Raw genomic sequence first — 56,431 nt, 5'->3', positions numbered from 1 at the left:
CTCATGTGAAATAGGCCTCGATGATTTGGGTCAGGCGCTCGGCCGAATCCTCGAAATCCTCGGCTGCAGCGAGCGCGACCACCGGCACGCCGCCGACTTCGAGGGTGTCGAGAATGATCGTATCCATGGCGTTGAAGAACTGCACCGACCAGACATGGCGGATGCCGGTCGCGAGCACGCGGCAGGTGCCGTAGCCGCGCGACATCAACTGGATCGGGCCGTTGCCGAGCGTCTGCTGCAGGAAGCTCATGTCGGCCGGGCTCATCGGCAGCAGCGTGAAGTTGATGGTCTGCGAACGCTGGCCCGGTCGCCAGGACAACGCGCGCTCGCGGATCTCGGCGAGCACCGGCAGCGCGTTCATCGTGCCCTCGGGCACCGGTCCGATCGCGATGTCATTTGCGGTCAGGTCGGCGGCCGCGCGCGACACGATCTCCGGCACGGCGCCGACCTCGATGTAGTCGTGGCGCTCGTCCGCTTCCAGCCGCACCCGCCAGATGCCGGCGAGCACCGATTCCTGGATCTGGGCCAGCGTCCCGTCGGGAAGAGCCACGACGCCCGCGACCTCGCCTTCGCCCAGCACGTCGTCGATCAGCCGCCGCTCGAGATCGTTGAGGCCTTCGAGACGGAATAATTGCGTCTGTGCGCCGGCCGTCTGCGCCGCGATGGCGGATGCAATCGTCGACAGCAATTCGACCGCGCGCGGACAGCTCCGCGCCAGCGCCTCCGAGTCGAGCGAGGCCAGCTTGGCCAGCGCTCCGGAAGCGGTCAGCCCCTTGTGGGAGGTATCGAGCGCCTCTTCGCCGATCGGAAAGATGTTGACCGGCTCCTCGGCTCCTTCAGGCGCGATCCAGAATCCCGGCTTCATCGCTCGACTCCCGCAGGCTGATGGACGGGGACGATGCTGGCGACGACCGCCGCCGTCGCGCCCCGCGGCCGGTCGATCAGCCGCGAGATGCGATCGACATAAACAGACCAGTCCTGGATCTTGGCGATCAGGCCGAGCGTCTCCGCCCCGCGGCACAGGATCAGGCTCGGCTGCACACGCACGCCGAATCGCGCCCCGAGTTCGGCCTCGGCGTCGCGCGCGATGATCGCGCCGCGCAACCGGCCCTGAAACGCCGTGATCAGCTCCGGCAGCACGATGGCCACGTCGAGCGCCTCCGGAAACCGCGCGGGATCACCTGCCGACAGCAGCACCGCGACCAGCCCGGCGCGATCGGCCTCGGCGAGAAAGGCGTCGACGGTGCCGACATCGACCTCCGGCAACCCGCCTCGCATGCGCGCGGGGTCACGCTGCTGCATTTCCATCGATGCTTCTCCCTGACCAGTTATCGTTGCCGTGCTCTCCACTTTAGCAATCAACGTGCCAGACGCCCACGCGACAGCGGATAGCTCAATATATTGAAATATATCAGATTTTTATCGAGATTAAGGGCTGCGCAATCAATCGGAAAGCCACTTTCCAGACAATGCCCGTCAACTTACCTTACTTATGGAAATCTTGTTGCCAGGACTCTGGCGCCCGCCCAGGGGCATAACGCCGCTACCGCAGATGCTCCGGAAGCTCCGGCTCGCGCCCGATCAGATCGGCGAAGAAGTCGTCGCAATTCTCGCCGTTCACGGCCGCCTGCAGGCCGCGCAGCGCCTCGCCGATCAGCCGCGCTTCTTCGTCATCGAGCAGGCGAACGGCGTTGTCGATATAGACGAGCACCTTGGCTCCGACCGGCGGGTTCGACAGCAACAGCACCGAGACGCGGCGCTCCTCGCCGTCGAAGCTGCACAGCGCCGAGACGCCATCGGTCTCGAGGATTGTCATCGGCAGGCCAAGACACATGTCGGATTCCCTCGCGGCGCGGTTACTCGGCCGTGCGCGCCCGCAGCTCGTAGCTGTGATGGTCGATGTCGTTCGCGAGCAGGCGTTCGTCGCCGGCGAGCGGTTCACGCCGCGACACGGCGGGCGCGCCCCATTCCGCCAGCAGGGCGCAGGCCAGCTCGATCGCCGGCGCGATCTGCGCACGAACCGGCGCAGTCAGCGGACCGCCCCAATCCTCGAGGTCGAGCGGCTGGCAGCCGATCAGCGCAAGCCGCTGCGGATAGCGGCCGAGCAGGTCGGCCGCGCTCAGTACTTCCTGGAAGCCCGTCTGGTGCAGGCTCATCTTCTTGGCGCCGGTGAAGCGCGGCACCTCGTCATCGCGGACGAGCTTGAGCTCGCCCGGCACAAGGCCATAGTCGATGGCGTCGAACACGATCAGGCCGTCGGCTTCCTCGACATAGTTGACGAGGTAAAGTCCCTGCGTGCCGCCATCCAGGATCGTGACGTTGTCGGGCACGGTGAAGCGGCGGTGGAATTCCTCCACCACCCGCACGCCGAAGCCTTCGTCAGCCCAGAGAATGTTGCCGATCCCGAGCACCAAAATGCGATCGCGCCCGCTCTCATCGACCATGCCGGCCCCCTGCTAGTCGCGGAACTGCCGTTCGCCTGAGATCATCGAGGAGATGATGCTCTGGCGTGACATGATGTCTTCGCGAATGGCGGCATAGACATGCACCATCACGAACGTGACCAGCGCCCACATCCCGAGGTGATGCCAGGTATGCACATCCTGGCTGTTCGGCCAGATCGCAAACACCCAGCCAAACAATTTGTGCTGCCAGCTGTCGATCCCGGTGCCTTCCGAATAGAGCGCAAAGCCGGTGACGATCATGAAGGTCACGAACAGCGTGAAGCCGATGAACATCGCCGTCTGCGCCAGAGGATTATGGCCGACATACATCTTCGGCTCACGTTCCAGGAAGGCGTACCAGCGGATCTCGTGCAGCACCTCTTTCCAGAACTGCTTGCGATGCACCGGAATGTAGAAGATCTGCCGGGAGTGATGGTTGCCGACAAAGGCCCAGAAGATGCGGGCGAGGAAGAACACCGCCAGCACCTGTCCGGCAGCGAAATGGGCAAAGCGGATATAGCCCATCACGAAGTTCGCCGACGCCTCTCCCGACACCGTCGGGAGCGGTGATCCGATGAGATAACCGGTGATCATCAGAACGATGATCGCGAACGCGTTGACCCAGTGGCAGATGCGCACCGGCGCTTCGTAGACATAGACCGTGGGCCGGCCGACCGCATGCTCGCCGGCGGCGTCGGCTACGATCGCGGCGATGTCCGTCCCCGACTCGGGCGGGCGTGCAACTGCATCCATCATGACCCTGCTCCCGTGCTACCTGACCTTGACCTTGGCCAGTTCCTGGCCATCCGGACTCATGACGTGCGTCGAGCAGGCCAGGCACGGATCGAAGGAATGGATCGTGCGCAGGATCTCCAGCGGCTGCTCGGGATTGGCCATCGGGGTGTTCATCAGCGACGCCTCGAATGCGCCGATGTTGCCCTTGGGATCGCGGGGCGAGCCGTTCCAGGTCGTCGGCACGACGCACTGATAGTTGTCGATCTTGGTGTCCTTGATCTTGATCCAATGCGCGAGCGCGCCGCGCGGCGCCTCGGTGAAGCCGACGCCCTTGGCCTCCTTCGGCCAGCTCTCGGGCTTCCATTTGTCGACATTCGCCGTCGAGCTGTCGCCCGCCTTGATGTTGGCGATCAGCTTGTCCTGGAAGTAGCGCATCTGCCGTCCGGCCCAGACCGATTCCAGCGCGCGCGCCGCGGTGCGCCCGAGCGTGGAGAACAGCGCCGTCAGAGGCAGGTCGAGATCTTTCAGGAACTTGTCGACGGGATCCTTGAACTCCGCCTTGTTCTGCGCATAGCCGACGACCCAGCGTGCGAGCGGTCCGACCTCCATCGCATGTCCGCGCCAGCGCGGCGCCTTGATCCAGGAATATTTGCCGCCCTCGTCGAGCTCCTTGATGTCCGTCTTGGTCCCCTTCGCGTTGGGGCCGAGCACGTAGTTCGGCTCGGTGATGCCATCCCAGGGATGCAGTCCCTTGGTCTCGTCGGGGTATTTGTACCAGGAGTGAACCACGAACTCCTGGATCTCGTCCGGATTGGCGTGATCGACCGGAAACACCTCGGACAGGTTGCCGTTGATGATCGCGCCACGCGGCAGCTTCAAGCTCTTGGCGGAGTAGTCATTGGCATGCTCGGGCACGTCGCCATAGGCGAGCACGCTCTTGCCGGACAGGCCGCCGCCATAGAGCCAGTCCTTGTAGAAGGAGCCGATCGCGGCGACGTCGGGCAGATAGACCATCTCATTGAACTCGATCAGGCGATCGATGATCGAGGAGACGAGATTCAGCCGCTCGATGTTGATGGCGCCGACGGCACCGGTGCCGTCGATGTTGATCGGACACGGCACGCCGCCCACGAGCCAGTTCGGATGCGGGTTCTTGCCGCCGAAGATGGTGTGGATCTTGACGATCTCCTTCTGGAAATCGAGCGCCTCCAGATAGTGCGCCACCGCCATCAGGTTGGCTTCGGGCGGCAGCTTGTAGGCCTTGCTGCCCCAATATCCATTCTTGAACGGGCCGAGCTGCCCCGACTCGACGAACTTCTTGAGGCGGGTCTGGAGGTCCCTGAAATAGCCGGGCGACGACAGCGGCCAGCTCGAGATCGACTGCGCCAGCGTCGACGTCGCCTTCGGATCGGCCGAGAGCGCCGAGACCACGTCGACCCAGTCCAGCGCGTGCAGATGATAGAAGTGCACGACGTGGTCGTGCACTTGCAGCGCAAGCTGCATGAGGTTGCGGATGGAGTTGGCATTCTCCGGAATGGTGATGCCGAGCGCGTTCTCGACCGCGCGCACCGATGTGAGCGCATGCGTTCCGGTGCAGACGCCGCAGATCCGCTCGGTGAAGGCCCAGGCGTCGCGCGGATCGCGATTCCTGAGGATCACCTCGATGCCGCGCCACATCGTGCCGGTGGAAACCGCATTGCGGATGACATTGTCGGAGTCGACGTTGACCTCGACCCGCATGTGTCCCTCGATGCGGGTGACCGGATCGACGACAATGCGCTTGCCGGAATTGTCGAGATTGAAGCCGTTGGGAGTCTGGATGCCCATCGTTGCCTGCCCTGAATGCGATCAATGATCTTGTTTGGCGTCGTCGCGCTTGGTGGCGAGCCGTTTCACGGCCGTCACCGCCGCATGCGCCGCGACCGCTGCACCCACCGTGCCCGCGGCCACCATGCCGACCTGGTCGGCGTTGTGCTCGATGCCGAACTGCTTGATGTTGGTGAGACGGTCGTAGAACGAGCCCTTGTCCCAGAAGCCGTCCTCGGAGCAGCCGATGCAGCCGTGACCGGACTGGATCGGGAACGACACGCCGCCGTTCCAGCGCACGGTCGAGCAGGCGTTGTAGGTGGTCGGACCCTTGCAGCCCATCTTGTACAGGCAGTAGCCCTTGCGCGCCGCCTCGTCGTCCCACTCCTCGACGAACTGGCCGGCGTCGAAATGCGGCCGGCGATAGCACTTGTCGTGGATACGTTGTGAGTAGAACATCTTCGGCCGGCCCTGGCGGTCGAGCTCCGGCAGCTTGCCGAAGGTGGTGATGAAGGTGACGACGCCGGTCATGACTTCCGCGATCGGCGGGCAGCCCGGCACCTTGATGATCGGCTTGTTGGTGATGACCTTGTCGATCGGGGTCGCCTGCGTCGGATTGGGCTTTGCCGCCTGCACACAGCCCCAGGAGGCACAGGCGCCCCAGGCGATGATCGCCATGGCGTCCTCGGCCATCATCTTCAGCTTTTCGACGAACGGCTTGCCGCCGTCGATGCAGAACATGCCACCTTCGTTCAGCGGCGGATTGCCCTCGACCGCAAGAATGTACTGTCCCTTGTACTTCGCACGCGTCTCGTCGAGGATGGCCTCCGCCTGGTGGCCGGCCGCCGCCATGATGGTGTCATCATAGTCCAGCGAGATCATCGACAGCACGGCATCCTTCACCAGCGGATGCGCCGAGCGGATGAAGCTCTCCGAGCAGCACGTGCACTCGAGCCCGTGCATCCAGATGACCGGCGTGCGCGGCTTGGTTTCCAGCGCATTGGCGATGCGGCTCGCCGCGACCGGGCCGAGGCCGAGGCTCGTCGCGGTCAGGCTACAGAACTTGTGAAAGCTGCGCCGCGTGATGCCCTGACGCCTGATGACGCTGTAAAAAGTTTCCGTTGCCGCGCCCATGAGTCCTCCCCTGACATCGCGTTGGCGATCATCTGATCGCGTTCTGGCGAGAAGGACAGCAAGATGCGGGCCAGCATCACGGCTGGATTTGAATCATAATGATTTCAGATGCTTGAAGCGGTGCGATCGCAGCGATGGAGCCTTCGGTGATGGATCGCGCGCGACAATCGGAAATCACGCGCTTTGCACCGACAATCTTGTTTCCGCTTGCCGCTTGCCGCCTGCCTGTGTGCAGCGCGCTCAATGCGCCGTGCAGACCATGCAGGGATCGAACGACCGCACCACGTGCTGGATGCCGACCGCACGCGCGCCGGCATCGCCGACCTCGGTGCCGACGAGCGCCTGCTCGAGCGGGCCCGCAACGCCGTCGGCGTCGCGCGGCGAAAAATTCCAGCTCGTCGGCGCGATGATCTGATAACGCTCGATCCGGCCGGAGCGCACCGCGAGCCAGTGGCCGAGGCTGCCGCGCGCAGCTTCCACGAGCCCGACGAAATTGCCGTCGACCGCGCTGGCGCTGTTTTCGCAAAACGGCTCGTTGAGACGCAATGCCTTGATCCAGTGCTCGATCGACAGCGCGAGCTGCGCGGTTTCGATCAGCCGGGCGATGACACGATTGCGGACATTGCTGCGACCGCTCGCGAGCAGCGCGGTGATCAACGGCTGACCGTCGATGGCCTGCCTTGCGAGAGCGCCGACCTCGACCGGTTCTCCCGCGAGACGCGGCGCCTTGCACCAGCTATAGGCGTCGGCTTTGTCGGCATCGGGCACGGTGCGGCTCTCGGCCGGATCGAGCGACGTATCGTGCATCCAGGCGTGCGAGACGTCCTCGGTGATGCCGTCCGACGGCAAAGCCTGGACCTCGCCACTGCTCGTGCGGACGCCAGCGCTAAAACGAGCCCCATTGAAGTCGTGATACGCGCCGAAGCTCATCAAGAGACCTGGTCCGCTGCCGAGGTCGGCCAGCGCGAGCGCATCGGCCAGCCGAAGGAAATGCGCGAAGTCGCCGGCGCGGCCCTCGCGCCAACGGTCGAGTTCGTCCGGCGTCGACAAGGCGAGCACGTTCTCCAACTTGTCGGCGAACAGGACGCGCTCAAGGAAACCGCGAAACGACGCCGCGATCGCGTTGAGCCGCACGCGCTCGCCGAGCTCGATCGCGCGCGTCGTCCCGCCTGGCTGGAAGGCGAGACTGTGCGGCCATTTGCCGGCGATCAGGCCCATGATCTCGAGCAGTCGCGCGCGCGCAGGCAGGGCATCGCGGGCAGCGTTGCCCTTAGTCGCCGCGAAACGTTCGGCCGCGGTCGAATGCCAAGTGTGCGAGGCATAAGCATCGCGGGCGAAGTCCGGCATGAAGAAGATGTAGAAATGCGTCAGATGATCCGCCGCGTTCTCGGCCGCGTGCGCGATGTTGCTCGCGAGGATGCCGTTTGGTGCTGCCGCAATGCCCATGGCCTGGCGCAACGCCGCGGCGGCCGCGATCGATTGCGACACGGAGCAGATGCCGCAGATGCGCGGCGCGATCACCAGGGCGTCGAGCGGCGGCCGGCCCTCAAGGATCTGCTCGAAGCCGCGATAGAGCGGCGCCGTCACCTCCGCCCGCGCGACGCGGCCGCTCTCGATATCGAGCCTGACCTCGAGATCGCCTTCGACACGATTGAACGGTCCGACCGTGATCCGCGTCATGGACGGCGCTTGTCGCCGGAACGGCCCGGCGGCACCACGACATGATCGGCCGTCGCATTGAGTCGGACGCGGCGCGGCGTGGCCGATTTCGACAGCGCTGCGAGCGCGACGAACCAGGCTTTCGGCATGTCGGTGGGAAGGCCGACGGGGATGCCGGCGAGCTTCGCCGTCTCCAGATAGTTCTGCGCGCTCTCGAAGCCCGGCGAGGTGCAGGCGATGCAGGCATAACCGCCCTTGGTGCAGGAGCCGCCGCCGTTCCACGAGCGCTGATTGCAGTCGCCGACCGCCTGCGTTGCGCGGCAGCCGAGATGCTCCATCAGGCAGCCGCGCTCTGACATCGCTTCCGCACTCGCCTTGAACTCGTAGAACTCGTTGCGCGAGCAGCCGTGATGAGCGAGGTGGTTGGCGATGAAGGTCGGACGGCCGACTGCGTCGAGACCGTCTGCCGTCAGATCGCCCGAGGTAAGCGCCAGCAGGCTCTCCATCATCCAGCCCGGATGCGGCGCACAGCCTGCGACGTTGATCACCGGCAGCCCGCGTTTCGAGCGGAAGGCCGCGCCAAGCGCGCCGCCGATATCGCTGCCCTCGAACTGCAGTCCGACCGCATCGGTCGGATTGATGCCAGCCGCGGGAATGCCGCCATAGGCGGCGCAGCTGCCGACGGCGACGACGTAGTCGGCCAGCGGCGCCAGATCGAGCAGCCAGTGATAGATCGAGCGGTTGGTGCCGGCGAGCATGTTGAAGCGGCCGGTCAGACCAGGTCCGCGCGCCACCGAGCCTTCGAGCACCAGCAGATCGAGCCGCTCGCGGCCGTCGCGGATCGCCTCCAACAGCTCCACCACCTCGTCTCCGGTCTGCTCGCTGACGGAGGGATGCCATACCAGATCGATGCCGGATTGGCGCAATTCGTCGAACCAGCCGGACGCGCCGCTTTCCAGGATCGACATCGTGCAGCCGCCGCAGCTCGCGCCCTGCAGCCACAGCATCCTGATCGTTCCCTCCGAGCCGACCATCATGAGGCCCCGCTCCTAGCCCGTCTCATGCGTTCCGCTTCGTATCGCTGGCGGGTTTAGCGCCCCCGCACGAACGCTGGCAAGCGCTTCGCCGGGCGTCGCCTCGGAACCGCGCTGGCTGCGACCGAGCAGCCTGGCGACCGCCCAGATCAGTCCGAACAGGCCGATCGCGACGAGCCCGAGATTGGTGACATCGTCGCCCAGCGCGGTGGCGACGTCAGCCCATCCCCCCGTCAGGCCAAGCCGCGGCGCCAACAGCGTGAACGCCTCGAAGCTGCCGATCACCAGCGCGATCGCAACGGATGCGCCGGTGATCACGAGGTTATAGCGCAGCTTGCGTGCGGGATCGGTCAGCGCCCAGCGATAGGCGCCGACCATCAGCATGCTGTCGGCGGTGTCGACAGTGGCCATCGCAGCCGCGAACAGCGCCGGGAATACCAGCACATGGGCGAGGCTCGCGCCGCGCGCAGCCTCGGTCGCCGACAGGCTGAGAAGCCCGATCTCGCTCGCGGTGTCGAAGCCGAGACCGAACAGGAAACCGAGCGGATACATGTGCCAGGCGCGTCCCACCAGGCGGAGCACGGGGCTCAGCAGGCGGATGAGGATGCCCCGTCCGGTGTTTCCGGCTGTTTCCATCTCGGACTGTGGCTGTGCCGTGCGGCGCCAGAGGTTCACGAACAGAATGAGGTTCGCCAACGCGATCAGCAGCAGGAAGCCGGCCGATACCGACGTGCCGATGACGCCGCCGATCGCCCTGATCGCGCTCTCTTCATCCAGGAGGTCGGCGCCGGCGATGAGGCTCACGACGATGGTGGCTATGACGACGACGCTGGAATGGCCGAGCGCAAAATAGAGGCCGGCGGCGCGCGGGGCGCTACCGTCCTGCACCAGCTTCCGCACGACGTTGTCGATCGCCGCGATGTGATCCGCATCGACCGCATGGCGCAGTCCGAGCAGCCAGGCCAGCATCGCGGTGCCGACGATGGCGGGCCGGTCGGCGTAGAGCGCGAACGCCCAGGCCCAGGCGAGCGCGTTGGCGGCGACCAGCCCGCCGACGAGCGCAACGTTGCGGCCGGGCTGCGACCGCCACCACAGCAGCCGCGCGGCCCGAGGATGATCAATTGGAACAATCGTCATACTCAGACTGTAGCAAGAGCCAGGCCAGTTCGGTAAGGCCCCGCTGCAGGCGAAAGCTGCAGGAAAACCTGGGTGGCGCTTCCCGGACCGCCCTCTCGCTTGGCAACCCGCTATCCAGTCACGCACAGAACATGACCAGCGGCGGGGACCTCGTCCCTCTCGCCCCCTCCTTCGCTCACCGCGCCGAGGCACTCTGTGCCGCGATCTCGCGCCGCACGACCGTCTCGAACTGGCTCGCGGGGGCGGCGAACATCAGCCGGGTCTCCTCGTGGAACGCCGAGAAGATGCCGACCACGGCCGGCTGTCCGCCGACTTCGGCGAGGATGGGGGAGCCGGAATAGCCGAAATTGGCGAGGCAATGCACCGTCAGCAGCATCCCGTCCTTGGTCATGCCGGCGCTGCAATTGCGCTGGCCGGTCGGCGAATAGCGCCGCTCCTGGCCATAGCCGATCTCGGAGATGGTTCCGGCCGATGTCGCAGCCTGCAATTCCTCGCGCGTCAGCGCCTTGACCGCGACCGGCTTCGACGGCAGCGCGTCCTTCAGCACGATCAACGCCCAATCGGCGGGCGAGCGGTCGAGCGACCACCTGTCGTGCTGGATCGGGACAAAGTCCGGCGCCACGATCAGCTTGTCGGCGACCGACGATGCCGCCGGCGTGCCCCGGTTCATGCCGGCCAGGAAGCGGACGTTGCCGGGGCTGACCTGCGCCACGCCGTTGAACACGCAATGCGCCGCGGTGAGCACGACGCGCGGCGCGACCAGCGTGCCGGTGCACCAGCCGCCGCTCGAGTATTGCGCGACGGTGACGACGCCGATCGACGACGCCGGCCAGGAGGTGGGATCGACGACCTCGCCGATGTGGCGATCGAGCCCGAGCAGTTGCTCCGGACGCGGAGTGGCAATGCCCGCATCCGCCGATTCCGGTTTCGGCTGCCAGGACGCAATGGCGCTCTGGGCCTGGACGCGCTGCGGCTCGGTCAACTTGACCCGCTGCACGTCGCGGCCGGCCGATCGCACGCCGTTGCGGCCGGCCATCACCAGCCAGGCATAACCCTGCACGACGTCCTGCTTCGCGCCACGGCCGTCGAGCAGCATCAGGCCGAGCATGTATTGCGACTGCGCAAAGCCCTGCGCCGCCGCGCGGCTGAACCAGCGACTGGCTTCGCCGTAGTTCGAGGCAACACCCTCGCCATTGACGTAGGCGATGCCGAGATAATGTTGCGCGACGGCGAGCCCCTGATCGGCGGCCTTGCGGTACCAGGCCAGCGCCTCGCTCGGATTACGCGGCACGCCCCAGCCGAACGCCTGCATGAAGCCGACGTCGAACTGCGCCCGCGCATCGCCCTTGGCGGCCAGCGGCAGCAGCCGTCGCATCGCCGCCGCATGCTGCCCGTTGCCTGCCGCCGCGACCGCGTCTTCGAGCTCGGCGGCCGGGGCGCCCGCCGCGCCGCCGAGCAGCACGGCAAGAGATATGATGATGGTCTTGATCAAGGGCGTCCGCTGGGACCGAAACATCGTGACGGGCCACGAAGCAGACACGATCAAGACGGCGGCGGCGTGGCGGAAAGCGGACCGCGATCTCCTCAATCGGGCCGCCTCGCGCCTCACACCTGCTTCGTGCTCACGCCGGATCGCCCCTTACACCTGCTCGCTCTTGGCGAAGCGGTCATCGAGCGCATAACCGGCGCCGCGCACCGTGCGGATCGGGTCCTGCTCGCGGCCGGGATTGAGCAGCTTGCGCAGGCGGCCGATATGGACGTCGACGGTGCGCTCGTCGATGTAGATGTCGCGGCCCCAGACGCTATCGAGCAGCTGTTCGCGGCTGAACACGCGGCCGGGGTGCTCGAGGAAGAATTCGAGCAGGCGGTATTCGGTCGGGCCGAGATCGATCGGCCGCCCCGAGCGCGCCACGCGGCGCTTCTCGCGGTCGAGCTCGATGTCGCCATAGGACAGCACGGTCGCCAGCCGCTCCGGGCTCGCCCGCCGCAGTAGGCCTTTCACGCGCGCCAGGAGCTCCGGCACCGAGAACGGCTTGACGATGTAGTCGTCGGCGCCAGTGGCGAGTCCGCGCACGCGCTCGCTCTCCTCGCCGCGCGCCGTCAGCATGATGATCGGCAGTTGCCGGGTCTCGGAGCGCGCGCGCAGGCGGCGGCACAGCTCGATGCCGGAGAGGCCCGGCAGCATCCAGTCGAGCACGACGAGATCCGGAACGCGCTCCTTGAGCCGCGTGTCGGCCTCGTCGCCGCGCGCCACGGTCTCGACCTCGTAGCCTTCGGCCTCGAGGTTGTAGCGCAGCAGCGTCGTCAGCGCCTCCTCGTCCTCCACCACCAGAATTCGGGCGCCCATGTCTGAACCGTCTCTCTTAGTTACCGGGAATCGTCGATGCGAAGCTCGTCATGTCGCCCTTCGGGCGCTTGTCCATGATCTGCTGGCCTTCGATCATATAGAACACCGTCTCGGCGATGTTGGTCGCGTGATCGCCGATCCGCTCGATGTTCTTGGCGCAGAACATCAGGTGGATGCAGAACGAGATGTTGCGCGGATCCTCCATCATGTAGGTCAGGAGCTCGCGGAACAGCGACGTGCAGATCGCGTCGACCTCCTCGTCGCCCTTCCACACCGTCATCGCCGCCGGCAGGTCATGCGCGGCATAGGCGTCCAGCACCGTCTTGACCTGCGACTGCACGAGATCGGTCATGTGCTCGAGGCCGCGGATCAGCTTCAGCGGATGGAAGTCGCTTTCCAGCGCGGCGACGCGCTTGCCGATGTTCTTGGCGAGGTCGCCGATGCGCTCCAGATCGGTCGCCACGCGCATCGCGCCGACGATCTCGCGCAGGTCGACCGCCATCGGCTGGCGACGGGCGATCGTGAGCACGGCGCGCTCCTCGATGATGCGCTGCAGCTTGTCGACCTCGGCGTCGGTGGCGACCACCTTCTGGCCGAGCGCGATGTCGCGCCGCACCAGCGCATCGACGGAATCGACGATCAGCCGCTCCGCGAGGCCGCCCATCTCCGATACCAGACGGGTGAGGTCCTGCAGATCGCTGTCGAACGCCTTGGCGGTATGTTCACTGGCCATGATGATCTCCTGAAGACAATGTCGTCGGCGTCAGCCGAACCGGCCGGTGATGTAATCCTGGGTCCGCCGATCACTCGGCGAGGTGAAGATCTTGCTGGTGTCGTCGAACTCGATCAGCTCGCCGAGATACATGAAGGCGGTCTTGTCGGAGACGCGCGCCGCCTGCTGCATGTTATGCGTCACGATGGCGATCGTATAGTTTTCGGCGAGCTCCTGGATCAGCTCCTCGACCTTGGCGGTCGAGATCGGATCGAGCGCCGAGCACGGCTCGTCGAACAAGATCACCTCCGGCCGGACCGCCACGGTGCGCGCGATGCACAGTCGCTGCTGCTGGCCGCCGGACAGCGACAGGCCCGAGGCGTTGAGCTTGTCCTTGACCTCGTTCCACAGCGCGCCGCCGCGCAGCGCCTTCTCGACCCGGTCGTCCATCTCCGACTTGGAGATCTTCTCATAGAGGCGGATGCCGAAGGCGATGTTCTCGTAGATCGTCATCGGGAACGGCGTCGGCTTCTGGAACACCATGCCGACCCGGGCGCGCAGCAGATTCAGATCGAGCTTGGGATCGAGGATGTTGGTGTTGTCGAGCATCAGCTGCCCGGTCGCGCGCTGGCCCGGATAGAGATCGTACATCCGGTTGAAGATGCGCAGCAGCGTGGACTTGCCGCAGCCGGACGGGCCGATGAACGCGGTGACGCGGTTGGTGCCCAGCGACAGGTTGATGTTCTTCAGCGCGTGATGGTCGCCGTAGTAGAAGTTGAGGTTGCGCGCAGTCACCTTGGCCGGCGCATCCGGAAGCGCCTTGCCGTGAAGAGCGTGATTGGGCTGACTGACGGAGACGGACAGTTCGGTCATTTGGTGTTCCTCTCGGCGCCGAGAATGCGTGCACCGATGTTCAGGGCGAGCACGGCCAGAGTGATGAGAAGGGCTCCGCTCCAGGCCAGTTGCTTCCAATAGGCATAAGGGCTCTGGACGAAATTGTTGATGGTGACGGGCAGGTTCGCCATCGTCTTGGAGAGGTTGAGGCTCCAGAACTGGTTCGACAGTGCGGTGAACAGCAGAGGCGCGGTCTCGCCGGCGACGCGGGCGGTGGCGAGCAGCACGCCGGTGATGAGGCCCGAGCGCGCCGCCCGATAGGCGATGCGGCGGATCACCAGCGAGCGCGGCAGGCCGAGCGCAGACGCCGCCTCGCGCAGCGGGTTGGGCACGAGCAGCAGCATGTCCTCGGTGGTGCGCAGCACCACCGGGATCACGATGACCGCCAATGCAAGGGAACCCGCGAGTGCCGAGAAGCCGCCCATCGGCACCACGACCGCACCATAGATGAACAGGCCGATGATGATCGAGGGCGCCGACAGCAGGATGTCGTTGATGAAGCGGATCACCGAGGTCAGGCGGTCATTGCGGCCGTATTCGGCGAGATAGGTGCCGGCGAACAGGCCGAGCGGCGCGCCGATGCCGACGCCGATGATCGTCATGATCAAGGAGCCGACGATGGCGTTGCGCAGGCCGCCTTCGCTGGAGCCAGGCGGCGGCGTGTCGGCGGCAAAAACCTGCAGGCTGAGGCCGGCGAGTCCGTTATAGAACAGCGTGAACAGGATCAGCGCCAGCCAGGTGACGCCGAACATCGCGGCGGCGACGCAGAGGCCGCGGATCACGATGTCCCTGCGGCGCCGGCGCGCATAGATCGGATTGACCTGCGCATCGAGTGTAAGCGTGTCAGCGCTTGACATGGCTTATTTTCCCGCCTTGGCTTCGAGTCGCATGAGCATCAGCCGCGCGCTCGCCAGCACGAAGAAGGTGAGCACGAACAGCAGCAGGCCGAGCAGGATCAGGCTCGACTGGTGCAGCCCGTCGCTCTCCTGGAATTCGGAGGCGATGGCGGCCGAGATCGTGGTGCCCGGCGCGAAGATCGAGGATGAGATCCGGAACGAGTTGCCGATGATGAAGGTCACCGCCATCGTTTCGCCGAGCGCACGGCCCAGCGCCAGCATGACGCCGCCGATGACGCCGACGCGGGTGTAGGGAATGACGACGCTGCGCACGACCTCCCAGGTGGTGCAGCCGACCCCGTAGGCGGCTTCCTTCAGCACTGGCGGGACGGTCTTGAACACGTCGACCGAGATCGAGGTGATGAACGGCAGCACCATGATCGCCAGGATCAGCGAGGCGTTGAACAGGCTGAGATAGGACGGCGGACCGGCGAAGATGTCCTGCAGCACGGGGATGCCGGCGCAGAGATTGATCATGAACGGCTGAAACGTATAGGCCAGGAACGGCCCCAGCACGAAGAAGCCCCACATGCCGTAGATGATCGAAGGAATGCCGGCGAGCAGCTCGATGGCAAGTCCGATCGGACGGCGCAGCCATTGCGGGCACAGCTCGGTGAGGAAGATCGCAATGCCCAGACCGACCGGAATGGCGATCAGCATCGCGATGAAGGACGTGACCAAGGTGCCGTAGATCGGGCCGAGCGCGCCGAGCACCGGCGGATCGGCCGACGGCGCCCAGCGCCGCGTCCACAGGAATTCGAAGCCATATTCTCTCATGGCCGGCCATGCGCCGACGATGAGCGACAGGATGATGCCGCCCAGGATCAACAGGACGGAGATCGCGGACAGCCGCGTGATCCAATAGAAGGTCACGTCGCCGAGCTTGAAGGCGTTGAGCGCGCGTGCCCGGTCATAGGGTCCGGCAGCGGCCGCGATATCGCTGACTTCGGTCTGAACCGCCATCTCTGCCAATTCTGCCCCCTGTTCCTTGGACACGCCTCAACCCCGGTAGTGCCCCTCCCCCGGAGGCCGGGAGAGGGGATTTTCGATACGTCCAGCTCAGCTCTTGATGTCGGCCGACCAGGTCTTCTCGATCAGCTTCACGACGCTGTCGGGCATCGGGATGTAGTCGAGCTCCTCAGCCATCTTGCCGCCCTTCTCGAACGACCACTTGAAGAACTTGATGGCTTCGCCGGACGCCGCCTTGTCGGCCGGCTCCTTGTGCATCAGGATGAAGGTCGCCGCCGTCATCGGCCAGGACTTGTCGCCGGGCTGGTTGGCGAGGATCACGTAGTAGCCGGGGGCCTTGGCCCAGTCGGCATTCGCGGCCGCGGCCTGGAAGGCCTCGACGGTCGGCTGCACGGTCTTGCCGGCTTTGTTCATCATGCCGGTGTAGGTGAGCTTGTTCTGCTTGGCATAGGCGTACTCGACATAGCCGATCGAGTTCTTGGTCTGGCCGATGTTGCCGGACACGCCCTCGTTGCCCTTGGCGCCGACGCCGACCGGCCACTCGACGGCGGTGTTGAAGCCGATCTTGCTCTTCCAGTCGGCGCTCACCTCGGAGAGGTAGTAGGTGAAGTTGAAGGTCGTGCCCGAGCCGTCGGAGCGGCGGACCACGGCGATCGCATCGGACGGCAGCTTGACGCTGGGGTTGAGCTTCTTGATCGCGGCGTCATCCCACTTGGTGATCTTGCCGAGATAGATGTTGGCAAGCGTCTCGCCGTCCAGCACCATCTCGCCCGGCTTCACGCCCTCGAGGTTGACGACCGGCACGATGCCGCCCATCACCATCGGCCACTGCACCAGGCCGTCCTTCTCGAGCTGCTCGGCCTTGAGCGGCGCGTCGGTGGCGCCGAAGGTCACGGTCTTGGCCTGGATCTGCTTGATGCCGCCGCCGGAACCGATCGACTGGTAGTTCAGACCGTTGCCGGTCTCCTTCTTGTAGGCGTCCGCCCACTTGGAATAGATCGGGAACGGGAACGTCGCGCCCGCACCGGTAATGTCGGCAGCGAAGGCCGACGTCGATGCGGCGACCAAGCCGGCAGCGACGATAGCTTTGACGAAATTCATAGCTGGTCTCCATGCTTGGGAAGCGAAGCGCCATCTGCGCCCGATTGCGCTTCCCCGGCCGCTTTACGGGGCCTCAGTGTGGCTTTTATAAAGGTTCGATGACAGTCGGATGACAGTCACAAGCCGTTGATAAGTATTGATCTTTCGATCAAACTCCGAATTTCTACGGACCAGCCGACATATTGCAGCGGGCTGCGGCACCTCGCGTCCGTGCGAGCGTCGCCCCCCCCCCGGGGACAGACCATCACCGCCGTCATCGCCCGCGCAGGCGGGCGAACCAGTATGCCATCGGCGGCCATGATCCGCCGAGACGCCGCGGCGTACTGGATGCCCGCCTGCGCCCTGGGGTTATGGGTCCCGGATCGGCGCGCTGTGCGCGCTTGTCCGGGACGACACCGGGGATTGGGTTGGCGACATGAGCAGCCATGGAGATGAGCGCGTGCGTTCCCGCGGCCTACGAGGCCCGAGGTGATGGGTTCGTCGTGTCCCTCCTGATCATGAGAGGGCGCGAGGAAGGCCGGACCTCGGCTGAGGCCCGTGGCCCGCCTGCTCAAAAGAATGCAGGCGGCAGGTACCACAGGTACAGCCGGACAGACCCGGCCTTCCCCGCGCGACGGTGTTAACGGTGTCCTTCGTGCTCTCCCTGGGGATCGGCGTTCTTGCCCCCATCGCCCGCGCGTGCCGTCAAGCAACGCTCACGGACTTGACCTCAGCGTCGAGAGGCCAGGACCACACGACTTCGCCGTCCGTGCCGCCTGCGCTCGTCTGGCACAGCCGTCACGTCCATCGCAGCCCACCTCCACGTTCGTGACGACGCGTACGTCCCTCTGCTCGAGGCGGGTTGCATGCAAGAGACCATGATTTCCGAAAAATAGCAAGGTAATTATTTTTCTCAGAACATGATCCGCCCTCCCCCCGCACGCGGGCATCGGCTCAATCCGGCTTGGGCGGCTCGATCCAGATCCCCGGGTCGGAATGGGTCCGGATGTGATCGACGAGGAAATCGGCGAACACCCTGATCTTGGCCGGCAGCCTGACGCGGTTCTGGTAGGCGATGTTCATCGTCAAGAGCGGCAGCTCCCAGTCGAGCAGGACCGGCACCAGCCGGCCGGCCAGAATGTCGCTCTGCACGATGTAGAGCGGCTGGATCAGGATGCCGAGCCCGGCAAGCGCGGCGCCCTTGATCACCTGGCCGTCATTGCTGTCGAGCGTCGGCGCGATCCGAATGCTCTGGGCTGTCGTGCCGTTGCGCAGGGACAGGGAATACGGATCATTGGCAAGATTGTAGATCAGCATGTCGTGGCGCACCAGATCGCCGGGAACGACGGGACAGCCACGGCTCGCGAGATAGGACGGCGCGGCCGCCAGCACGCGCCGCATCTGCCCGATGCGGCGAACGACGATGCCCGAGTCCGGCTCATGCTCGCGGGTGCGGATCGCCACGTCGATGCCCGCCTCGATGAAATCCGGGTAGCGGTTGGCGGCGATGATCTGCAGGCTCAGCTTTGGATACATCGCGCGAAACGCCGGCAGCATCGGCGAGAGATAGATCGTCGCGAACGACAGCGAGCTGGTGACGCGCAGCATGCCCTGCGGCGACAGCGCGCGGTCGCTGACGGCGTCCTCGGCCTCGGCCAGCTCGTTGAGCAGCGGGCCGCAGCGCTGCAGCAGCTCCTGCCCGGCTTCGGTCAGCCAGAGCCGGCGCGTGTTGCGCTCGATCAGGCGCACCGCGAGCCGTTCCTCCAGCGCGCTGAGATGCCGGCTCGCCGCGGCGTTGGACATCCGTAAGGACTCGGCGGCCTTGGACAGGCTGCCCAGCTCGGCCGTCTTGGAAAACACCTCGAGTTGGAGCAAACGGTCCATTGTTACGCTAAACGGAAAACAGAGTTACAATTTTTGTCCTTTATTTCCATTTCCTGCAAGGCAAAATCGTCAGACAAGAACAAGCACAGGTGAGGGACGCACGAATGACGGGGCCGATCAGGCACATCGTGATGTGGCGGCTGCGCGCCGAGACGGCTGCCGAGCGCGCCGCGGCCCGGCTCAAGGTCAAGACCCTGTTCGAGAGTTTGAAAGGCCGGATCGACGGCCTGACCCACATCGAGGTCGGTCTCGATGTCAGCGACGTCGACTATGCCTGCGACGTCGTCCTGTTCTCCGAATTCGCCAGCAGCGCCGCATTGAAGGCCTATGCGTCGCATCCGGAGCACCTGCGCGTCCGCGAGGAGCTCGGCGACCTCAGGATCGGCCGCTTCCAGGTCGACTATCCCGTGGCGACCGGCACGTGACCGGCCCCCTCACGTCGACGAACCTGCGAGGCAGTATCGCGTCGCCACAGGCGCAGCAAATGAAGCAATCGGCGGACCTCACCCATGTCACTTCCTGACAAGCGCCTCGCCTTCATCGGCATCGGCAAGATCGGCCTGCCGATCGCGGCGCGGCTCGCCAAGGCCGGCCATGACGTCACGGCGTTCGATCCCAACGCCGCCCGGCTCGACGAGGCACGTGCGCTCGGCATGGCCGCCGCGTCGTCCGCTGCCGAGGCGGTGCGCGACCATGCCGTCGTCATCTCGTCACTGCCCCACGATACCGCACTGCGCGCGGCGATGCTGGACAGCGGCGGACTGATCGCGGCCATGGCGCCGGGCGCGATCCTGATCGAGACCAGCACCGTGGGTGTCGACGCGTCGAGCGCGGTCGCGACCGCCGCGAGCGCTCGCGACGTCGCCTATCTGCGCACGCCGATCTCCGGCAATGCCAGCATCGCCCACACCGGCGAGCTGACGTGCTTCGTGTCCGGTCCAAGAGAGGCGTTCACCCTGATCACGCCGGTGCTGGCCGGCTTCACGCGCGCGCAGACCTATCTGGGCGCGGCGGAAGAGGCGCGCTACGCCAAGCTCGCCGTCAACCTGATGATCGCGACAACGGCGGCGATGATGGCCGAAAGCCTCGCCCTCGCACGCAAGGGCGGCATCGCCTGGCCCGACATTCTGAAGGTGCTGCATGACAGCGCAGTCGCCTCGCCGATGGTGAAGTACAAGACCGCGCCGCTGCTGGCGCGCGACTTTGCCGCGACGTTCTCCTGCGCGCAGATGGCCAAGGATCTCGATCTGATTCTCGGCGCCGGCCATGCCGTCGGCGTGCCGCTACAGCTCGCGGCGCAGGTCCGTGAGACCTATGGCGCGCTGATCGCGTCAGGCGATGCCGACACCGACTTCCTCGCTACCGTCCGGCATGTCGAGCGGCTGTCCGGGCTCGGCGAGCCTCTCTGAAAGGAGCCGCGTCTTGCGCAACTTCAACGAGACCACGATCACAGATGCCGTGCTCGAACGCCTGGCGGGCGCGCGTGATGCGCGGATCAAACAGGTCAGCGAGGCGCTGGTGCGGCATCTCCATGCCTTCGTGCGCGAGGTCCGTCCGACCCAGCAGGAATGGGAATACGGCATCGACTTCCTGACCCGCACCGGCCAGATGTGTGACGACAAGCGCCAGGAGTTCATCCTGCTGTCGGATACGCTCGGCGTTTCGATGCTGGTCGACGCCATCAATCATCCGGTGCCGGAAGGCGCCACCGAGACCACGGTGCTCGGCCCCTTCTTCGTCCAGGCGGCGCCGGAACGCGCCAACGGCGACGATATCGCGGGCCCGATGAAAGGCGATCCGCTGCTGGTGACCGGCTCGGTGTCGAGCGCGGACGGCGCGCCGCTGGCAGGCGCCGTGGTCGACGTCTGGCACTCCGACGACGACGGCTATTACGACGTGCAGCGGCTCGAGCAGATCGGCGATCTCGCCATGCGCGCGCGCTTCCACACCGACGCCGACGGCCGCTTCCATTTCTGGTCGATCAAGCCCGCCGCCTATCCGATCCCCAACGACGGGCCGGTCGGCGACATGCTCACGGCGCAGGGGCGGCATCCGTGGCGGCCGGCGCATGTGCATTTCATGATCTCGGCGCCGGGCTTCGAGCGGCTGGTGACGCATGTGTTCGTCGCCGGTGACCAGTATCTCGATTCCGACGTCGTGTTCGGCGTCAAGGACAGCCTGATCCGCGACTTCACGCGCTGCCCGCCGGGCCGTGCGCCAGATGGCCGCATGGTGACGGACGGATATTTTCATCTCAATTATGATTTCGGCCTGAAACGGCTTGCGGAGCGCGCCAATCAGGTTTGAGCTGAGCGGACGACAAGGACCGTCAAGAGTCCTGTCATCGTCGAGGAAGCGGACGGGAGGAATGATGGAGTTGCGGGTCGGCACCGGCGCATTGGCCGAGCGGCTTTCGAACCTGATCGGGCCGCGTGCGAGTCTCGCGCGCGGCGTGCTGGATCAGCACGGCCGGAGCGAGTCGTACTATCCGGCGATGCCGCCCGACATCGTCGTGTTTCCCGAGACGACGCAGGAGGTCGCCGACATCGTCAGGCTGTGCGCCGAGGCTGCCACGCCGATCGTGCCGTTCGGCGCCGGCACGTCGCTCGAAGGCAACGCTGCGGCTGTCGCGGGTGGGGTCTGTTTCGACTTCGCCCGCATGAACAAGGTGCTGGCCGTGCATGACGCCGACATGGACGTCGTGGTGCAGCCCGGCATCACCCGCAAGCAGCTCAATGCCGAGCTGCGCGGCAGCGGCCTGTTCTTTCCGATCGATCCCGGGGCCGATGCCTCGATCGGCGGCATGAGTTCGACCCGCGCCTCCGGGACCATGGCGGTGCGCTACGGCACCATGAAGGACAACGTCCTCGCGCTCGAGGTCGTGCTGGCCGACGGCCGGGTGATCCGCACCGCCAAGCGTGCGCGCAAATCCGCCGCCGGCTACGACCTGACACGGCTGTTCGTCGGATCGGAGGGGACGCTCGGCGTGATCACCGAGATCACGCTGAAGCTGCATCCCCTGCCCCATGCGATCTCGGCCGCAACCTGCAGCTTCCCGACTTTGCACGACGCGGTCGACACCGCGATCGCGCTGATCCAGTCGGCCGTCCCCGCCGCCCGCATCGAGCTCGTCGATGACGTCATGATGCGCGGCATCAATGCCTATTCGAAGCTCGGCTATCGGGAAGCCCCGACGCTGTTCCTGGAATTTCACGGCTCTGATGCCGCCGTCGCCGAGCAGGCGCAGACGGCGGAGGCGATCGCGACCGAGCACGGCGGCCGCGGCTTCGCCTGGGCGAAGGCGGCCGAGGACCGCAGCCGGCTGTGGCACGCGCGCGACAATACGCTGTACGCCGGCCTCGGCCTGCGGCCGGGCGCCCGCGCCGTCATTACCGACGTCTGCGTGCCGATCTCCCGGCTGGCCGAATGCCTGACCGAAACGCGCCGGGACGCCGACGCCAACGGCTTCCTCGCACCGATCGTCGGCCATGTCGGCGACGGCAATTTCCACATGCTGATCATGATCGATCCGACTGATGAGCACGAGCTGGCCGGCGCCAAGGCGCTGCAGGCGCGCATGGTGGCGCGTGCGATCGCGATGGACGGCACCTGCACCGGCGAGCACGGCATCGGCCTCGGCAAGGTCGACTATCTCCGGGACGAGCTCGGCGAAGCCGTCGCGGTGATGCGCGCCATCAAGGCCGCGCTCGATCCGGATGGCCTGATGAATCCGGGCAAGATCTTCGCCGCCGGAGCGCAGGCATGAGCGCCGCAGCCGCCATCGCATCTCCATCGCCGGCGCCATTGCTGGAGCTGCGCGGCATCAGCAAGGAGTTTCCGGGCGTCAAGGCGCTGGATGATGTCTCGTTCGCGATCCACCCGGGCGAAGTCCACATGCTGCTCGGCGAGAACGGCGCCGGCAAATCCAGCCTGATGAAGATCCTGTGCGGCGCCTATAGCGCCGATGCGGGTGAGGTCTATTACAAGGGTAAGAAGGTTGCGATCGCCTCGACGGCCGATGCGCAAGACCTCGGCATCGCCGTGATCTTCCAGGAATTCTCGCTGGTGCCGTTCCTCGACATCGCGCAGAACATCTATCTCGGCCGCGAGCCGAAAGGCCGCCTGCCCGGCACCATCGACCGCCGCAGGATCCTGGCCGATGCGAAGCGCGTGCTCGACAGCATCGGCTTCGACATCGATCCTTCTGTCATCGTCGACACGCTCGGCGTCGCGCAGCAGCAGATGGTCGAGATTGCGAAAGCGATCAGCCAGAATGCGCGGATCCTGGTGATGGACGAGCCGACGGCGGCGCTGTCCGACCGCGAGGCGGAGCTGCTGTTCGCGCTGATCCGACGGCTGAAGGCGGACGGCGTCGCGATCGTCTACATCTCGCACCGCATGGCCGAGGTGTTCGCGCTCGGCGACCGCATTACCGTGCTGCGCGACGGCCGCCGCATCGGCGATGTCAGCCCCGCCGACGTCACGCCCGACCAACTCGTGCGCATGATGGTCGGGCGCAATATCGACATGAGCTATCCGCGCCATTTCGCGGAAACGCCGGGCGAGCTCGTGCTCGAGGTCAGGGGACTGAGCGCGCCGACCGGCATTGCCGACATCAACATCGAGGTGCGGCGGGGCGAGATCGTCGGCCTGTGCGGCCTCGTCGGCTCCGGCCGCACCGAGGTGGCGCGCGCGATCTTCGGCGCCGATCCGGTCAGCGAAGGCGAGATCATCTTCGACGGCAAGCCGATCGCGGGCGAGCCCGACATCGCGGCCCGCCGCGGCATCGCGCTGATCCCCGAGAGCCGCAAGAGCGAGGGCCTGGCGCTGCTGCGCTCGGTCGGCGACAACCTCGTGGTGTCGGCGCTGAAGAAGCTGTTTCCCAGCGGGCTCTACGATCCGCGCGGCGCGCAGCGCACGGCGGACGGGCTGATCCGGCAATTGCGGATCGCAACACCGAATGCGCGGCAGACGGTCGGTCTGCTCTCGGGCGGCAACCAGCAGAAGGTCGTGATCGGCAAGTGGCTGGCGGCAGGCGCCAGGCTGTTCATCTTCGACGAGCCGACGCGCGGCATCGACGTCGGCGCCAAGTCCGAGATCTTCGCGCTGATCGACCGGCTGGTCGCCGGTGGCGCGGCCGCGCTGATGATCTCGTCCGAGCAGATCGAGATCTGTCACGTCTGTGACCGCGCCTATGTGATGCGCGAGGGCCGCATCGCCGGACACCTGGCGCGCAGCGAGCTGACCGAGGAGAATATCGTGCGACTGGGGATGCATGATGAGTGACGCCGCCATCGTCTCGCCGCTCCGAACGCTGCAGCGCATCCCGGGCGTGGCGATCGTGCTGGTGCTGCTGATCGCGCTGTTCGGCGCGATCGCGCCGGGCTTCCTGTCGGCCGCGAACCTGTCCAACGTGCTGGTGCAGTCGACGATCCTGACCATGCTCGCGCTGCCGATGACCCTGATCATCATGACCGAAGGGCTCGACCTGTCGATGGGCGCGGTGCTGACGCTGACCTCGCTCTGCGTCGCCATCGTCTCGCTCGCGACCAAGTCCGTGCTGCTGGGCCTCGGCGCCGCGGTGCTGGTCGGCGCGGCGTTCGGCACCGTCAATGGCTGGCTGGTCGCGATCGTCGGGATTCCGCCGTTCGTGGCGACGCTCGCCACGCTCGGCATGGCGCAGGGCCTGTCGCTGATCGTGAGCGACGGCCAGAGCGTGGTCGGCATTCCCCACGGCGTGCGCGACATCTATTCGGCGACGCTGCTCGGCATCCCCGTACCGATCGTGATGGGGCTTTTGACCTACGCTGCGTTTCACGGCCTGCTCTATCACACCAGGTTCGGCACCTACATCTTCGCGCTCGGCGGCAATCGCGAAGCGCTGCGCTATGCCGGCCTGTCGCCGACACGACTCCTGATCGCGGTCTACGCGATCGGCGGCACGATGGCGGGCATCGCCGGTCTGCTGATGACCGCGCGGATGAATTCGGGACATCCGACTGCAGGGCTCGGAATGGAGTTCGACGCCATCGCGGCGGTCGCGGTCGGCGGCACCTCGTTCGAGCGCGGCAATGGCTGGCTGCTCGGCACCGTGCTCGGCGTCGTCGCCGTGGGCGTGCTGCGCAACGGGCTCAATTTGGTGTCGCTGCCGTCCTCGGTGCAGGTCGCAAGCGTCGGCGCGCTGGTCATCATCGCGATGTTCCTCGACGGCCTGCGGAGCCGGTCATGACCGACATCGCCAAGGACACGCTGCCGCCGCCGCGCTCGCTCCTGTCGCAGAACGCCGCGCAGGTGTTCTATCGGATGCTCGCCGCGCTGCTGATCTGCGCGGCGCTGACCGTGCTGAGCGACTCCTTCCTCAGCCTGGGCAACATCCTCAACGTGCTCAGGCAGGCGAGCCTGACCTTCTTCATCGCCTCCGGCCTGACACTCGTGGTGCTGACCGCCGGCCTCGACCTGTCGGTCGGCGCCAATGTCGCATTGTCGGCCTGTCTGGCCGGCACCATGATCCATCAGACCGGCTCGCCGGTGCTCGGGATCGCCACCGGGCTGCTTGCGGGCGGCGTCGTCGGATTTCTCAACGGCTTCATGGTCACGGCGCTGCGAATCCCTTCCTTCATCGCGACCTACGGCATGCTCTGGGTGCTGAACGGCGTCACCTACTGGTACATGGCCGGCGAGACCATCCATGGCTTCCCGGCCGGCTTCCGCCAGATCGGCAGCGGCTATTTCCTCGGACTGCCGATCCCGGTCTATCTGCTGCTGGTGTTCCTCGCGATCGGATCGTTCTTCGCGCAACGCACCACATGGGGCCAGGAGATCTACGCCATCGGCGCCAATCCGGTCGCGGCGCGGCTCTCCGGCATCCCGGTGGCCCGCCGGCTGCTGCTGGTCTACACCGTCTCCGGCACCATGGCCGGGCTCGCCTCCATCATCTTCCTGTCGCGGCTCAACTCCGCCGAAGCCGACATCGGCGAAAGCCTGACACTGCCGGCCATCGCCGCGGTGCTGATCGGCGGCACATCGCTGTTCGGCGGCGTCGGCACCGTGTTCGGCACCTTCGTCGGCGCCTTGATCCTGACGCTGGTGCTGAACGGCATGAACCTGCTCGCGATCAGCGCCAACTGGCAGCCGCTCGTCACCGGCATCATCGTCATCATCGCAGTCTGGCTCGACATGAAGACGCGGCGCCCGACGCAATGAACCTGTAAGACAACCAAGAAAAACGAGGGAAGGAAACGACATGCAACATCGGATCACGCGCTGCTTCGCGCTCTCACTCCTGATCACGGCCATCACCACCCAGGCCCGGGCCGACGGCGAGACGATCGCCGTCTTCACTAAGAACCAGACCAATCCGTTCTTCCAGACGGTGCGCGTCGGCGCCGACAATATGGCGAAGGTGCTCAACGCCAAGATCCTGCACTACATCCCGACCAAGCCGGACTCTATCCCCGAGCAGCTCAGCCAGATCGAGGACGTCGTAGTCAAGAAGCCGAGCGCCATCGTCTTCACGCCGGTCGACTACAAGGCGATGGTGCCCGGCGTCGAGAAGATCAACGACGCCAAGATCCCCGTCGTCAACATCACCGACCGCTCGGCGGGCGGCAAGTTCGTCTCCTTCGTCGGCGCCGACGACTACAGCCTGGGCCTCGAGACCGGCCGGTTCCTGCTCAAGACGCTCGGCGGCAAGGGCAACATCGTCATCATCGAAGGGGTCAAGGGCTCGCTGACCAATGTCGACCGCGTGCGCGGCTTCAACGACGCGCTCAAGGAGAACCCCGGCGCCAAGCTGCTGGCGTCGCAGCCCGGCAACTATCAACGCCTCCAGGCGTTGCAGGTGATGGAGAACCTGATGCAGTCCAATGCGCAGATCGACGGCGTGCTCGCCGCCAACGACGCCATGGCGGTCGGCGCGATCGAGGCGCTGGACGGCGCCAACCGTAAGGCGCAGGTGATCGGCATCAACGGCACCAAGGAGGCGATCGACGCGATCAAGTCCGGCAAGCTGCTCGCCAGCGGCGACTATAACGGCTTCGCCCAAGGCTGCCTCGGCACCATGATGGCCGTCCGCTCGCTGCGCGGGCAGCCGGTGATCAACGAGATCGTGCTGAAACCGACGGTGATCACCAAGGACAACTATCAGCCGTTCGACGTAGCGCTGGAACAGCGGACCTGCCCGAGCTACGAGGATGCGAGCAAGCTCGGCGCGAAATAGGATCAGCCATCAGTCCGGAAGCAGGACGGCACGCAGCCGTCCTGCTTCAACTTGCGGAGAGAATTCATGCTGTTTGCGATTCACGCGCTCGACAAGCCGGACGCGCTCCCGGTCCGGCTTGCCAACTACGACGCGCACAAGGCCTATCTCGGTGACACCGCCCGCCTGCCCGTCACCATCGTGATGTCCGGCCCGCTCGTCTCCGACGACGGGTCGACGATGATCGGAAGCCTGTTTCTGGTCGAGGCTTCCGGCCGCGCCGAGGTCGAAGCCTTCAACCGCGCCGACCCGTTCGCCGCGGCCGGCATCTGGGACAAGGTGACGATCACCGGCTTCTTGCGGCGCCAGGGTTAGTCCGACTGCGTCACGCGGATCTCAGCAGTTGCAGTTTCCGCTGTCACCCGGAATCTGGAAATTGTCAGGTGTGGACGCAAAACAATCTCAAGATTCCGGGTTCAAGGCCCGCGGCCTTGCCCCGGAATGACGGTGGTTGTGACGCAGAAGTACCAGTCACCCCTTCAGCGCGACGCCGGCCAGCGCCTCGCTCAGCTTCGCCAGCGCGGTGTGATCCTGCCCGGGTCCGAGCATCCCCTGCGCGCTGGCGCTGAGCTCGCGGCACAGGTTGGAGAGCGGCGCGGCGACGCCGGCGGCGCGCGCGACCTCGAGCGCGATCGACAGGTCCTTCACCATCAGATCGAGTCCGAAGCCGCTGTTGAATTGGCGCGACAGCACGAACTGCTTGAACTTCTTCTGCGTCGAGTTGTTCATGCCGGTCGAGGCGTTGAGCACGTCGGTCATCAGGCCGGGATCGATGCCGAACTGCTGGCCTATCAACAGCGCCTCGATGCCGATCAGGAAGCCACCGGCGGAGACGAGGTTGTTGAGCGCCTTCATCGCCTGGCCCGAGCCAAGGCCGCCGATGCGGTGGATCGTCGTTCCCATGGCGCGCAGCAGCGGCTCGACACGGTCGAGCGCGGCCGGCTCGCCGCCGGCCATGATCGCGAGCTCGCCGGTCACTGCGCGCGGCACGCCGCCGCTGACGGGCGCATCGAGCATGGTCACGCCGAGCAGGGCGAGATCGGCCGCGATCGCCTGCGTCGCCGCCGGCGCGCCGGAGCTCATGTCGATCACAATGTGACCCTGCCTCAGACCGGCGCGCAGAGTCCCGACAGCGTCCGCGACATGCCTGCTGGTCGGCAGCATCGTGATGATGACATCCGCCTGCCCCGCAGCGGCCGCGAGGTCGTCGGCCTCGTCGCCGCCAACCTTGGCGACGAATTCAGCAGCCCGCCCGGGCACGGCGTCATTGACGGCGACCGCAAAGCCGGCGCCGAGCAGGCGCGCGGCCATCGGCCAGCCCATGTTGCCGATGCCGACGAACAGGACCTTTTGCGGCGCGCTCATGCGCCGTCCTTCTTGGCGATGGCACCCTCCGCGACCAGCACCTCATGCGCGGCCTTGAAGGCTTCGAGCCCTGCCGGAATGCCGCAATAGACGGTCGCGTGCAGCAGGATCTCCTTGATCTCGTCGACCGTGACGCCGTTGGTGAGCGCGCCCTTGACATGCAGCTTCAGCTCGCTCGGCTTGCTCAGCGCGGTCAGCATCGCGAGATTGATGATGCTGCGGGTGCGGCGATCCAGTCCTGGCCGGGTCCAGGCATAGCCCCAGCACATTTCGGTGGTGATGTGCTGGAAGGCCATCATGAAGTCATCGGCCTTGGCGAGGCTGCCATCGACATAGGCCGCGCCGAGCACCTCGCGGCGCACCTTCAGGCCCTTCTCGAACAATTCTTTTTCGTCGCTCATCCGCTCGTCTCCTTCTGCAAACCCTGATGTCAGCTCTTTGTCTGAGCATGATCTCCGCGCAAACGCCTTCGGCGTTTGTCGCGAGGGAAAACCGGCTTCCACTTTTCCGGATCATGCTCTAGCGCCTCGCCGCGCGGACTGACAACAACAACGCCGGGCGGCATTGTCAGTGACGTCCGCACGGCGGAATTGATCGGAGCTTCCAGTCCGCTAGCCGTGCTTGACGATCAGGGTCTTCATCGCCGCAAGCTCGTACAGCGCCTCGAAACCCTTCTCGCGGCCGTGTCCCGATTTCTTCATGCCGCCGAACGGCAGCTCGATGCCGCCGCCGGCGCCGTAGCCGTTGACGAACATCTGGCCGACCCGGACCTTGCGCGCGACGCGCATCGCTCGCGAGCCGTCGCCCGACCAGACGCCGGCGACCAGGCCGAACTCGGTGGCGTTGGCGAGCCTGACGGCGTCGGCCTCATCGTCGAACGGCATCGCCGCCAGCACCGGACCGAACACCTCCTCGCGCGCCAGCTCGGAGTCGCGCGCGACGTGCTGATACAGCGCCGGCGCCACATAGAAGCCCTCGCTCGGCACGCCCTCGGCGATCCTGCCGGACGCCACGCGCTTGGCGCCGCCACTTTCGGCGCGCGCCAGCATGTTTTCGATCCGCGTCTTCTGGACCGCGCTGATGACCGGGCCAAGATCGAGATCCATCTCCGGCGTGCCGGCCGTGATCTTCTCGAAGCGGAGCTTGAGGTCAGCCAGGAAGCGGTCCCAGATCGAACGCTCCACCAGCACGCGCGAGCCGGCCGAGCAGGTCTGGCCGGCGTTCTGCACGATCGCCGCGGCCACCGAGGTCAGCGCCGCATCGAGATCGGCGTCGGCGAACACGATCTGCGGCGACTTGCCGCCGAGCTCGAGCGTGCAGCCGATGTGGTTCCTCGCGGTCGCCGTCTGCACGAGCGTGCCGACCTCCGGGCTGCCGGTGAAGGAGATGAAATCGATGCCGTCATGCGCCGACAGCGCCGCACCCGCCTCCTCGCCGAGACCCGGCACGACGTTGATCGCACCGGCCGGGAAGCCGGCTTCCGCCGCGAGCTCGGCGAGACGCAGCGGCACCAGGCAGGCCTCCTCGGCCGGCTTGATCACGGTCGCGTTGCCCATCGCCAGCGCCGGCGCGACGGTGCGGCCGAACATCTGCCCCGGATAATTCCACGGAATGATATGGCCGGTGACGCCGAGCGGTTCGTACACCGTGGTGACGAAAAAGCCGTCCAGGAAGGGAATGGTGTCGCCATGCACCTTGTCCGCGGCGCCGCCGTAATATTCGAAATAGCGCGCGACCGCGACGACGTCCGCCTTGGCCTGCTTCATCGGCTTGCCGGTATCGGCCGCTTCGAGCTTCGCCAGTTCCTCGGCATTGTCCTCGACGAGGCGGCCGAGCTTCGACAGCAGGCGCCCGCGGTCCACCGCGGCGAGCCGGCCCCACGGGCCTTCGAGCGCGCGGCGCGCCGCCGCCACGGCAAGATCGATGTCGGCCGCATCCCCTGCCGCGATCGAAGCGATCACCTGGCCGGTCGCCGGAGCAAGCATCGCAAGGGTGCGGCCCGACTGCGCGGGCTGCCACGTGTTGTCGATGAAGACGCCCTTTGCGGCAGGCAGTTTGACATTGGCGTTCATGGCAGCTCTCCGGCTTCTTTTGCAGCTCGTCCGCGGGTCATGTCAGACCTGGGCACGGTGCATCACCACACGGCCGCGCGACGGCCGAGGCAACGGAGGCGTGTCAGCATGGCCGGATTGGCCGGCCGCTCTCCCCGTTTGCGCTGCAGCGGTCATGATGCCCGATGGATGCGTCCGACGTTTCTGTCAGACAATATCGGAGCCGTCCAGAAGGGGGCGTGGGGTGCACGAGAACGTGCGGCGCGCGGCGCTGCGGGGCTCGCGCGCGATCGGCTGCGACGTGATCGTCGCAAGGCTCGTCATCTGTCCTGCCGTCTGGTCCGCCAGGCGGTCAGGAACGCTCGTGGCCGGCGCACGATTACGCGCCGGTTCTCGCCTTGCTCGCCGCGATCTGGTGCAGCGCCCATCTCGCGTTCTTGCGCACGTCCGGATCGAGATCATCGGCGACCAGCGCGAGGTACGGCTCGCCGTCGGGCGCGGCGATCTCGCCCAGCGCAGCCGCCGCCTCCTTGCGGAGATTGGCCTGCTCGTGGGTGATGCAATGGCCGATCGGCCGCACCGCATGCAGCGCCTTCATGCGTCCGAGGCTGCGGATCGCCTTCAGGCGCACCTGCCAGAACTCATCCGCCAGGCAGGCGATCAACGGATCGGCGGCGACGGCACCATTGACGTTGAGCCCGAGCGTCTCGGCCGCCATCTCCCGCACCATCCAGTCGGGATCCTTGAGCGCCCGGGTGATGGTCTCCGCGGCGATCTTCATGTGTGAGAAGGCGAGCGCGCTGACCGCGGCGCGGCGGACATGTGCATCGGGATCGCCGATTAGCGCCGTCAGGGCGGGAATCGACTCCTCGAGCTTGAGGAAGCCGATGACGCCGATCGCCTGCACGCGGACCGCGGCATCCGGATCCTGCAGCGCCTCCAGCACCGGCTTGAGCGTGTCCTTGCGCCGCAGCTCCTTCAGCGCCCGCAACGCGCCCATCCGGACGAAGGCGTGGGCATGCTTCACCAGCGGCAGGATGGCGTCGGCCGAAGCGGGATCCTTGAACTCGGCGAGACTGTCGGCGGCTGCCGATGCGACGATCCGCTCGGGATCGACGAGTAATTGCACCAGCGCCTCCGCCGTCTCCGGCCCGTCGAACTCGCCGAGCGCCATGGCGACCTGCTGGCGCACGCCGGCGTCGGGATCGGCGACCATCTTCGCCAAATGCGCGACCGCGGCGGGATCGCCGGAATGTCCCAACGCGATGATCGCGACCCGCCGCTCCGCCGGATCGGCAGCACCGAGCCGCTCGTCGGCGTCGTCGAGATCGTCGTAGGCTTCGAACGGGCTCGTCATGATCACCTCAACAGATAGGGAATGTTGACGGTGACGGCGCCAGTCGGGCAATCCGCCTCGCAGGGCATGCAGTACCAGCATTCGTCATAGGCCATGAAGGCCTTGCCGGTCATGTCGCTGATCCTGAGCACATCGAGCGGGCAGACGTCGACGCAGACCGTGCAGCCCTTGTCGGCGATGCATTTGGCGTCGTCGACGACGACCGGGACCGACGTCTGATAGGTTGCAAGAGGCATGTCTCGTTCTCCTTCTGATCGTCAGGCGCTGGCGCGGATGCGCTGCTTGTCGTAGATGTCCTTCTCGTCGTCCGCGATCGGCACGACATAGGGCTGCACCGCCCGCTTCTCGCTGGTCATGCGGCCGTCCAGCTTGCTCAGCAGCGTGTGACAGAACCAGTTCTCGTTGTCTTTCTCCGGAAAATCGGTGCGCCAGTGATAGAGCCCCCAACGGCTCTCCTCGCGGAACAGCGAGGCATGGGCGGCCATGTCCGCGCAATCCATGATCGATTGTACCTCCAATGCGCGCAGCAGTTCATGCGCGTTGCGTGCGATCATGCGCTCCTGCATGTCCTCGCGGACCTCGGCGAGCCGGCGCATGCCGAGCTCGTACTTTCGCGTCACCTTCGGCGGTTGCAGATAGTCGTTGACCAGGCGCCGCGTCTTGTACTCGATCTGGTTCGGCGGAATGCCGTCCTCGCGCTTCGTCGGCGCCAGCACGCGCTCGCGCTCCTGCGCGATCTCCGCCGCATCGATCTCGCCGAAATCATGATTGTCGGCGAACTCCATCGCGTCGAGCCCGGCGAACGATCCGTTGGTGAATGCGCCCAGCATGTAGTTGTGCGGAACGCTGGCCATGTCGCCGGCCGCATAGAGCCCGGGGACGGTCGTGCGGGCATTGTCGTCGACGAACACGCCGGAGGCGCTGTGGCCGGAGCAGAAGCCGATCTCGGAGATGTGCATCTCGATCGATTCCTTGCGGTAATCGACGCCGCGGCCCTCCTGGAACAGCCCGCGCGTCGGCCGCTCGACCTTGTGCAGTGTCTGCTCGATCTCCTCGATGGTCTTGGCGTGCAGGTGCTTGAGCTGCAGGAACACCGGACCCTTTCCCGACAACAGCTCGTTGTAGAATTCCAGCATCATCTGGCCCGACCAATAGTCGCATTCGATGAAGCGGCGATCCTCGTTGTTGGCGGTGTAGGCGCCGAAGGGACCGGCGACATAGGCGCAGGCCGGACCGTTGTAGTCCTTGATCAGCGGGTTGATCTGGAAGCATTCGAGATTGGCGAGCGCCGCGCCCGCGTGATAGGCCATCGCATAACCGTCGCCGGAATTGGCGGCGTTCTCATAGGTGCCGAACATGTAGCCCGACGTGGGCAGGCCAAGCCGTCCCGCCGCGCCCATGCACAGGATGACGGCCTTGGCCTTGATCACCAGCATCTCGGCGGTGCGGGTGTTGACGCTGACGGCGCCGGCGATGCGGCCATCGCTCGACTTCAGCAGCCGCGTCGCCATGTAGCGGTTGGAGATCAGGATGCGCGCGCGGCGCAGTTGCCGATACAGCGCCTTCTTGACGGTCTCGCCGTTCGGCATCGGCAGCACGTAGGTGCCGATATGGTGCACCTTCTTGACGGCATAGTCGCCGTTCTCGTTCTTGAGGAAGCGGATGCCGAAGCTGTCGAGCTCCTCGATGATCGAGTAGCAGCTCTGCGCGTATTTGTAGACCGCCTTCTGATCGACGATGCCGTCATTGGCGATCGTGATCTCCTTGGTGTATTGCTCTGGCGTCGCGTAGCCGGGGATGACCGCGTTGTTCAAGCCGTCCATGCCCATCGAGATCGCGCCGGAGCGCTTGACGTTCGCCTTCTCCAGCAGAACGACGTTGGCTTTCGGGTTCTTCATCTTGGCCTTCAGGGCGGCCATCGGACCAGCGGTGCCGCCGCCGATCACCAGCACGTCGCAGGACACCTCCGAGAGGCCGTCGACGATCTCATCCATTGCCATTCTAAGCTCCTGCTTGGCCGGGGTCACACCGGTCCGGATCAGACTTGTTCAACGGGGGCACCCGGAGATAGCAATTAGTTGTCGCCGGGACGCAATTCTTCCGCCAGCGCTCAGCGCTCGACGAACGCCTTCTCGACCACGAAATGGCCGGGCGTGCTGTGGTTGCCTTCGACGAAGCCGCGGCCCTCCAGCATGGCCTGGAGCTCGGCCAACATCGCCGGGCTGCCGCAGAGCATGACGCGGTCGGTTTCGACATCGAGGTCGGGCCCGCCGATGTCGGCGAACATCTGCCCCGATGCGATCAGGTCGGTGATGCGGCCGCGATTGCGGAACGGCTCGCGGGTCACCGTGGGGTAATGAAGCAGCCGGTCCCGGACCAACGGTCCGAGGAATTCGTGGCCGCGCAGGCCATCGACGAGCTGCTCGCCATAGGCGAGCTCCGAGACCTGGCGGCAGCCGTGGGCCAGCACGATGGTCTCATAGGTCTCGTAGATGTCGGGGTCCTTGATCAGGCTCGCGAACGGCGCCAGCCCGGTGCCGGTCGACAGCAGCAGCAGACGCCTGCCGGGAACGAGGTTGCCCGCGATCAGCGTTCCTGTCGCCTTGCGCCCCACCAGGATGCGATCGCCCTCTTTGATCTTCTGCAGCCGGGAGGTCAGCGGCCCGTCCGCCACCTTGATGCTGAAGAACTCCAGCTCCTCCTCGTGATTGGCGCTCGCCATGCTGTAGGCGCGCATCAGCGGCCGACCGTCGACCTCGAGCCCGATCATCGCGAACTGCCCGTTCTGGAAGCGAAAGCCGGGATCCCGCGTGGCGGTGAAGCTGAACAGCGAATCGGTCCAGTGCCGGACCGACAACACCGTCTCGGTCTGAAAAGCGCTCATCATCGTCTCCTGAGGCGCGGGGCGCGCCGTGTGGCGGTTGCTGACGACGATGTCGCGGAAACGGCGCGGTTCGGCAATTTCGAACGCGCCGCGGCGGTGGATTAGTTGCAAAGATTGTTCCGGGGATAGGCGAGCGCGTGGCAACGAAGCACCTCGCGCTCCACATTCCGTCGAACGAGGCAATTAGTTGCTGGATGCTCCGGACCGTCTCCCCTAGCGTGACGACACCGACCTTCGCACAACCAGGAGGCGCCATGATTGCAGCCGACATCGTCGACAGCGAGGTCAGTCCCGACCTGGCATCATTGCGGCTACGGAACGCCTGCGGCGCTCCCGCGGAGCTGTCCGCCGAGCGGCTGCGCCTATCCTGCATGTGCGCGCATTGCAGGCGAGCCCGCCTCGACGGCCGCTTCCCGGCGCAATTTCCCGGGATCGGCATCGTCGGGGTCGGAGATCTCGGCTACGGCTTGAACATCGCGTTTTCCGACGGCCACAATCGCGGTATCTATCCGAAATCATACCTTTGGGAACTCGTTGCCGCCTGAGGCGCGTCGCGCGCGGGTGACGGATGGCACGAACATTGCTCCGCTTCTGATCAGTGTGATCAATGCGGAGGCAAGACATGTTGCTGCAGGCGGCCAAATCAGCTGCGGACGCCGTGCCCTCTCCCATGACGTCAGCGCGCGCGGTGACCAGTTCGTCGCTCCTGCTCACCGAAAGCCAGCAATCCATCGGCGGCCCGCCGTCGCTGATCGAAAGGCTCAGCCTGCGCGAACGTGAGCAGGTGCTCAAGCAGGGCCGCCGCAAGGTGCTGAACCGCGGCCAGACGCTGTTCAGCCAGGGCGCCAGGCACGACGGCATCTTCCTGGTCGAGAGCGGCCGCATCCGCGTATTCTACACCTCGCCGCAGGGACGCGAGATCACGCTGGCCTATTGGCATGTCGGCAATTTCGTCGGCGGTCCCGAGGTGTTCGACACCGGCGTGCATCAATGGTCGGGCGTCGCCGCCAGCAACGCCAGCGTGATCCAGCTTCCCGGCAGGGAGCTGCGAACGCTGGTGGCGGAGATCCCCAATCTCGCGATCGGGCTGATCGAAGGACTGAGCTTCAAGGGAAAATGCTACTCCGCCCTGGCGCAGATGCTGGGAACGCGTTCGATCACCGAGCGGCTCGCCCATCTGCTGCTGCATCTCGTCGACCTCTACGGCGTGGACGATCCCGACGGCAAGGTCATTGCCGCGGCCTTCACCCATGCCGACATCGCCCACATGGTCGGCGCAACGCGGCAGTGGGTGACGATCAGCCTCAAGCGGATGCAGGAGAAGAATATCGTCCGCACCAAACGTTCGCAGATCGTGGTCTGCCGGCCTAAGGTCCTGGAGGAGATGCGCGGCCAGGCAGCGGATTAGCCGGCCTGCTCATGCAAGCGGCTATCATGAGCGAAATTGCCCAAGGAGTACGCAACCGGATTTTGACGGCAACTAATCCACCCGCGGCCGAACTCCGGATTTGCGCTCGCGGACGCGGCCTTCATCATGGCGCCATCAGCCATCCAACCGAACGGGGATGAGAATGGTCCGCTGCCGTCACGCGCTCTTACTATCCGTCACCTGTCTGTCCCTGATCGCGGCGCAGCCCGTCGCAGCAGAGACAGTCACGATCGGCATAGGCACCCAGGACACCACGACCAACACGGTGACTGCCGGCACCATCGTGCGGCAGCTTCATCTGCTGGAGAAGTATCTGCCCAAGGACGGCAAATACGCCAACATCAAGTTCGAGATCGAGTGGCAGAACTTCACCTCCGGTCCGCCCGTCACCAACGGGATGATGGCGAACAAGCTGCAGTTCGGCATGATGGGCGACTACCCCCTGATCGTGAACGGCTTCACCTTCGAGACCAATCCCGAGAGCAAGAGCCGACTGATCGCGGTCGCCGCCTACAGCCTCGCCGGCTCCGGCAACGGCATCGTCGTGCACAAGGACTCGCCCTACTACGAGCTCTCCGACCTCAAGGGCAAGCTGGTCAGCGTGCCGTTCGGCTCGGCCGCACATGGCATGGTGCTGAAGGCGCTTCAGGACGGCGGCTATCCGGCGGATTTCTTCCAGCTGGTGAGCCAGACGCCGGAAGTCGGCTCGACCAACCTGCAGGAAAAGAAGATCGACGCGCACGCCGATTTCGTGCCGTTCGCGGAGCTGCTGCCGTTCCGCGGCTTTGCGCGCAAGATCTTCGACGGCGTCCAGACCAACCTGCCGACGTTCCACGGCGTCGTCGTCCGCACCGACTTCGCGGAAAAATATCCCGAGGTCGTCGTCGCCTATGTCAAGGCGGTGATCGCCGCCAACCAGTGGCTGCGCCAGGATCCGAAAGCGGCGGCCGAAAAGATCCAGGAGTGGACCGGGATCAACAAGGAGGTCGTCTATATCTTCCTGGGCCCCGGCGGCAACATGACCACGGATCCGACGATCAAGCCGGCGCTGGTGGACGCCGCCGCGACCGACGTCAAGGTGTTGCAGAGCCTCGGCCGCATGAAAGATTTCGATCCGAAGACATGGGTCGACGACAGCTACATCCGCAAGGCCTATGCCGAGCTGAAGCTGGACTATGACAAGGATCTCGCCAGCAGCGCGAACTACGAAATCTCCGGCGAGGACAAGTTCTGCAACAGGCCGATCACCGAGCCGCGCAAGGCCGGCGAGGTCTGGGTCGACGGCGAGGGCATCAATGCCTTCAGCAGCGCGGCCTGCACGCTCGGCGCCTATGCCGACTACAAGGCCAAGGGCAAGAAGATCAACGTCGCCTACGTCTTCGACACCGCGCGCGGCATCAAGCTGTTCGCCGACCAGGCCTTCTTCGCCGCGGCCAATGGCGAGATCGCGCCGTTCCTTCTGAAGAAGGATGCCGAGGCCTATGCCGCGAAGATCGGCGGCAAGGTGATGGGACTCGATGACGCCGTGAAGCTGGCGGTGGCGGGAGGCAAGACTTGAGCAGCCCCGCCTTGATGACATCCCCCGACCAGGCTGCGGCGACCGCCGCGCCTGGCACCGAGATCCCGCCGAGCCGGCCGGACATCTCCGCCCGCGCGGCGCGCTGGTTCCGGTTGAACCAGGACAGGCTGCAGTCGGTGCTGATCGGCACCGCGTCGCTGATCCTGTTCCTGATCGTCTGGCACCTGATGACGACCTACCGCGTCGTCTTCTTCGTGAAGTTCACCAACGTGCCGGCGCCGCTGGCCGTCTATGCGAGCTTCACCAAGGCGATCCACGATCCCAAGTTCCTGATGCACATCCTGCTCAGTTGCCGCCGGATCTTCATCGGGTTCTCGTTGGCCGCACTGGTCGGCGTGCCGCTCGGCCTGATCATGGGCCGCTTCAAGCTGGTGCACGAGATCGTGTTTCCGGTCGCCGAGGTGCTGCGTCCGATTCCGGCGATCGCCTGGGTGCCGATGGCGATCATGCTGTGGCCGACCAACGAGCAGAGCATCGTCTTCATCACCTTTCTCGGCTCGTTCTTTCCGATCCTGGTCAACACGCTGCACGGCATGACGCTGGTCGATCCCGTGCTGGTGCGGGCCGCCAAATGCCTCGGCGCGCGGGAGACCGCGATCTTTCGCGAGGTCTATTTCCCGGCGTCGCTGCCGCACATCTTCACCGGCCTCACCGTCGGCATGGGCGTCGCATGGGTGTCGCTGATCGCGGCCGAGATGATCTCGGGACAGTTCGGCATCGGCTACTTCACCTGGGAAGCGTATTCGCTGGTCCAGTATGCCGACATCGCGCTCGGGATGATCGCGATCGGCGTGCTCGGGCTCGGCTCGAGCCTCATAATCCGCGCAGCCGGACAGTTGGTGATGCCCTGGAGGTCGCGATGAGCCAAGCCGCAGCGGATACGAGACAGGGCCATATCGAGGTCCGCAACTTCGCCCTGAGCTATGAGACCATCGACGGCGCCGTCGAGGCCGTCACCGACACCCAGATCCAGGTCGAGCCCGGTGAGTTCGTCTCGATCGTCGGACCGTCTGGTTGCGGCAAGTCGACACTGCTCAACGCCGTCGCGGGCTTTCTCAAACCCACCAGCGGCGTCGTCACGGTCGACGGCCATGCCGTGACGGGTCCGAGCGCCGAGCGCGGCATGGTGTTCCAGCAATATTCGCTGTTTCCCTGGAAGACGGTGCGCGAGAACGTCGAGTTCGGGCTGAAGATGCGCGGCATGCCGAAGTTCGAGCGCGCACGCGCGGCGCGCACTTTGCTCGGGCTCGCCGGCCTCGAGGCGTTCGAGAACCATTATCCCGAGCGCCTCTCCGGCGGCATGAAGCAGCGCGTCGGCATCGTGCGCGCGCTCGCCACTGGTCCCAAGGTGCTGCTGCTCGACGAGCCGTTCGGCGCGCTCGACGCGCAGACCCGCATCATCATGCAGCAGATCCTCACCAACATGTGGCAGCGGCTGAAGATCTCGGTGCTGTTCGTCACCCACGACATCGACGAGGCGATCTTCCTGTCCGACCGCGTCTACTGCATGACCGCGCGCCCGGGCTCGATCAAGGCCGAAATCCAGATCCCGCTCGAGCGCCCACGCCAGCAAGCGATGATGATGTCCTCGGAATTCCTGGCGCTGCGGCGCGGGCTGATGTCGCTGATCCGCGAGGAAAGCCTGAAGGCGATGGGCGGCGAGATCACCGATCTCGGCATGCAGGGACTCAGTATCGAGCTGCAGGGCCAGTCGATCGCCGAAATCCTCTGAGGCGCTCGACCCGCGACGTCCGCTCCAGCTACGCCCGAAAGCGCCCGATGGTCGCATCCGGGCGGGCGCGTCAGTGCTGGCGTCCCTGCCGGTCCTGACGCAGAATGCCGGAAAGCCAAACAAGGACATCGCAGGGGGAGCGCCCGGATCCGTCAGCATCGACATCGGGCGCGAGTTGCTCGCAGGCGCACACGAAGGGGTCCAGGCGAACGCGCACCGGCTGTGCATCGCACGGCACGGACGACGTTCGAGATGCGGCCAGTGTCGTCATCGGGCGCGGCTGCTCTCCAGGCGCAACTGAGAGGAAGCCAATGCAGGGCACCATCTATCCAAGCCTCAAGGATCGGGCCGTCCTCGTGACCGGCGGCGGCTCCGGCATCGGGGAAGCCATCGTGCGCAATTTCGTCGGCCAAGGCGCGCGTGTCGGATTCATCGACATCGATCTGGAGGCCTCGCAGCAACTGCTGGCCAGCCTGCCTGCGGAGGCCAAGGTGCACTTCGAGCATGCCGACCTTCGCGACATCGGTGCGCTGAGGGCTGCGGTCGCCGGCGCCCGCGCGGCGCTGGGGCCGATCACCATTCTGGTGAACAACGCCGCGCGTGACGACCGGCACGCGATCGAGGACGTCACGCCGGACTATTGGGACGAGCGCATCGCCGTGAACCTCAAACATCAGTTCTTCGCGGCCCAGGCGGTCGCGCCGGACATGATCCAGGCCGGAGGCGGCGCGATCGTCAATCTCGGCTCGGTGAGCTGGGTGCTGGGCCAGGGCAACATGCCCTGCTACACCACGGCGAAGTCGGCGATCCAGGGACTGACCCGCGCCCTCGCCCGCGATCTCGGACCCAGCAACGTGCGGGTCAATTCCATTCTTCCGGGCTGGATCATGACCGAGCGGCAGCAGAGACTCTGGCTGACGCCCGAGGGCGAGGCCGAGCTCATGCGGCGCCAATGCCTGAAGCGCAAGCTCGTGCCGGGCGACATCGCCCGCGTGGTGCTGTTCTTCGCCGCCGACGACAGCGGCGCCTGCACCAACCAGAACTACATCGTCGACGGCGGCTGGGCCTGAGGCTCGACCATCATCACGAAGCCACGAGGTGCGGTCCGGTGCTGCCGCGTGCGACGATCTCGAAGCCGAGGTCGATCCGCCGCGTTCTCGGCCGCTTGCCGGTGGCGATCACCTGAAGCACCAGTTCGGACGCCACGCGCCCCATGTCGGAGCGCGGCGTCAGCACGGTCGACAGCGGCGGATTGGAGGCCGCCGCGAATTCCAGGTCGTTGAAGCCGATCAGCGAGATCCGGCGCGGGACCTCCAGCCCCGCCTGCTGGCAGGCGAATAGCGCACCCAGCGCGATGTTGTCATCGCAGCAGAAGATCGCATCGGGAGCTCCGCTCGCGAGCATCTCCTCGGTCAGCTTCCGCCCCAGCGAGATCGTCGCCTGCGCCGGCAGCCAGGCCACCAGCGACGTGCCGTCCAGCCCGGCTTCCGCCAGCGCCGCGCGATACCCCTCCAGCCGGGCGCGGGCCCGGTCGTCGCGCTGTCCCGAGAGATAGGCGATCCGCCGATGTCCCAGCTCGATCAGGAAGCGGGTCGCGGCATGACCGCCGTTCTGCTGCGAGAGTCCGACATTCAGATCGATCGGATCGTCGGTCAGCTCGAACGTCTGCACCACCGGAATCCGCGAACGTTCGAGAACGCGCCGCGCGGCCCGCGTCTGGTTCACCCCGACCAGGATCAGCGCCTCGATGTTCTGGCCCAGCAGCGTCCTGATGGCGCCCTCTTCCTCCTCCGCCGAATAGCGGCTGCTGACGACGACGGGGCGAAAGCCGAGCGGCAGCAGGGTATCGTAGATCGCCTGCAGGTAGTCCGCGAAGATGCCGTTGGAGAGCGACGACACGACGATGCCGATCGAATGCGTGCGGGTGGAGGCGAGCCGGCTCGCCGCGAAGTTCGGCACATAGGCCAGCCTGTCGACTGCGGCATCGATCCGCTTGCGCAACTCCGGCGACACCATATCGGGCCGCCGCAGCGCCCGCGACACGGTGACAGCGCTGACATGGGCGATGCGCGCGACGTCCTCCAGCGTGGTGCGACGCTTCTGAGACATGATCCTTGCAACATTGATTCACGCGGATTTGTCCGAACCATATTCATGACATGCGACCGGCCGCTTGGCAAAAGCCGCGCGACGGTAATTGACAGCGCTGTCATTGATCAGTAACGCTTGGCGGGTCGAGACGACGAGCAATGCTCGCACAACCTCCGGAAACAAAGAGGCGTCTCGCACATGCGTCATTGATTTGGCGCCACAACAACAGGGGAGGTCACGAATGTCGTCCAAATCGATGAGGGCGCGATGCCTTGCCACTTGTGCATCGCTGGTGTTGGTCACGGCGTTTGCCGGCAAGGCGCTGGCGGAGCCGGAGATGGTCAAGGGACCGGCGACCGAGCCTGAATGCATGGTGCCGTGGACCGCGGACACCAAGTTCTTCAAGTTTCCGGCCAAGAAGGGCCCGTACCGCATCGCACTGGCGAACGGCTACATCGCCAATACCTGGCGCATCCAGATGATCCAGACCGCGAAGGCCTATGCGGCGCAGCCGGAGGTCAAGGCCAAGCTGAAGGAGTTCAAGGTCGTCTCGACCGGCGAGGACGTCCCGGCCCAGATCTCGGCAATCAACAACTTCATCGACTCCGGCTATGACGCGATTGTCGTCAACGCGCAGAACCCGACCGCGTTCGGGCCGGTGATAAAGCGCGCCAAGCAGGCCGGCGTCATCCTCGTCGCCTTCGACAACATCCTTGCGACGGAAGATGCGATCAACGTCAATGTCGACCAGAAGGGTCTCGGCGAACTCTGGGCGAAGTGGCTGGTCAAGAACGTGCCCGGCGGCGGCAAGGTGCTCGAGGTGCGCGGCGTCGCCGGCACCTCGGTCGACACCGATCGTCACAACGGCTTCCACTCCATTCTCGACGGCTCCGGCAAGAAGTGGCAGGTCACCGAGGTCGTCGGCAAATGGGACGACGGCGTCGCCCAGAAGGCCACGGCGGATGCGATCGCCACCAATGGCCCGTTCGATGCGATCTCCGGCCAGGGCGGCGACACCGGCATCGTGCAGGCCATGCTCGACGCCAAGCACAAGATGGTGCCGTTCGGTGGCGAGACCGAAAACGGCTTCCGCAAGTTCTGCGCCGCCAGGGCGTCCGAAGGCCTGAAATGCTCTTCCGCCGGCACCGGCCCTGCGCAGGTCGCGGTCGCGATCAAGGTCGCGCTCGCCGCCCTCGAAGGCAAGGTGGTGCCGCAATCGGTCAAGCTGCCGCTCGCCGTCGTGGAAGATCCGAACTTCAAGAAGGATCAGGACTACTTCCCGGCACAGTCCGACAACTTCTTCGTCGGCAACTCCTTCCCGACCTGCGGCATCAACTTCACGGCGCAGGAGATCATGGGCCAGTCGAAAGAGAACCAATAGGCCGGTGCGATCGCTGGTCCGCGAGTTCTCTCGCGGCCAGCCCGTCCCTATTGCCCAAACGACTGAGGGAGCAAGCATGATCGCGGCCGAGCCGCTGTTTCGCGCCGAAGGACTGTCCAAGCGCTACGGCGGCGTGATCGCTCTCGACGGTGCGGACCTGGAGGTCCATCCCGGCCGCATCCACGCGATTCTCGGCGAGAACGGCGCCGGCAAGTCGACGCTGATCAAGCTCATGGTCGGCGTGGTCGCGCCGGACGAAGGCCGGATGACGCTTGAAGGACGCGCGGTCGCCTTCACCGGTCCTTCCGCGGCAAACGATGCCGGCGTCGTCTGCATCTTCCAGGAGCTGTCGCTGATTCCCGACCTGTCGGTCGCGGACAACATCATGATCTCTCATCCGCCGACGCGATTCGGAATGATCGATCGGCGAGCCCAGCGTCGACTTGCAGAGGAGGCGCTGCACCGCGCCGGCGCCGGCGACATTCATCCGCGTGCGCTGGTGAAGGACCTGCCGCTGTCGCGCCGGCAGATGGTCGAGATCGCGAAAGCGCTGTCGCGGCAGCCCAAGATCCTGATCCTCGACGAGGCAACCTCGGCGTTGACCGCTTCCGACGTGACCAAGGTGTTCAAGGTGCTGAAGCGCCTGCGCAGCGAGGGGCTGGCGCTGCTCTACATCTCCCACCGCATGCACGAGATCGCCGAGCTTGCCGATGAATGCAGCGTGTTCCGCAACGGCCGCCGCATTGCGACCTTCCCGGCCGGCACCAAAACGGATGCCGAAGTGATCGAGCTCATGATCGGCCGTGAGTACAAGCATGCCTTCCCGGAAAAGCCGCCGCGGAAAATCGATGGCCGGCCGCCCGCGCTGCAATGCAGGAGCATCAGTTGGGGCGACCGGCTGAAGGACATCTCGTTCTCGCTGCAGGCCGGCGAGATCATCGGTCTCGGCGGGCTCGACGGCCAGGGCCAGCGCGAGCTGCTGCTGGCGCTGTTCGGCGTGCTGCGGGACTGTCGCGGCGACATTCTGATCGACGGCAACAAGGTGACGATCGACAGCCCCGTCACCGCCAAGTCGGAGCGCATTGGTCTCGCGCTCATTCCGGAGGACCGCAAGACCGAAGGACTGATGCTGCCGATGTCGGTGCGCGACAATCTGTCGGCCGCCGCCTTCGACCGGTTCGCGACATTCGGCATCATCGACCGGCAGCGGCAATCGACGCTGATCGACGAGATGATCCGCCTGATCGAGATCAAGACCGCCTCCCCCGATCTCGCCGTCAGCGCGCTCTCCGGCGGCAACCAGCAGAAGGTCGTGATCGCGAAATGGCTGATGAACAAGCCGCGCATCATCCTGCTCAATGATCCGACGCGCGGCATCGATGTCGGCACCAAGCAGGAGATCTACCGGCTGCTGCGCCGGCTTGCCGACGAGGGCGCCGCGATCCTGCTCTATTCGACCGACTATGACGAGCTGATCGGCTGCTGCGACCGCGTGCTGGTGATGTACGATGGCGCGATCAGGCGCGAGCTCGCGGGCGCCGAGATCACCGAACGTGCGCTGGTCAGCAGCGCGCTCAACGTCGACGAGGGCGAGCGAGCGGAAGCGAGTCTGGCATGACCGAGTGGCGGTACTGGCTCTCCGAACAGCGCGGCACCCTGCTCGCGATCGGGATCTTCGTCGCGATGTTCGTGCTCTATGCGACCAATCATCCGGCCGGCTTCAGCGCCAACATGGTGCAGACCGCGGCCAACAAGGCGACGTTGCTGGCCTTTGTCGCGATGGCGCAGGCGATCGTGGTGATCACCGCCGGCATCGATCTGTCCGTCGGCATGATCCTGACCCTGACCAACTGCCTCGCATCCTGGATCGTGGTCGGCACCGCCACCGAGACCGCGCTCGGCGTGGCCGGCGTGCTCGGCACCGGCATCGTCTGCGGCATGATCAACGGTGCGATCGTGATCTTCGGGCGTCTGCAACCGATCGTGACCACGATCGCCACTGGCGCGATGTATTACGGGCTCGCGCTGTTCCTGCGACCCAATCCCGGCGGGTCCGTCAACGAGACGCTGGCGGATGCCCTGACCGGCAGGCTGTTCGGCGTGCTGCCCACGAGTCTCGTGGTTCTGGCTGTGACGGCGCTGCTGATCTGGGTGCCCTATAGCCGCTCGGTCGTCGGCCGCGCCGCGTTCGCGACCGGCTCCTCCGAGGTCGCAGCCTACATGTCCGGCGCGCCGATCCGCGCGGCCAAGTTTGTCGCCTACACCTTGGCCGGCCTATTGTCGGCGATCGGTGGCCTGTTCCTGACGTTCTTCTCGTATACCGGCGAGGCCGCCTATGCGAGCGGCAACGCCTACACCCTGTTCTCGATCGCGGCCGTGGTGCTCGGCGGCGTGTCGCTGATGGGCGGGCGCGGCAGCGCGATCGGGGCGATCTTCGGCGCCCTCGCGTTCCGCACCATCGGCGATCTCCTGTTCGTGTTCGATTTCGATCCGCTGTGGCAGCCGCTATTCCAGGGCCTCGTGCTGATGCTCGCGGTCTCGATCGGCGCGTTCGGCCTGGTGCGGGTGCGCAATCGGCTGGAGTGGTTCGGATGAGCGACGCAACGGCACCACGACCGGCCCATCGCGGGATCGCCATGCTGCGCCGGATCGATCCGGCGGTGGCGGCCTCCTTCGGCTGCATCCTGCTGTTGCTGCTCGTGGGCAGCCTCTATTCGCGCAGCTTCCTGTCGCCGGACTATCTGCTGCAGCAGTTGAAGGTCGCGAGCTTCCTGGGCGTGATCGCCACCGGGATGATGCTGGTGATCCTGCTCGGCCAGATCGATCTGTCGGTGCCGTGGGTCGTCACGACCGGTGCGATGATGGCCTGCGCGGCGGCCGCTCATGGCACGACCGGCGCCATCATCGCGATTCCCTGCGGCATTCTCTGCGGCGCCGCCATCGGTCTGTTGAACGGCATCGGCGTCGCCTATCTGCGCATCCCCTCGATGATCATCACCTTGGCGACCAACGCGGTCGCGCAAGGGCTGATGGTCGCCTACACCGGCGGCTTCGCGCCGCAGGATTCCGCCTCCAAGGCGATGCGCTATCTCGCCACCGGCAATATCGTTCCCGGCCTTCCCAATGCGGTGCTGGTCTGGGCGATCATCGGCGGCGCAGCGATCTGGCTGCTGTCGCGGACCACGTTCGGCCGCGCCATCTACGCCATCGGCAACCGCGAGCGCGCCGCCTATCTCTCAGGGATCGATACACGCCGCATCACCATGCTGGCGTTCGCGCTGTCGGGCGCCCTCTCCGCCTTCGGCGGCGTGCTGCTCGCGGGCTATGCCTCGAAGGCGGCGCAGTCGATGGGCGACGCCTATTTGCTGCCCTCGATCGCCGCCGTCGTGCTCGGCGGCACGCACATTCTCGGCGGCCGCGGCAGCTATCTCGGCACCGTCGCCGGCGTCGTGCTGATCACCCTGCTACAATCGATCCTGTCGGTGATGCAGATCAGCGAGGCCGGCCGCCAGCTGATCTACGGCGCCGTGATCATACTGATGCTCCTGATCTACGGCCGCCAGAAACTGTGATCGCACGCGACATCGCGACGGGGCGATCGGACGGAAGACGGCTGCACGGACAGCGACCGCGACCGGCCCTCCCGCAAGCCGGCCTGCGAGCTGCGGCGCATGCGACAGCACTACCACGGGTGGCTTCCCATGATGAATGGTGAAGACCCTTTACACGAGGACTGTGTCGACGCGAAAGCGGCTTCGTTTTCCGGACGTGAATGCGGTCTCGGCACAGCCGATACAGGATTCCAGGCTACGTTCAGTTAAGCATCTCCCCACGGTATCCCCGTATTTTACCCGCCGAGGTTGATTTCTTGGCCTGATTGGCCGTAACAAGACACCGACGGGAAACAAGTCAAAATCCATTGAAATGTGAGAGCGGACGACAATGTCGGACACCGCCGCCGGAGGTCTATTGCCTGATCTCAGCCACCGCTGGCTCCTGTGGACAAAGAGCGTCCTACGACGGCGCCATGAAGGCGGGGATGCAGCGACGGCCTGGGCCGTGTTCCGGTTCAACTGGGCTGTCATGACAGCACTTTGGGTGCTGTTCGGACTGTGCCTGATCTTTACGGACTTTCGCATCGAACCAATCGGCTACGTCGTCGTGCTGTCGACATCGGCCGCCTATGGTCTCATCGGCTACGCCAATGCACGGTCGGCCCAGCGTGCCAAACCCTGGATGTTCTCATTCCTGACCGGGATGGCCCAGACCACCCTGGCATCCACCGTGCTGGCGTCACTGTCCTACATTGCGACGGCCGCCAATCTGCCGCTTCAGGACGCCAACCTGCTCGCCCTCGATCGCGCCCTTGGCTTCGACTTTCGCGAGTACTTGTCGTTCGTCAATGACCGTCCGTGGGCCGTCTTGACCCTCGCATTCGGCTATCGATCCATTTCCTGGACGATCTGCATCATCGTCGTGGCCCTTCCCTTGTTGGGCCACTATCGCCGGTTTGCAGAGTTCAACCTCGCGATCAGCCTGACGCTGGCGCTGACATGCATCGTCACCTTGTTTGTTCCTGCACTCGGCGTGTACCACGCTCTGGAGCTACCACCGTCGGCCTACGCAAACCTCATTCCCCAAGCCTATTTCGACACGGCGCGCGAGGTGCCCTTGGTTCGCGACGGGACGCTGCGCCTGTTGGATACCAGCCATCTCGCGGGGATCGTGACCTTTCCGAGCTTTCACGCGGCGGCCGCGGTCCTCGACGGCTGGGCGCTGTGGTCGTTGCGCTGGTTGCGACCATTCAATGTCTTGATCCATGGCGCGATGTTGCTCTCGACCCCGATCGGCGGCGGGCATTTCCTCGTCGACATGATCGCCGGCATCGCGATCGCGATGTCGTCGATCGTCATCGCGCGTCTCGTTGCCCTGAGGCTGCGCGATCGCGACGCCTCGTTTCCGCGCGGCATGTTGGGACATCCAGCGCCTCAGACCTGAACTGATGGATTCGGGCACGGCGGGATGTCTGTGGCACATCTGCCCGAGCTGCATCGGCGAACGCGTGCCCGCAGTCCGCGCACCTCACACTTCAAGCCACTCCTGCCGGACCGCGGTGTTGGCCTTGAGCTGATCCGGCGTTCCTTCGAACACGACGCGGCCATGGCCCATGACGTAGACGCGCTTCGAGATCCGCATGGCGATCGAGAGCTTCTGCTCGACCAGCAGGATCGCGACGCCAGCTTCCGCAATCCGGGCGATCAGATCGCCGACCTGCTGCACGATCAGCGGCGCCAGACCTTCAGTCGGCTCGTCGATCATGATGAGGTCGGGGTCGCCCATCAGCGTCCGGCAGGTGGTCAGCATCTGCTTCTCGCCGCCCGACAAGACGCCGGCCGGCGTATCGGCGCGCGCGGCGAGATTGGGAAACATGTCGAGCATGTCCTGAAGGCGCCACTTCCCCGGCCGCCGCGTGTCCTTGATGCCGAGCACGAGGTTTTGCCGAACGGTGAGGCTCGGGAAGATGTCGCGATGTTCCGGCACATAGCCGAGCCCAAGGCGCGCGATCTTGTAGCTCGGCAGGCCGGCAATGTCCCTGCCCTTGAAGCGGATCGTCCCCTGCGGGCTGACCTCGCCCATGATCGCCTTCACGGTGGTCGAGCGGCCGACGCCGTTGCGGCCGAGCAGGCTCACGACTTCGCCCGCGGCGACGTCGAGGTCGACACCCTGGAGAATATGGCTCTTGCCGTAGTAAGCGTGGAGGTTCCTGACCTCGAGCATCAGTGGGCCTCCTCGCCGAGATAGGCTTCCCTCACCTTCGGGTCGCGACGGATCTCCTCCGGCGTGCCCGACGCGATGATGTGGCCGTAGACCAGCACCGAGATGCGATCGGCGAGGCCGAACACGACGCTCATGTCGTGCTCGACGATCACCAGCGTCCGTCCCTCGGTGAGCCGCCGGATCAACGACACGGCGCGCTCGGTTTCCGCGTGGCTCATTCCGGCCGTCGGCTCGTCGAGCATGACGACCGTCGCACCGCTCGCAATGGTGACCCCGATCTCCAGCTCGCGCTGCTCAGCATAGGTCAACAATCCCGCGGGAATGTCACGCCGATGCGTGAGATGGATGTCGTCGAGAATCTGGGCGGTCCGCTCCCGCACCTCCGGGAGACTGTCGACGTTCTTCCAGAACGCGTAGCGATGCCCGGTCGCCCACAGCACGGCGCACCGGACGTTCTCCCACACGGTCATGCGGGCGAACACGTTGGTGACCTGGAACGAGCGCGACAGGCCGCGCCGATTGATCTCGAACGGCCGCAGGCCCGAGATGACCTCGCCGTTCAGCCTCACCTCGCCGGAGGTCGGCTTGATGTGTCCGCTGATCAGGTTGAACGTCGTGGACTTGCCGGCGCCGTTCGGGCCGATGATGGCGTGGCGCTCGCCCTTGGTGACGCTGAGATTGAGGTCGCGGATCACGCCGACATTGCCGAAGCGCTTTTCGACGGCACGAACTTCGATCGCTGGGGTCATGCCAGATACCCCCGGTCGCGCGCCACGGTGGCGGCCCTGTCCCAGGCTCCGACAATCCGCTGCCACGTCCACCGCACGACGACGAAGCCGGCGACCAGCAGAATCGCGGCGACGCCCCATGTCGCCGGCGATTGCGGATTCAACGCCATGCCGAACAGGTTGATGGCGTCACCACCCGAATAGCGCGCGACCGTCTCGATGGTCAGGATGACGCCGTAGGCGAGCGCCGCGGTCGGCACGATGGCCACGAGATAGGACGGGATCACCATTCCGAGCGTTCCGGCACGGACCAGCGGCCGGTGCATCATCAGCAGACCGGCAATGCCCCCGGGTGAGAACATGACGATGCCGATGAAGATGATGCCGAAATAGAGCTGCCATACGCTGGTGAGGCTCGTCAGCCCGAGCTGGAGATAGGTCACCAGGATCGCGCCGAGGATCGGGCCGAAGAAGTAGGCCGTCCCGCCGATGAAGGTCGCGAACAGCACCAGGCCCGACTGGATTGCACCGAGATAGGCCGAATTCGCGATCTCGAAGCTGATCGCCGCGAGTCCGCCCGCGATGCCAGCGAAGAACCCGGCAAAACAATAAGCGAGATAGCGGACGACGTGCGGGTCATAGCCGATGAACTGGACCCGTTCGGGATTGTCGCGCACCGCATTGCTGATCCGCCCCAGGGGCGTCCGGGTCAGCGCATACATCGCGATTGCCGACAGCACCAGCCAGGCCGCGATCAGGTAATAGACCTGCAGCTGCGGGCCGAAGGTCCAGCCGAACATGCGCGGCAGAGCGGTGCGGTCGGTGGTGATGCCGGCTTCGCCGCCGAACACCGAGCGCAGGATCAGCGACGACGACGCCACGAGCTCGCCGATGCCGAGCGAGATCATCGCAAACACCGTGCCAGCGCGCTTGGTCATGACCCAGCCGAGGATGATCGCAAAGGCGAGGCCGCCCAGCCCGCCGAACAGCGGAATGAAGGGCAGCGGAATCGGCCAGCCATGCGCCACCACCGCGTTCATCATGTGACAGGCCGCGAAGCCGCCGAGGCCGTAGTGAACCGCGTGGCCGAACGACAGCAATCCGGTCTGACCGAGAAGGACGTTGTAGGAGAGCGCGAACACGATCGCGATCCCGATCAGGTTGAACGAGGTCAGCGATCCGCCCGAATTGAACAGCAGCGGCAGCACGATCAGCACGGCCACGCCGATCAGCCAGATGGCGTAGAAGCGGAGACGGGAGCCGGCGGGCTTTGCCGCGAGATGAGACGCGGAGGTGACTGCTGCGGTCATGATTCGCGAGTCCCCATCAGGCCCACGGGGCGCACGATCAGGACGAGCACCAGCAGCAGGTAGGGAACGATCGGCGCGACCTGCGCGATCGTCACGTTCCAGATGTCGGTGAGCACCGATGGCCCTGCGGAGGGATCGAGCGGTCCGAAGGCGCTCGCCAGCGAGCCGTTCAACGCGACGGCGAAGGTCTGCACCAGGCCGATCACGAGCGAGGCGATGAAGGCGCCCGGCAGCGAGCCGAGGCCGCCGAACACGATCACCACGAACAGGATCGGCCCGAGTGCGGCGGCCATGTCGGATTGCGTGACCAAGGCGGGACCGGCGATGACGCCGGCAAGGCCGGCCAGCGCGCTGCCGACCCCGAACACCACCATGAACACGCGTCCGACATTGTGGCCGAGATGGCCCACCATGTGGGGATGGGTCAACGCCGCCTGCACGATCAGGCCGACCCGGGTGCGCTTGAGCACGATCAGGAGCACCACGAAGATCGTCACCGATACCGCCAGCATGAAAAGCTTGTACGCCGGATAGTTGGTCGAGAAGATCGTGAACGCGGGAAAGTCCAGCAGCGCCGGCACGCGATAGTCGAGCGGGGTCCTGCCCCAGATCATCGAGACGATCTCCTCGATGGCGAATGCGAGGCCGAAGGTCAGCAGCAGCTCGGCGACGTGGCCATGCTTGTGCGTGTTGCGCAGACCATAGCGCTCGACCGCCATGCCGATGGCCCCGACCAGCAGCGGCGCGAGCAGCAGGGCCGGCCAGAAGCCGACCCACTTCGTGAGCTGGAAGCCGAAGAAGGCGCCGAGCATGTAGAAGCTGGCGTGAGCAAAATTGAGCACCCCCATCATGCTGAAGATGACGGTCAGCCCGCTCGACAGCAGGAACAGCAGCATGCCGAACAGCACGCCGTTGAGGGTCGAAATGACGATGAGTTCAAGCACGGCGCACTCGCGAATGTCCCGGGCTTCAATGCCCTGCCGCTCATTCTCCGACGGACCGACGCACGGCCGGCGCCACTTCCCGCACGCTGACCTCGTGCGGGAAGCCGGCGCGGATCGTTACGGACGCGCCATCTTGCACGTCGTCGACACCATGGCCTGGGGCGTATCGACCCTGGAGACCAGGTGCCATCCCCAGCCGGTGTTCTCCTCGTCGAACGTCTCGTTCGCCGCGAGCTTGCCGAAGGACGAGACGTAGATCGGCTGCAAGAACTGGTGATCATCCTTGCGCATGAAGCCGGTGCCGCCATCCAGCACCTCGAGCTTGAGGTCCTCGAGCGCGGCCGCGACCTTCACCGGGTCGATGGAGTTGGCCTTCTCGGCCGCCGCCTTGAACATGCGCATCTCGTTGACCGCGCGCGGGTACCACAGCGACATGTTGACCTTGGCGCGGAACGCCTTCTCGTAGTCCATCGCGGCCTGATGGCCCGAATTGGCGAAGCCTTCGGTCAGTTGGAAGACCTGATGATCCAGGCCCGTCTGCTTGATGGCGGTCGGGCCGCCGGCGCCGCCCGCATAATAGGTGTACCAGTTGACCTTCAGGCCGGCATCGGCGGCGGCCTTGAGCAGCAGCGCGATGTCCTGGCCCCAATTGCCGGTGATGACGCTGTCGGCGCCGGACGCCTTGATCTTGGCAATGTAGGGCGAGAAGTCCGTGATCTTCAGCAGCGGATGCAGCTCGTCGCCGACGATCTGGACATCGGGCCGCTTCGCCGCCAGCATCTTGCGCGCATCGCTGCGGACCGACTGGCCGAACGAATAGTCCTGATTGATCAGATACACCTTCTTGATGGAAGGGATGTCCTTCATGTAGTTGGTGAGCGCCTCCATCTTGATGTCCGAGCTGGCGTCCCAGCGGAAATGCCAGTAGCTGCATTTCTCGTTGGTCATGCTCGGGTCGACGGCGGCATAGTTGAAGTACAGCACTTCCTTGCCGGGGTTGCGCGTGTTGTGCTTGTTGACGAAATCCTCCAGCGCGAGCCCGACGGACGATCCGTTGCCTTGCGTGATGTAGCGGACGCCGGCGTCGATCGCCTTCTGGGCCTGGACCAGGCTCTCTTGCGGATTGGTCTTATTGTCGAACGGCACGATCTCGACCTTATGGCCGAGAATGCCGCCCTTGGCGTTGAGCTCGTCGGCCAGATACTGGAACGTCTTCAGGCCCCCCTCGCCGATACTGGCGCCGCCGCCGGACAGCGGATCGATATAGCCGATCTTGACGGTGTCCTCGGCTTGCGCGGCGTGACCGAGCATCGGGACGATCAGGGCAATGGCCAAAGTTAACTTGCGCATAGTCTTGTTTCCTCGCGGGCTGTCGACTTCAGTCGATCGATGCGCATGATCGCGCAATTTGAAGAAGCACTGAGCAGAATAACGGCCGGATGACAAGCTCGGCATGACATGAACGCATGTCGCCGCTCCGGCAATGTGAGGAAAGGCGGCTCGCCGCTGATCGGACGTTTCATTCGGCGGAATGTCGGCGTCCACATCCTGGACGAATCCGCCCGACACGCGGGGGTGACAAGCGCTGCCCCGGTCATGTCGCTTGTTCCACAATGTGGGACAACGCGGCGTAGGTTCCACGCTGATAGACGGGAAGAGCACGGCGGCCGGCAGCGCCGCGCCCGGTGGCAATCGTGGCCCCTGTCCCCGCCGAGACCGGCACTTGATGCTGGATCAGATAGATCATGATCAGGTCATTGACGGGATCGGCCTGCCACCAGGTGCCGAAGATGCCAGGCCAGGTCATCGAGCCCGGTGCGCCGCAGGCATAGGGATTGCCGATGGAATCCTCGGCGATCGCAAGTCCGAGCCCAAATCCGGAGGTCTGCCACAGCGGCATGCCGGCGAAGGAAATCTGGCGCTGCCCATCGGTCAGCCGATTGGTCCGCATCAGCTCCACGGTTGCGGGCCGCAGCAACCTGACGCCGTCCAGTTCGCCTCCTCTCAGCAGCATGCGCGCGAACCGATGATAATCGGGCGCGGACGAGATCAACCCGCCGCCGCCCGGCGTATAGGCCGGCGGCTCGTCATACATGACCGGCTCGACCTTCGCGAGCCGCCCCGCCGTCTCGTCATATCCGTACAGGCTCGCCAGACGATCTCGCTTGGCGTGCGGCAACCAGAAGCCGCTGTCGGCCATGCCGAGCGGCGCGAAGATGCGCTCCTGCAGCACCTGCCGAAGCGGCTTGCCTGCGACCCGGCCGATCAGGAAGCCGAGCACGTCGGTCGAATGACCGTAGTGGAAGCGGTCGCCGGGCTGATACGCCAGCGGCAGCGTGCCAAGCGCAGCGAGCCATTCGTCGGGCGTGGACCGGTTCATCGCGGGATCACCGAGCGCGCGCTCATAGGTTAGCTTGAGCGGGCCTTCCGAGAAGAACGCATAGGCGATGCCCGAACGGTGCGTGAGCAGATCCTCGACGGTGATCGCGCGCCGGGCGGGCACGGTATCGTCGAGCGGGCCGGCGGCGTCACGCAGGACCCGCAGATCGGCCAGCTCTGGAATCCACCGGGAGATCGGGTCCGCCAAGGCGATCCTGCCTTCCTCGACCAGCATCATCGCCGCCACCGAGGTGATCGGCTTGGTCATCGACGCGATCCGGAACAACGTATCCGGGCGCATCGGGCTCTTGGTTTCGACATCGCGCCAGCCGATCGTCTCGGCATGAACGATCTCGCCGCCGCGCGAGGTGAGAGACACGATGCCGGCGAGCTCGCCGCGATCGACGAATGCGGCGAGTTCCGGGCCGATCGCCGCAAGCGCCGCAGGATCGAAGCCGCGACGGCGGCAGACGGCTTCACTGGTCATGAGCGGCGCTCCGATGGACAGGGGTCAGCTTTCGGCCACCGGCCTTCGCCGCGGCACCGTGACGGCAAAGCAGAGGCCGCGGGATGGCCGGGCGCATAAGCAGCGCCCGATCAGGCCGTGGCCCGGTGAGAAGCTTCAGTCCGCCTTGAAGTCGTCGGTCAGGATCGGCCCCGATATGATCCAGCGCTGACCATCGAATTTCATCATCTGGAATTGCTTGCTGATGCGGTAGTCATCGGGAGTCGTCGTCACCGACATTCCCGGCAGCCCGAGATCGGGAACGAAGCCCTCGATGTTGGTCGCCTGCTTCATGATGTTGGCGCGCGTCAGCTCGTCGCCGCATTGCCTGAGAATGTGGACGAGCAGAGCGGCCGTCGAGTAGCCATAGGTCGCAAAGCCGCTGCTGGCGTCCTCGCCGGGCGCGTATTTCGCCATGAACGCCTTGTAGCGTTTCATGCCCTCGTCATCGGCCCATTGCGGATCGAGCGGATCCTTGCCGTAGGCGACCGAGATGATGTCCCTGGCATTCTCGAGCCCCCCAGGCACGAGCACCTGACCGACCGCCGTCGCGTTGACCTCCAAGATGTGGACGGGCTTCCAGCCGAGCTCGGCCGCCTTCCTGATCGATTGCGCCGCGAATTTCGGCGTCGACATGTTGTAGAAGAGGTCGGCGCCCGATGCCTTCAGCGTCACCAACTGGGAATCGACCGTCGGGTCGGACAGCTCGTAGGACAGCTCCTTCACGATCATGCCGGCCTTGGCGCCGAGCCCGTCCTTCAGGCCCTTGACGTAGTCTTTGCCGAGGTCGTCGTTCTGATAGAGGATGCCGATCTTCGCGTTCGGATAGTTCTCCAGAATGTATCTTGCGTAGATGTGCGCTTCCGACTGGTAGTTCGGGTTGGCGGAGATCGTCCACGGAAAGTTCTTGGGATCGGTGAAGCGGGACGCTCCGCTTCCCGCTAGAAGCTGCGGAACGCCCTTGCTGTTCAGATATTTCTGGACCGCGGCATTCGGCGGCGTGCCGATGATCTGGAACGTGGTCAGCACCTCGTCGCTTTCAACCAGCTTGCGCACCTGCTCGACGGTCTTCGGCGGGCTATAGGCGTCATCGTATTGAATGAGGTTGATCTTGCGACCGTTGACGCCGCCCTGCTCGTTGATCATGCGGATATAGGCCGCCTCCGCCTTGCCGATGGCACCGAAAGCGGAAGCCGGCCCGCTGAGTGGATTGGTCTGGCCGATCTTGATCTCGGTGTCGGTCGCGCCGACGTCGTATTTCTTCTGCGCGAACGCCGGGGCTGAAAGGGCCACGCCGAGCATCAGCACGGCAGCCGCCGTCGACTCGATCGTTGTCATGTGTCCTCCCGTGAGCGGCTGATCGATCGCCAGCCGATTGTTGATGACGTCAGCGCACGTCGAGAGGGGCAGCCCGCGCTGCCCACCTGCTCTGCGATCACTTTCGTCACGCTGCGACACCTACCGTCCGGTCGACCTCCGGTCAAGTTCATTAATTTAGCACTAAATGAAATTGTTGGAACGCCGAAGTCTTGCTTGACCGGGCGCGCCCACCCCCTCATCGTCAAAACACCAACGGTGCCGTTCCTGTGTGCGCCGATCAGGGACCATGGAGAGCATGCCAGCACAGCCGAAACCCGAGGGGCGCCGCACGCGCGCGGAACAGCGCGCGACGACGGTGAAGCTGATCCTCGACACCAGCGAGGAGCTGTTCGCGCAGCTCGGCTATTTCGGCGTGACGATCAAGGATGTGGCGGAGAAGATGGGCATCCATCCTGCGCTGATCCATTACTACTTCGAGGGCAAGAGGGCGTTGTTCGATGCCGTGTTCGAACGCCGCATGGAATACGCTGTCACGGTGCGCACGGCCGGGCTGGATGCCTACGAGGCCAAGGTCGGAGATCGTCCGACCGTTGAAGGCGCGCTGCGTGCC

General features: G+C 65.4%; 56 protein-coding genes (2 of these 56 only partly in view). 21 read left to right on the top strand and 35 right to left on the bottom strand.

Features of this window, described 5'->3' with window-relative positions:
• The 19 genes from QW881_RS01620 to QW881_RS01530 form a co-directional block, all read right to left on the bottom strand.
• Positions 1–5 carry the start of a rubredoxin gene (locus QW881_RS01620; RefSeq protein ID WP_315754982.1) on the bottom strand. It extends 208 nt beyond the left edge of the window, so 5 of the gene's 213 nt are visible here — the first part of the coding sequence; its start codon is at positions 3–5; the stop codon falls past the left edge of the window.
• Positions 2–865, bottom strand: a complete 864-nt coding sequence (locus tag QW881_RS01615) for a hydrogenase expression/formation protein (RefSeq protein ID WP_315754980.1) — start codon at positions 863–865, stop codon at positions 2–4. The genes QW881_RS01620 and QW881_RS01615 overlap by 4 nt, the downstream gene beginning before the upstream one ends.
• Positions 862–1,308 carry a hydrogenase accessory protein gene (locus QW881_RS01610; protein WP_315754978.1) on the bottom strand — a complete coding sequence of 149 codons (447 nt, stop codon included), beginning with the start codon at positions 1,306–1,308 and terminating at the stop codon, positions 862–864. Before QW881_RS01610 ends, QW881_RS01615 begins: the two co-directional genes overlap by 4 nt.
• Before the next feature lie 235 nt (positions 1,309–1,543).
• Positions 1,544–1,834, bottom strand: a complete 291-nt coding sequence (locus QW881_RS01605) for a HypC/HybG/HupF family hydrogenase formation chaperone (protein ID WP_315736711.1) — start codon at positions 1,832–1,834, stop codon at positions 1,544–1,546.
• Between the two features lie 22 nt (positions 1,835–1,856).
• On the bottom strand, positions 1,857–2,444 hold the full coding sequence (locus tag QW881_RS01600; protein WP_315754976.1) for a HyaD/HybD family hydrogenase maturation endopeptidase: 588 nt from the start codon (positions 2,442–2,444) through the stop codon (positions 1,857–1,859).
• Positions 2,445–2,456: 12 nt separating this feature from the next.
• The gene (gene cybH, locus QW881_RS01595) at positions 2,457–3,200 is read right to left on the bottom strand and encodes a Ni/Fe-hydrogenase, b-type cytochrome subunit (protein WP_315754974.1); all 744 of its coding nucleotides are present in this window, start codon (positions 3,198–3,200) and stop codon (positions 2,457–2,459) included.
• A 15-nt stretch (positions 3,201–3,215) separates the two neighbouring features.
• Positions 3,216–5,006, bottom strand: coding sequence for a nickel-dependent hydrogenase large subunit (locus QW881_RS01590; RefSeq protein WP_315736708.1), 1,791 nt, complete (start codon positions 5,004–5,006; stop codon positions 3,216–3,218).
• 21 nt (positions 5,007–5,027) lie between these two features.
• Entirely contained in the window at positions 5,028–6,119 is a 1,092-nt protein-coding gene (locus tag QW881_RS01585; RefSeq protein ID WP_315736707.1) for a hydrogenase small subunit, read from the bottom strand.
• Between the two features lie 240 nt (positions 6,120–6,359).
• On the bottom strand, positions 6,360–7,799 hold the full coding sequence (locus QW881_RS01580) for a nickel-dependent hydrogenase large subunit (protein WP_315754971.1): 1,440 nt from the start codon (positions 7,797–7,799) through the stop codon (positions 6,360–6,362).
• Positions 7,796–8,812, bottom strand: a complete 1,017-nt coding sequence (locus QW881_RS01575) for a HupU protein (RefSeq protein WP_315755154.1) — start codon at positions 8,810–8,812, stop codon at positions 7,796–7,798. The genes QW881_RS01580 and QW881_RS01575 overlap by 4 nt, the downstream gene beginning before the upstream one ends.
• A gap of 15 nt (positions 8,813–8,827) precedes the next feature.
• Positions 8,828–9,949 carry a HoxN/HupN/NixA family nickel/cobalt transporter gene (locus QW881_RS01570; protein WP_315754969.1) on the bottom strand — a complete coding sequence of 374 codons (1,122 nt, stop codon included), beginning with the start codon at positions 9,947–9,949 and terminating at the stop codon, positions 8,828–8,830.
• Between the two features lie 175 nt (positions 9,950–10,124).
• Positions 10,125–11,441: a trypsin-like serine protease gene (locus tag QW881_RS01565; RefSeq protein WP_315754966.1), complete on the bottom strand. Its 1,317-nt coding sequence runs from the start codon at positions 11,439–11,441 to the stop codon at positions 10,125–10,127.
• Positions 11,442–11,588: 147 nt separating this feature from the next.
• Positions 11,589–12,296, bottom strand: a complete 708-nt coding sequence (gene phoB / locus QW881_RS01560) for a phosphate regulon transcriptional regulator PhoB (RefSeq protein ID WP_315754964.1) — start codon at positions 12,294–12,296, stop codon at positions 11,589–11,591.
• Positions 12,297–12,312: 16 nt separating this feature from the next.
• Complete coding sequence (phoU, locus tag QW881_RS01555) at positions 12,313–13,029, bottom strand: phosphate signaling complex protein PhoU (RefSeq protein ID WP_315713504.1); 717 nt, start codon at positions 13,027–13,029, stop codon at positions 12,313–12,315.
• A gap of 30 nt (positions 13,030–13,059) precedes the next feature.
• Positions 13,060–13,881 carry a phosphate ABC transporter ATP-binding protein PstB gene (gene pstB / locus QW881_RS01550; protein WP_315713505.1) on the bottom strand — a complete coding sequence of 274 codons (822 nt, stop codon included), beginning with the start codon at positions 13,879–13,881 and terminating at the stop codon, positions 13,060–13,062.
• A complete protein-coding gene (gene pstA / locus QW881_RS01545; RefSeq protein ID WP_315754961.1) occupies positions 13,878–14,759 on the bottom strand; it encodes a phosphate ABC transporter permease PstA in 882 nt (293 codons plus the stop codon). The genes pstB and pstA overlap by 4 nt, the downstream gene beginning before the upstream one ends.
• 3 nt (positions 14,760–14,762) lie before the next feature.
• Positions 14,763–15,761 carry a phosphate ABC transporter permease subunit PstC gene (gene pstC, locus QW881_RS01540; RefSeq protein ID WP_315736700.1) on the bottom strand — a complete coding sequence of 333 codons (999 nt, stop codon included), beginning with the start codon at positions 15,759–15,761 and terminating at the stop codon, positions 14,763–14,765.
• A gap of 96 nt (positions 15,762–15,857) precedes the next feature.
• Positions 15,858–16,868: a phosphate ABC transporter substrate-binding protein PstS gene (gene pstS / locus QW881_RS01535; RefSeq protein ID WP_315736698.1), complete on the bottom strand. Its 1,011-nt coding sequence runs from the start codon at positions 16,866–16,868 to the stop codon at positions 15,858–15,860.
• Between the two features lie 933 nt (positions 16,869–17,801).
• The gene (locus tag QW881_RS01530; protein WP_315754958.1) at positions 17,802–18,731 is read right to left on the bottom strand and encodes a LysR family transcriptional regulator; all 930 of its coding nucleotides are present in this window, start codon (positions 18,729–18,731) and stop codon (positions 17,802–17,804) included.
• A 104-nt stretch (positions 18,732–18,835) separates the two neighbouring features.
• Here QW881_RS01530 and QW881_RS01525 point away from each other — a divergent pair, with 104 nt between their 5' ends.
• From QW881_RS01525 to QW881_RS01485, 9 genes are all read left to right on the top strand, one after another.
• Positions 18,836–19,156, top strand: a complete 321-nt coding sequence (locus QW881_RS01525; protein ID WP_315754956.1) for a Dabb family protein — start codon at positions 18,836–18,838, stop codon at positions 19,154–19,156.
• An 84-nt stretch (positions 19,157–19,240) separates the two neighbouring features.
• Entirely contained in the window at positions 19,241–20,140 is a 900-nt protein-coding gene (locus QW881_RS01520) for an NAD(P)-dependent oxidoreductase (protein WP_315754954.1), read from the top strand.
• Between the two features lie 13 nt (positions 20,141–20,153).
• Positions 20,154–21,038, top strand: coding sequence for an intradiol ring-cleavage dioxygenase (locus QW881_RS01515; protein WP_315754952.1), 885 nt, complete (start codon positions 20,154–20,156; stop codon positions 21,036–21,038).
• Positions 21,039–21,102: 64 nt separating this feature from the next.
• Entirely contained in the window at positions 21,103–22,497 is a 1,395-nt protein-coding gene (locus QW881_RS01510; RefSeq protein WP_315755153.1) for an FAD-linked oxidase C-terminal domain-containing protein, read from the top strand.
• Positions 22,494–24,017: a sugar ABC transporter ATP-binding protein gene (locus QW881_RS01505; protein ID WP_315754951.1), complete on the top strand. Its 1,524-nt coding sequence runs from the start codon at positions 22,494–22,496 to the stop codon at positions 24,015–24,017. Before QW881_RS01510 ends, QW881_RS01505 begins: the two co-directional genes overlap by 4 nt.
• A complete protein-coding gene (locus tag QW881_RS01500) occupies positions 24,010–24,960 on the top strand; it encodes an ABC transporter permease (RefSeq protein WP_315754949.1) in 951 nt (316 codons plus the stop codon). The genes QW881_RS01505 and QW881_RS01500 overlap by 8 nt, the downstream gene beginning before the upstream one ends.
• Positions 24,957–25,934, top strand: a complete 978-nt coding sequence (locus QW881_RS01495; protein WP_315754946.1) for an ABC transporter permease — start codon at positions 24,957–24,959, stop codon at positions 25,932–25,934. The genes QW881_RS01500 and QW881_RS01495 overlap by 4 nt, the downstream gene beginning before the upstream one ends.
• Before the next feature lie 40 nt (positions 25,935–25,974).
• Positions 25,975–26,949 (top strand): sugar ABC transporter substrate-binding protein, encoded by a 975-nt coding sequence (locus QW881_RS01490; RefSeq protein WP_315754944.1) that lies wholly within the window; start codon positions 25,975–25,977, stop codon positions 26,947–26,949.
• Positions 26,950–27,015: 66 nt separating this feature from the next.
• Positions 27,016–27,303: a YciI family protein gene (locus tag QW881_RS01485; RefSeq protein ID WP_315754942.1), complete on the top strand. Its 288-nt coding sequence runs from the start codon at positions 27,016–27,018 to the stop codon at positions 27,301–27,303.
• A gap of 156 nt (positions 27,304–27,459) precedes the next feature.
• Here the strand turns inward: QW881_RS01485 and QW881_RS01480 are convergent, their stop codons facing one another.
• From QW881_RS01480 to QW881_RS01450, 7 genes are all read right to left on the bottom strand, one after another.
• Positions 27,460–28,353: an NAD(P)-dependent oxidoreductase gene (locus QW881_RS01480; RefSeq protein ID WP_315754940.1), complete on the bottom strand. Its 894-nt coding sequence runs from the start codon at positions 28,351–28,353 to the stop codon at positions 27,460–27,462.
• Positions 28,350–28,754 carry a carboxymuconolactone decarboxylase family protein gene (locus tag QW881_RS01475; protein WP_315713518.1) on the bottom strand — a complete coding sequence of 135 codons (405 nt, stop codon included), beginning with the start codon at positions 28,752–28,754 and terminating at the stop codon, positions 28,350–28,352. The genes QW881_RS01480 and QW881_RS01475 overlap by 4 nt, the downstream gene beginning before the upstream one ends.
• Positions 28,755–28,964: 210 nt before the next feature.
• On the bottom strand, positions 28,965–30,425 hold the full coding sequence (locus QW881_RS01470) for an aldehyde dehydrogenase family protein (protein WP_315754938.1): 1,461 nt from the start codon (positions 30,423–30,425) through the stop codon (positions 28,965–28,967).
• A gap of 358 nt (positions 30,426–30,783) precedes the next feature.
• Entirely contained in the window at positions 30,784–31,761 is a 978-nt protein-coding gene (locus QW881_RS01465) for a HEAT repeat domain-containing protein (RefSeq protein ID WP_315754935.1), read from the bottom strand.
• A 2-nt stretch (positions 31,762–31,763) separates the two neighbouring features.
• Positions 31,764–31,997 carry a ferredoxin family protein gene (locus tag QW881_RS01460; protein WP_006609939.1) on the bottom strand — a complete coding sequence of 78 codons (234 nt, stop codon included), beginning with the start codon at positions 31,995–31,997 and terminating at the stop codon, positions 31,764–31,766.
• A 21-nt stretch (positions 31,998–32,018) separates the two neighbouring features.
• Complete coding sequence (locus QW881_RS01455) at positions 32,019–33,761, bottom strand: fumarate reductase/succinate dehydrogenase flavoprotein subunit (RefSeq protein WP_315754931.1); 1,743 nt, start codon at positions 33,759–33,761, stop codon at positions 32,019–32,021.
• Positions 33,762–33,871: 110 nt separating this feature from the next.
• On the bottom strand, positions 33,872–34,645 hold the full coding sequence (locus tag QW881_RS01450) for a ferredoxin--NADP reductase (protein ID WP_315754929.1): 774 nt from the start codon (positions 34,643–34,645) through the stop codon (positions 33,872–33,874).
• A 254-nt stretch (positions 34,646–34,899) separates the two neighbouring features.
• Here QW881_RS01450 and QW881_RS01445 point away from each other — a divergent pair, with 254 nt between their 5' ends.
• The 6 genes from QW881_RS01445 (at position 34,900) to QW881_RS01420 (ending at position 40,455) form a co-directional block, all read left to right on the top strand.
• Positions 34,900–35,190, top strand: a complete 291-nt coding sequence (locus QW881_RS01445; RefSeq protein WP_315754927.1) for a gamma-butyrobetaine hydroxylase-like domain-containing protein — start codon at positions 34,900–34,902, stop codon at positions 35,188–35,190.
• 77 nt (positions 35,191–35,267) lie between these two features.
• Positions 35,268–36,053: a Crp/Fnr family transcriptional regulator gene (locus QW881_RS01440; RefSeq protein WP_316158066.1), complete on the top strand. Its 786-nt coding sequence runs from the start codon at positions 35,268–35,270 to the stop codon at positions 36,051–36,053.
• A 163-nt stretch (positions 36,054–36,216) separates the two neighbouring features.
• Entirely contained in the window at positions 36,217–37,632 is a 1,416-nt protein-coding gene (locus QW881_RS01435) for an ABC transporter substrate-binding protein (protein WP_316158067.1), read from the top strand.
• Positions 37,629–38,516, top strand: coding sequence for an ABC transporter permease (locus tag QW881_RS01430; RefSeq protein WP_316158068.1), 888 nt, complete (start codon positions 37,629–37,631; stop codon positions 38,514–38,516). Before QW881_RS01435 ends, QW881_RS01430 begins: the two co-directional genes overlap by 4 nt.
• Complete coding sequence (locus QW881_RS01425) at positions 38,513–39,385, top strand: ABC transporter ATP-binding protein (RefSeq protein ID WP_315754919.1); 873 nt, start codon at positions 38,513–38,515, stop codon at positions 39,383–39,385. Before QW881_RS01430 ends, QW881_RS01425 begins: the two co-directional genes overlap by 4 nt.
• 311 nt (positions 39,386–39,696) lie before the next feature.
• Complete coding sequence (locus tag QW881_RS01420) at positions 39,697–40,455, top strand: SDR family oxidoreductase (protein WP_315754917.1); 759 nt, start codon at positions 39,697–39,699, stop codon at positions 40,453–40,455.
• Between the two features lie 13 nt (positions 40,456–40,468).
• Here QW881_RS01420 and QW881_RS01415 read toward each other — a convergent pair whose 3' ends face one another.
• Both QW881_RS01415 and QW881_RS01410 read right to left on the bottom strand, forming a co-directional pair.
• The gene (locus QW881_RS01415) at positions 40,469–41,494 is read right to left on the bottom strand and encodes a LacI family DNA-binding transcriptional regulator (RefSeq protein WP_315754915.1); all 1,026 of its coding nucleotides are present in this window, start codon (positions 41,492–41,494) and stop codon (positions 40,469–40,471) included.
• 18 nt (positions 41,495–41,512) lie between these two features.
• The gene (locus QW881_RS01410; RefSeq protein ID WP_315752486.1) at positions 41,513–41,779 is read right to left on the bottom strand and encodes a hypothetical protein; all 267 of its coding nucleotides are present in this window, start codon (positions 41,777–41,779) and stop codon (positions 41,513–41,515) included.
• On the opposite strand from QW881_RS01410, the gene QW881_RS01405 reads away from it, so the two are divergent.
• The 5 genes from QW881_RS01405 (at position 41,718) to QW881_RS01385 (ending at position 47,855) form a co-directional block, all read left to right on the top strand.
• Complete coding sequence (locus tag QW881_RS01405; protein ID WP_315754912.1) at positions 41,718–42,857, top strand: sugar ABC transporter substrate-binding protein; 1,140 nt, start codon at positions 41,718–41,720, stop codon at positions 42,855–42,857. The two genes, QW881_RS01410 and QW881_RS01405, sit on opposite strands and share 62 nt — an antisense overlap.
• 76 nt (positions 42,858–42,933) lie before the next feature.
• Complete coding sequence (locus QW881_RS01400) at positions 42,934–44,475, top strand: sugar ABC transporter ATP-binding protein (RefSeq protein WP_315754910.1); 1,542 nt, start codon at positions 42,934–42,936, stop codon at positions 44,473–44,475.
• On the top strand, positions 44,472–45,452 hold the full coding sequence (locus QW881_RS01395) for an ABC transporter permease (RefSeq protein ID WP_315754908.1): 981 nt from the start codon (positions 44,472–44,474) through the stop codon (positions 45,450–45,452). The genes QW881_RS01400 and QW881_RS01395 overlap by 4 nt, the downstream gene beginning before the upstream one ends.
• On the top strand, positions 45,449–46,429 hold the full coding sequence (locus tag QW881_RS01390) for an ABC transporter permease (RefSeq protein WP_315754905.1): 981 nt from the start codon (positions 45,449–45,451) through the stop codon (positions 46,427–46,429). The genes QW881_RS01395 and QW881_RS01390 overlap by 4 nt, the downstream gene beginning before the upstream one ends.
• A gap of 511 nt (positions 46,430–46,940) precedes the next feature.
• Positions 46,941–47,855 (top strand): phosphatase PAP2 family protein, encoded by a 915-nt coding sequence (locus QW881_RS01385; protein ID WP_315754903.1) that lies wholly within the window; start codon positions 46,941–46,943, stop codon positions 47,853–47,855.
• A gap of 84 nt (positions 47,856–47,939) precedes the next feature.
• On the opposite strand, the gene QW881_RS01380 is transcribed toward QW881_RS01385, so the two are convergent.
• The 7 genes from QW881_RS01380 to QW881_RS01350 all read right to left on the bottom strand — a co-directional run bounded on the left by QW881_RS01380 (position 47,940) and on the right by QW881_RS01350 (position 55,839).
• Entirely contained in the window at positions 47,940–48,635 is a 696-nt protein-coding gene (locus QW881_RS01380) for an ABC transporter ATP-binding protein (protein WP_315754901.1), read from the bottom strand.
• The gene (locus QW881_RS01375) at positions 48,635–49,384 is read right to left on the bottom strand and encodes an ABC transporter ATP-binding protein (RefSeq protein WP_315754900.1); all 750 of its coding nucleotides are present in this window, start codon (positions 49,382–49,384) and stop codon (positions 48,635–48,637) included. The genes QW881_RS01380 and QW881_RS01375 overlap by 1 nt, the downstream gene beginning before the upstream one ends.
• Positions 49,381–50,673, bottom strand: coding sequence for a branched-chain amino acid ABC transporter permease (locus QW881_RS01370; protein ID WP_315754898.1), 1,293 nt, complete (start codon positions 50,671–50,673; stop codon positions 49,381–49,383). Before QW881_RS01370 ends, QW881_RS01375 begins: the two co-directional genes overlap by 4 nt.
• Entirely contained in the window at positions 50,670–51,617 is a 948-nt protein-coding gene (locus tag QW881_RS01365) for a branched-chain amino acid ABC transporter permease (RefSeq protein ID WP_315736674.1), read from the bottom strand. Before QW881_RS01365 ends, QW881_RS01370 begins: the two co-directional genes overlap by 4 nt.
• Positions 51,618–51,734: 117 nt before the next feature.
• On the bottom strand, positions 51,735–52,967 hold the full coding sequence (locus QW881_RS01360) for a branched-chain amino acid ABC transporter substrate-binding protein (RefSeq protein ID WP_315754896.1): 1,233 nt from the start codon (positions 52,965–52,967) through the stop codon (positions 51,735–51,737).
• A 244-nt stretch (positions 52,968–53,211) separates the two neighbouring features.
• The gene (locus tag QW881_RS01355) at positions 53,212–54,483 is read right to left on the bottom strand and encodes a serine hydrolase domain-containing protein (RefSeq protein ID WP_315754894.1); all 1,272 of its coding nucleotides are present in this window, start codon (positions 54,481–54,483) and stop codon (positions 53,212–53,214) included.
• 135 nt (positions 54,484–54,618) lie between these two features.
• Entirely contained in the window at positions 54,619–55,839 is a 1,221-nt protein-coding gene (locus tag QW881_RS01350; RefSeq protein WP_315754892.1) for an ABC transporter substrate-binding protein, read from the bottom strand.
• Positions 55,840–56,116: 277 nt separating this feature from the next.
• Between QW881_RS01350 and QW881_RS01345 the strand changes: the two genes are divergently transcribed.
• Positions 56,117–56,431, top strand: the beginning of a protein-coding gene (locus tag QW881_RS01345; RefSeq protein ID WP_315754890.1) for a TetR/AcrR family transcriptional regulator. 378 nt of this gene lie beyond the right edge of the window; 315 of the gene's 693 nt are visible here — the first part of the coding sequence; it begins with the start codon at positions 56,117–56,119; its stop codon lies beyond the right edge, outside the window.

It is taken from the genome of Bradyrhizobium sp. SZCCHNS3016 (assembly GCF_032484535.1).
GTDB lineage: Bacteria > Pseudomonadota > Alphaproteobacteria > Rhizobiales > Xanthobacteraceae > Bradyrhizobium.
The sequence above is the reverse complement of the archived record's forward strand: the minus strand, read 5'-3'. Positions and strand labels throughout refer to the sequence as shown.

Coding starts and splice junctions, on each gene's coding strand:
- QW881_RS01615 (WP_315754980.1), bottom strand. CDS start 865: ATGAAGCCGGGATTCTGGATCGCGCCTGAAGGAGCCGAGGAGCCGGTC.
- QW881_RS01610 (WP_315754978.1), bottom strand. CDS start 1,308: ATGGAAATGCAGCAGCGTGACCCCGCGCGCATGCGAGGCGGGTTGCCG.
- QW881_RS01605 (WP_315736711.1), bottom strand. CDS start 1,834: ATGTGTCTTGGCCTGCCGATGACAATCCTCGAGACCGATGGCGTCTCG.
- QW881_RS01600 (WP_315754976.1), bottom strand. CDS start 2,444: ATGGTCGATGAGAGCGGGCGCGATCGCATTTTGGTGCTCGGGATCGGC.
- cybH (WP_315754974.1), bottom strand. CDS start 3,200: ATGATGGATGCAGTTGCACGCCCGCCCGAGTCGGGGACGGACATCGCC.
- QW881_RS01590 (WP_315736708.1), bottom strand. CDS start 5,006: ATGGGCATCCAGACTCCCAACGGCTTCAATCTCGACAATTCCGGCAAG.
- QW881_RS01585 (WP_315736707.1), bottom strand. CDS start 6,119: ATGGGCGCGGCAACGGAAACTTTTTACAGCGTCATCAGGCGTCAGGGC.
- QW881_RS01580 (WP_315754971.1), bottom strand. CDS start 7,799: ATGACGCGGATCACGGTCGGACCGTTCAATCGTGTCGAAGGCGATCTC.
- QW881_RS01575 (WP_315755154.1), bottom strand. CDS start 8,812: ATGGTCGGCTCGGAGGGAACGATCAGGATGCTGTGGCTGCAGGGCGCG.
- QW881_RS01570 (WP_315754969.1), bottom strand. CDS start 9,949: ATGACGATTGTTCCAATTGATCATCCTCGGGCCGCGCGGCTGCTGTGG.
- phoB (WP_315754964.1), bottom strand. CDS start 12,296: ATGGGCGCCCGAATTCTGGTGGTGGAGGACGAGGAGGCGCTGACGACG.
- phoU (WP_315713504.1), bottom strand. CDS start 13,029: ATGGCCAGTGAACATACCGCCAAGGCGTTCGACAGCGATCTGCAGGAC.
- pstB (WP_315713505.1), bottom strand. CDS start 13,881: ATGACCGAACTGTCCGTCTCCGTCAGTCAGCCCAATCACGCTCTTCAC.
- pstA (WP_315754961.1), bottom strand. CDS start 14,759: ATGTCAAGCGCTGACACGCTTACACTCGATGCGCAGGTCAATCCGATC.
- pstC (WP_315736700.1), bottom strand. CDS start 15,761: ATGGCGGTTCAGACCGAAGTCAGCGATATCGCGGCCGCTGCCGGACCC.
- pstS (WP_315736698.1), bottom strand. CDS start 16,868: ATGAATTTCGTCAAAGCTATCGTCGCTGCCGGCTTGGTCGCCGCATCG.
- QW881_RS01530 (WP_315754958.1), bottom strand. CDS start 18,731: ATGGACCGTTTGCTCCAACTCGAGGTGTTTTCCAAGACGGCCGAGCTG.
- QW881_RS01525 (WP_315754956.1), top strand. CDS start 18,836: ATGACGGGGCCGATCAGGCACATCGTGATGTGGCGGCTGCGCGCCGAG.
- QW881_RS01520 (WP_315754954.1), top strand. CDS start 19,241: ATGTCACTTCCTGACAAGCGCCTCGCCTTCATCGGCATCGGCAAGATC.
- QW881_RS01510 (WP_315755153.1), top strand. CDS start 21,103: ATGGAGTTGCGGGTCGGCACCGGCGCATTGGCCGAGCGGCTTTCGAAC.
- QW881_RS01505 (WP_315754951.1), top strand. CDS start 22,494: ATGAGCGCCGCAGCCGCCATCGCATCTCCATCGCCGGCGCCATTGCTG.
- QW881_RS01500 (WP_315754949.1), top strand. CDS start 24,010: ATGAGTGACGCCGCCATCGTCTCGCCGCTCCGAACGCTGCAGCGCATC.
- QW881_RS01495 (WP_315754946.1), top strand. CDS start 24,957: ATGACCGACATCGCCAAGGACACGCTGCCGCCGCCGCGCTCGCTCCTG.
- QW881_RS01490 (WP_315754944.1), top strand. CDS start 25,975: ATGCAACATCGGATCACGCGCTGCTTCGCGCTCTCACTCCTGATCACG.
- QW881_RS01485 (WP_315754942.1), top strand. CDS start 27,016: ATGCTGTTTGCGATTCACGCGCTCGACAAGCCGGACGCGCTCCCGGTC.
- QW881_RS01480 (WP_315754940.1), bottom strand. CDS start 28,353: ATGAGCGCGCCGCAAAAGGTCCTGTTCGTCGGCATCGGCAACATGGGC.
- QW881_RS01475 (WP_315713518.1), bottom strand. CDS start 28,754: ATGAGCGACGAAAAAGAATTGTTCGAGAAGGGCCTGAAGGTGCGCCGC.
- QW881_RS01470 (WP_315754938.1), bottom strand. CDS start 30,425: ATGAACGCCAATGTCAAACTGCCTGCCGCAAAGGGCGTCTTCATCGAC.
- QW881_RS01465 (WP_315754935.1), bottom strand. CDS start 31,761: ATGACGAGCCCGTTCGAAGCCTACGACGATCTCGACGACGCCGACGAG.
- QW881_RS01460 (WP_006609939.1), bottom strand. CDS start 31,997: ATGCCTCTTGCAACCTATCAGACGTCGGTCCCGGTCGTCGTCGACGAC.
- QW881_RS01455 (WP_315754931.1), bottom strand. CDS start 33,761: ATGGCAATGGATGAGATCGTCGACGGCCTCTCGGAGGTGTCCTGCGAC.
- QW881_RS01450 (WP_315754929.1), bottom strand. CDS start 34,645: ATGAGCGCTTTTCAGACCGAGACGGTGTTGTCGGTCCGGCACTGGACC.
- QW881_RS01445 (WP_315754927.1), top strand. CDS start 34,900: ATGATTGCAGCCGACATCGTCGACAGCGAGGTCAGTCCCGACCTGGCA.
- QW881_RS01440 (WP_316158066.1), top strand. CDS start 35,268: ATGTTGCTGCAGGCGGCCAAATCAGCTGCGGACGCCGTGCCCTCTCCC.
- QW881_RS01435 (WP_316158067.1), top strand. CDS start 36,217: ATGGTCCGCTGCCGTCACGCGCTCTTACTATCCGTCACCTGTCTGTCC.
- QW881_RS01425 (WP_315754919.1), top strand. CDS start 38,513: ATGAGCCAAGCCGCAGCGGATACGAGACAGGGCCATATCGAGGTCCGC.
- QW881_RS01420 (WP_315754917.1), top strand. CDS start 39,697: ATGCAGGGCACCATCTATCCAAGCCTCAAGGATCGGGCCGTCCTCGTG.
- QW881_RS01415 (WP_315754915.1), bottom strand. CDS start 41,494: ATGTCTCAGAAGCGTCGCACCACGCTGGAGGACGTCGCGCGCATCGCC.
- QW881_RS01405 (WP_315754912.1), top strand. CDS start 41,718: ATGTCGTCCAAATCGATGAGGGCGCGATGCCTTGCCACTTGTGCATCG.
- QW881_RS01400 (WP_315754910.1), top strand. CDS start 42,934: ATGATCGCGGCCGAGCCGCTGTTTCGCGCCGAAGGACTGTCCAAGCGC.
- QW881_RS01395 (WP_315754908.1), top strand. CDS start 44,472: ATGACCGAGTGGCGGTACTGGCTCTCCGAACAGCGCGGCACCCTGCTC.
- QW881_RS01390 (WP_315754905.1), top strand. CDS start 45,449: ATGAGCGACGCAACGGCACCACGACCGGCCCATCGCGGGATCGCCATG.
- QW881_RS01385 (WP_315754903.1), top strand. CDS start 46,941: ATGACAGCACTTTGGGTGCTGTTCGGACTGTGCCTGATCTTTACGGAC.
- QW881_RS01380 (WP_315754901.1), bottom strand. CDS start 48,635: ATGCTCGAGGTCAGGAACCTCCACGCTTACTACGGCAAGAGCCATATT.
- QW881_RS01375 (WP_315754900.1), bottom strand. CDS start 49,384: ATGACCCCAGCGATCGAAGTTCGTGCCGTCGAAAAGCGCTTCGGCAAT.
- QW881_RS01370 (WP_315754898.1), bottom strand. CDS start 50,673: ATGACCGCAGCAGTCACCTCCGCGTCTCATCTCGCGGCAAAGCCCGCC.
- QW881_RS01360 (WP_315754896.1), bottom strand. CDS start 52,967: ATGCGCAAGTTAACTTTGGCCATTGCCCTGATCGTCCCGATGCTCGGT.
- QW881_RS01355 (WP_315754894.1), bottom strand. CDS start 54,483: ATGACCAGTGAAGCCGTCTGCCGCCGTCGCGGCTTCGATCCTGCGGCG.
- QW881_RS01350 (WP_315754892.1), bottom strand. CDS start 55,839: ATGACAACGATCGAGTCGACGGCGGCTGCCGTGCTGATGCTCGGCGTG.